Consider the following 57208-nt stretch of genomic DNA (forward strand, 5'->3'; position numbering starts at 1 on the left):
CCACCCTGCACTTCCCCCCCGAGCTCCCCATCTCGAGCCGGGTGGAGGACATCACCGCGGCCATCACCGCCCATCAGGTGGTCATTGTCGCGGGGGCCACCGGCTCGGGGAAGACAACGCAGCTACCGAAAGTCCTGCTCGCCATGGGGCGCGGCCGCCCGCGCCAGATTGGCGTCACCCAGCCCCGGCGCATCGCCGCGACGAGCGTGGCGGCGCGCGTGGCACGCGAGCTCGGCACGGAGCTGGGCACGGACGTCGGCTACCAGATTCGCTTCGAGGACCGCTCGTCCCGGCAGACGGCCGTGAAGTTCATGACCGACGGGGTCCTGCTCGCGCAGATTCACAGCGACCCACTCCTGCGCCGCTACGACACGATCGTGCTCGACGAGGCCCACGAGCGCAGCCTCACGATCGACTTCCTGCTCGGGTGGCTCAAGCGCATCCTCCCCAGGCGCCCCGACCTCAAGGTGGTGGTGAGCTCGGCCACCATCGAGACCGAGCGCTTCTCGCAGTTCTTCGGGGGGGCTCCGGTCATCCAGGTGGAGGGCCGTACCTTTCCGGTGGACGTGCTCTACGAGCCGCCTCCCGAGGACACCGAGCTCGCAGACTCCGTCGCCGATGCGGTGGCGAACGTGATCTCGCTCGACCCGGATGGGGACGTCCTCGTGTTCCTCCCCGGGGAGCGGGAAATCCGCGAGGCCGAGAATGCCCTGAACGCGCGCGAGCTCCGCGGCACGGTGGTGCAACCCCTGTACGCGCGCCTGTCGGCCTCCGAGCAGTCGCGCGTCTTCGCCACCATCCCCCAGCGCCGGGTCATCCTCGCCACCAACGTCGCGGAGACGTCGGTCACCATCCCGGGGATCGTGTACGTCGTGGACACGGGGGTGGCGCGCCTGTCGCGCTACGAGTCGCGCTCGGGCACCACGCGCCTGCACATCGAGCCGGTCTCCCAGGCCAGCGCCGACCAGCGCAAAGGGCGCTGCGGCCGCGTGCGCGAGGGGATCTGCGTGCGCCTCTACGACGAGGTGAGCTTCACCACGCGGCCCGCCTTCACCGACCCGGAAATCAAGCGCACCGGGCTCGCGGGGGTCATCCTGCGGATGAAGTCCCTCGGCCTCGGTGACGTCGAGGACTTCCCCTTCCTCGACCCGCCCCAGCCGAGGGCCATCGCCGAGGGCTGGCGGGTGCTCGAGGAACTCGGGGCCATCGAGGGCAAGGAGCGCACCTTGACGCCGCTCGGGCAGCAGCTCGCGCGCTTCCCGGTGGACCCGCGCATCGCGCGGATGATTCTCGCCGGCGCCGAGTACGGGTGCCTGGACGAGGTGCTCATCGTCGCCGCGGCGCTCAACCTGCAGGACCCTCGCGAGCGACCACGCGAGTCCGCGCAGAAGGCGGACGAGCTGCACCGGCGCTTCCGTGACGAGCACTCGGACTTCACGGGGCTCCTCAAGCTGTGGGCGTTCGTGCGCGAGGCCGAGGGCCGGGGGACGTCCCATCTGCGGCGCGTGTGCCGGGACAACTTCCTGTCCTTCCTGCGGGTGCGCGAGTGGCGGGACGTCCAGCGCCAGCTCGAGGAGACCGTCCGCGAGCTGCGCCTGCCGCGCAAGGGCCGGGGCGCCCCGGCGCGCGGGGACGTCCTGCACCAGGCGCTCCTCACCGGGCTCCTTTCCCGCATCGGCCAGTGGCATCCGGAGCAGCGCCACTTTACGGGCGCGAAGCAGACGCGCTTCATGGTTCACCCCTCGTCGGCGCTCGCGAAAAAGCCCCCTGCCTGGGTGATGGCGTTCGAGCTCGTGGAGACGTCCCAGCTGTTCGCGCGCACCGTGGCGAAGCTCGACCCGGAGTGGCTCGCGGCGGCGGCCCCCCACCTGCTCAAGCGCAGCTACTCCGAACCGCACTGGTCGGAGAAGTCCGCGCGCGCCATGGTGAAGGAGAACGCGACCCTCTTCGGGCTTCAGGTCTTCAAGGAGCGCCCCGTGGCCCTGGCCAGCATGGACCCCGCCCGGGCACGGCTGATGTTCCTCGAGCATGCCCTGGTGCGCGGCGAATACCGCACCCGGGGGGCGTTCCAGGAGAAGAACCGCCAGGTGCTCGAGCGCGTGGCGCGCCTGCGGGACAAGGCCCGGCGCAGCGAGCTGCTCGACAGCGAGGCGCTGCTGACGTTCTTCGACCAGCGCGCCCCGGCGGACGTGACGGACGGAGCGGGCTTCGAGGTCTGGCGCCGCAAGGCCGAGGCGGCCGACCCCGGCGTGCTCGTCCTCTCGATGGAGGACGCCCTCTCACACGACCCGGACCTGTCCCCGGCGCACTACCCGGACGCGATCACCCTGCACGGCGCGTCCGTGCCGGTGACGTACACCTTCGACCCCTCGGCCGAGGACGACGGCATCACCCTGAGCGTGCCGCTGCTGCTGCTCGCCCAGTTGGTCCCGGGTGAGCTCGACTGGACCATCCCCGGGTGGCAGCGGGAGAAACTCACCGCCCTGCTCGAGCAGCTCCCCCGCGCCCAGCGCAAGCAGCTGGGGCCGTTGCCGGAAATGGTCGACCGTCTCGAGAAGGAACTGGTGCCCTTCCGCGGGCCGATGATTCCAGCGCTCGCGCGTGCGGTGTCCCGCCTGTGCGGCATGGACGTGACGGAGGAGTCCCTCCGGGCGGATGCCGTGGTGCCGTACCTGCGCCTCACGCTCCGGGTGCTCGACGAGCGGGGAAAGGAGCTCGCGCGGAGCCGCGACGCCGATGCGCTGCTCAAGCAGCACGGGGGACATGCACGGGCGGCGCTGCGCAGCGCGGCACCGCCTTCAGACTGGGAGCGCAAGGGGCTGACGGCCTGGACCTTCGGCGAGCTGCCCCCCGTGGTCCCCCGGCGGGTCGGCGGGCTCGAGGTCCGCAGCTATCCCGCGCTCGTCGACCGGGGCGCTGCCGTGGACCTGGTGCTGCTCGAGACATCCTCCGCCGCCGAGGCGGCCACGCGCACGGGGGTCCGCCGGCTCCTGATGCTCGCCGCGCGCGGACACGTGGCCGTCAGCGCCGCGCGCATGCCGCTGCCCTTCCCGTCCCTGGACGGCGCGCCGCCCGCGCGGGGCCAGGCCGACGCCTTCCGGGCACTCGTCCTCGCACGAAGCGTCGACGATGCGTTCAAGCTCGCACCGGGTGCGCCGCTGCCCCGAACGAAGGCGGCCTTCGAGGCGCTGGTCCGTGAGGGCTCACCGCGCATCGAGAGTGCGGCCCGGGACTGGGCGAACGCCATTGTTGTCACCTCCGCGGAGCTCGCCGCGACGCTCGCGGCACTCAAGGCGGCATCAAAGGGACCGAGCGGCGCGGCGGCCGTGCGGGACATCCGCTCGCAGCTCGGGCACCTGTTCCCCGCGAACCTCATCGAGTGGATTCCCTTCGTGCGCCTGCTGCACTACCCGCGCTACCTCCGCGCGGCCCAGGCACGGCTGTCGCGTGCGGTGGCGAACCCCAGCAAAGACGCAGGGAAGGCCGCGCCCTTCACTCCCCTGTGGGAGACCTTCCTCGCCAGGCGCGCCACCGTGCGTGACCAGGAGGCGGCGCAGGAGCTGCGGTGGGCCTTCGAGGAACTCCGCGTGGCCATCTTCGCTCCGGAGGTGACGACGCCCGTGTCGGTGACGGTGGCGAAGGTCGGCGCGGCCCTCACGGCGCTGCGCTAGAAGTGGGTGGCTGTGCGTCCGCCACGAGCGCATCGGCGTCCTCAAGGTGCTGCCGCCCGACTGCCACCGCCGGCCGGTAGGGTGGGCCGCGCCCCCCCGGTGACTCCGGCCAGAACGAGCCTGTCCGACGCTTCAGGGGGCTACACCACTTCGCCCTATCGATCCTCAGAGCCGAAACGGAACGGTATTCGCCAACGCGGTCCTCAAACGCCTCCGCAGTACGAACCTGAATCTCTTCGGGCGCCGCTTCGTCGATGCAACAAATCTGACGTGCGACATTGAGCAGAAAATAGGGCCTCGAATCGCCCTCCACATCCACGGGGAAGCGCTGAATATCTCCAGGCGCCAAGTTCCTAAACACAGATGCAGCTCGCTCACTGAGTAGAGGGGTCGCCCCCACCCCTGCGAACTCGATATCAAGCGGCTCTCCAGGCCGAGAGCTCGGAACCCGAAGTCTCCTATCGACCTCGACTGGCCTCCCCTGTCTGAACCGCCAGAAGTCTTCGATCTCCCGACCGTCCGGCTTGGTTGGGTCCACCAGATACCAACGCTCCCCTCACATAGACATCCATCTTGAGATTGAAAAAGCGCGCGAGCGCCAAGGCCAGCACGAGCGCACCGAGCTTCACTTGTCGCCCCCGGTGTCGAACTCCTCCGGCATTGCCTCCGTGGGCGCCCGCTTCAACATCCCGCTGAGCGACTAGGGAAGGCACGACTCGGGAGAGTCCGGCAGTGTCCGGCATGGCTTCGGGGCGGGACTCGTCCTGACGAGGAAGTCACCCTTCGTGGCGATCAATCACAGCACACACAAACCTGACCGCTCATGAAGCTGACAGTGAATCGAAGACCCATGAGAGGCATCACTGCCGTCATCGCGGCGCATCACAAACTCGCAACCCATCACGCGCTCCACCTGGGATGTGTTTGACCCACTCACCCGCGCTCGTTCCTGGCATGACGCTCCACAAGTCTGCTTTGCCCCAGCGGCAACCCCTTAGCCTGACATCCCGATGACGTGCGCCACGCCCAGGGCGCAATCATCCATATCCACTGAATTACCACGCTTACTCGTTTTGATTTGAACTCAATTCAAGACCGGTGCTAGTAAGGAATTGGCTTCGGCCGACCCCGCACAAACAACACAGGAGTAGTCCATGACGAGGAACGTGAAGCGTTTCCTGGCTGGCTCGCTGCTGTCTCTCACCCCGTCGATCGCTTTCGCCGGACAGATCGAACTCGACTTCCCCGACTTCCTCACCCAGCGCAGCGAGTACGTCAGCCTCCGTGAGGGGGCGGTGCAGGTACCCGTGCGGAAGGGCCCCTCGGTGGAGGCCATCGGCCCTGCCGTTGAAGACTTCTTCGTCTCCAACCAGGCCGGCGTCGACCTCCACCTGGGCATCCAGATCCTGACGGGCTCGTTCAATGGCACCTGGAACACCCACCCCGTCCCCCCAAGCACCTATGGTGGGTTTCAGGTCGGCGCCCCCGCCCCCGCCCCAACGGTTATCCAGCAGTACTACTACACGGTCGACCCGGCGAACCCGGCTGGCTCGAAGACCTGTGTCTGGCGCGTGGAAGTCACGGACAACGCCGGCGCCTGCAACGCGCAGGTCTTCTTCGGAACCTATGGCGGCGCCATCTGCACCGTCGACGCGGCCCAGTCGTCCATCGACCCGGTCACGTGTCAGACGCAGGTCGTCACCAACATGCAGTGAGTTGAAGCTCGCGCCACCAGGGCCGCTCCGGGAGGCCCTGGTGGTGCGTGCACCGTCATCGACGGTCGGCACGGCTCCAGCGGAACGTCAGCCCGGTATAGCCGGCGGGCGGGCGGCTCCCACCCCTCAGGCCCAGGGGAAACTCGAGGCCCCCCTCTGCTCGCACTTCGAAGGAGGGGCTCAAGCGATACCCGATGCCCAGTGAACCTCCCGGTGCGAGCAACAGGTTCGCGCCATTGAACCGCCCTTGAAAGGCGGTGAGCGGTCCCGCGAAGGCGCCCGTCAGCGATGCGCCACCAGTCAGAGTCCACGCGCGGCTCAGCCGATAGTCGAGCAGCGTCTGCGCGCCGAGCCGGAGATTGACGGGCTCCGTGTAGTTGTTGGTGACGGGCACGTACCAGATTCCCGCGCTCGGAGCGACGGACCACGTCCACCGGGACTCCTCGATGAGCCGGTGCCGTGTTCCAAGCTCCAGGCCCAGCAACGTGAGACGGCCGCCCCAATCCCAGTTCTCGCCAGCGCCCTTGCGGAAGGTGAGCTCGGGGCTGGGGAGGTACGCCTGTTCCCGCCCACGCTCGAAGGCCAGCGCGTTCAATGAAACGCCGACCTCTGTCGTCCCAACGGGGGTTGTCGCAGCGCCGATGTTCCGCGCACCGCTCAGACAGCCAGGAGCGAGAACGAGCGCCCCGCCCACCCATAGTGCCCGTGTGCCGAAGCCTCGCATCATCGGGGCCATGCGAACCGCACCCAAACGGGATGGTGGTCGCTCCCCGCGGGACGCCGGTCCACGCCGCGCTCCAGCGGAGCGAGCCCCTGGGCGAAGACGAAGTCGAGCGGGAGGCCGCCAATCACGGAGTCCACCGTGTCCCCCACGCCTTCCGAGGCCCATTGGAAGTCCCGCTCGGAAAACAGCTTCACCATCTGCCTCAGGCTTCCCGGGTCCGAGGTATTGAAGTCACCGGCGATGACCTGCACGGGTCCCGTCCCCTCCATCGCGTCGATGATGGTCTCCGCCTGGTCCAGCCGCCCGCCGAGCCCGACGATGGGCGTGGCGTTGTGCACGGAGGCCGTTTGAACCAGGGTCCCACCGATGTCCAACGTCGCGAGGACCGCGATGCGGCGGCGCTGATGGTACGGGTCGTCATGTGGAAGGTGGACTTTCCGGTCCGCGACGATGGGCCACCGGCTCAAAAGCGCGTTCCCGAAGTCGTCGTCGTCCACCTGCACGGAGGCAGGGTAGTAGACGTAGGCCAACCCCAGCTCACTTGCGATGCGGTCGACGGACGCGGCGTCCATCTCCTGCATCGCGATGACATCCGCCCCCGCGAGCGGAGGCCTTGAGAGCGCGGTGATGGCCTCGGTGACCTTTTCCGCGAAGGACAAGTTGAACGTCACCACGGTGATGGAAGCGGGCGCCTCGGAGGAGACGGTATCAGGCTTCCGATGGTCGCCGCTGTACCGGGGGCCGGCCTCATCGGTGTAGTTCTCCGCGAGCGGGCATCCCGTCAGGAACGTGAGCAGGAGAAGCGCCCACGGCGGCGCGATGCGCAGCCGTTGGAGGTAGCCAGGCTGCCAGACGCCTTCTCTGGCGCCAGGCGCCTCCGCCGCGGCGTCGCGTGCGTTGTTGCATTTCAAGGACCCGTGCATCGCGCCACTGAACGAAGCAGCGCCCCAGAGATTCCTTCCACCGCAGCGCCGACACCGCACCGCTCCCTCCAACGGGCGCAGAGCAACAGAGGGAGTGAACGCCTTGATGGAGCAACCGCTTCATGGCCCAAACCAACCAGGCAGCCGGATGCGGTGCTTGCACAGATGCACTCAGTCACCTGCGGAGTGAGCCCAGTCCTCCACCTCGCTCGCGGCGGCACGAATCACCGCAAGTACGGCACGGCAGCGGGGCATCAGCGGCCAGGATGCCGTTGACGCCCCGCCCTTCCCGCCTACTTCTTGGAGCTGCTGCGCAGGTACCGGTAGAACTCGGACTCGCCGCCCAGGAACAGCGACGTGGAGCTGTCCACGACGTCCGGGTAGGCCTCCAGCGTCCGCATGAACTGGTAGAACTCCGGGTCCCGGCCGAAGGCCTCCGCGTAGATCTTCGTCGCCTCGGCGTCCGCGGCGCCGGTGACGTCCTGGGCCTTGCGGTAGGCCGCCGAGCGGATCTCCTTCAAGTCACGCTCACGCTGGCCCCGGACCTCCGCCGCGCGGCCCATGCCCTCCGAGCGGGAGCGCTCGGCGATGCGCTTGCGCTCGGAGATCATCCGCTCGAACACCTTCACCTGGACCTCGTCCACGTAGTTGATGCGGCGGATCTGCACGTCGACCAGCTCCACCCCGAACTCCTTGACGATCTCCGCGGCCCGCAGCCGAATCTGGCGAGTGAGCTTGTCCCGCCCCTGGGCGACCTGCTCCAGCGACTCCGCCCGCTCCGTCTCGGCGGTGTACTCGTCGTCCTCGAAGGGACGGTTCGTGGAGCGGACCGCCTCAATCAGCGCGAACGACGCGATGGTGTTGCGCGTCTCACCGTCGATGATGTCGTCGAGCCGGGACTGCGCGTTGCGCTCGTCCCGCAGGCGCTGAAAGAAGCGCAGCGGGTCCACGATGCGCCAGCGACCAAAGGTGTCCACCCAGATGTACTTCTTGTCCTTGGTGGGTATCTGGTTCGGGTCACCGCGCCAGTCCAGCCACCGCTTGTCGAAGCGGTTCACCGTGTCGACAAAGGGCATCTTGAAGTGGAGCCCCGGGTCTACGACGGACGCGCCCTTCGGCTCGCCGAACCGCGTGATGACGGCCTGCTCGTGCTCGCTCAGGGTGTAGGTCGCGGAGAAGCCCAGCACCACGGCCAGGACGGCCAATACGCCAAGGGGAATGACAAGGCGGCTCATCGGCGGCCCTCCGTCTGGCTCGCGCTCCCGGACACCGCGGGGTCGGTCGCCTGCATGTTCAACAGCGGCGTGAGCCCCTTGACGGACTCATCCAAGACGACCTTCTGCCCGGCGCTCCGGAGCACCTGGCTCACGGTCTCCAGGTACATGCGGCGGCGGGTGACGTCCGGCGCCTTGCGGTACTCCTCGTAGACGCGAGCGAAGCGGTCCGCCTCCCCCTTGGCGCGGTTCACACGCTCAATGGCATAGCCCTCGGCGCTGCGCAGCGCCTCCTCGGCCTCGCCCTTCGCGCGGGGGATGACGCGGTTCAGCTCGGCATAGGCCTCGTTGATGACGCGCTCCTTCTCCTGGATGGCCTGGTTCACCTCGTTGAAGGACGGCTTCACCGGGTCGGGCGGGTTCACGTCCTGGAGGACCACCTGCTGGATGTCCACGCCCGTCTCGTAGCGGTCCGCCAGGTCCTGGAGCAGCAGCTTGGCCTGGGTGGCCACCGCCTGGCGGCCCGTGGTGAGGACCTCATTCACCGAGTGGTCTCCCACGACGGCCCGCATCGAGGCCTCGGAGATGTCCCGAAGCATGCTCTCCACGTTCTTCACCTTGAAGAGATACTTGTACGGGTCCTTGATCTTGTACTGGACGATCCACTCCACCACCGCGACGTTGAGGTCACCGGTGAGCATGAGCGACTCGCGCTTCGTGTCCGATGACTCCGCCGCATAGGCAGAGCCCATGCGCGAGCGGGAGGCCTCCGTGCGGAATCCGAACTCCGCCTTGAGCTGACGCTGCACCGGGACCTTCACGATGCGGTCCACCCAGAAGGGCATCCGGAAATGCGGGCCCGGCTCCACCGTTCCCACGAAGCGCCCCAGCCGGAGGATGACGCCCACTTCGTCCGGCTCCACCTGGGCGTAGCTGGTCATCAGCCCCACCAGCAGGAACAGGCCGAGCACCGCGAACAGGATGCGGCGCCCGATTCCAGGCCCCAGTTGCCGCCGAAGCTCACGTAGGACGTCTGACGGGTCCCGCCCTCGTGGGTCGGAATTCATGACGCGAGGATTCCATGACATCCATCCGTCTTCCCCCGTACAGGCTGCTCATGCAAGGGGCGCCACGAGAATTCCAGCCAGCCGGGCACCATGCGCAGCGCTCACGCGCTTGACCGGTATGGGCATGTCACTCCGGTCACTTCGATTGACGCTCCACGGCACGGTCATTAGGGAAGCCGCACTTGCCAGGGAGGAATCCGTTGAGAGACCTGACCAACCGACGAATCGTGCTCGCATCCCGGCCCGAAGGACGTCCCACTGGGGAGAACTTCCGCATCGAGGACGTCTCCGTACCGGAGCCCGGCGAAGGTGAGCTCCTGCTGAAGGTCCAGTACCTGTCGCTGGACCCGTACATGCGAGGCCGGATGAGCACCGCGAAGTCGTACGCCCGCCCACTGGACCTGGGCGAGGTCATCGTCGGCGGCACCGTCGCCCGCGTCGTCCGCTCCCGACACCCGGGCTACGCGGAAGGCGACATCGTCCTCTCCTACTCGGGCTGGCAGACCTATTCGCTGTCCAAGGGTGAAGGTCTGCGCAAGCTCGACCCGGCCGCCGCCCCTGTCTCCACCGCGCTGGGCGTGCTCGGCATGCCGGGATTCACCGCCTACTCGGGCCTCTTCACGATTGGACGGCCTCAGCCCGGTGAGACGGTGGTCGTCGCCGCGGCCAGCGGTCCTGTCGGCGCGACGGTGGGGCAGTTGGCCAGAATCAAGGGCGCGCGAGCGGTGGGCATCGCGGGCGGACCGGAGAAGTGCGCGTACGTGCGTGACGAGCTTGGCTTCGACGCCGTCGTGGACCACCACGCTCCGGACTTCGCCGAGCGTTTGAAGGAAGCCTGCCCCAAGGGCGTGGACGTTTACTTCGAGAACGTGGGCGGCGCGGTCTGGGACGCCGTCTTCCCGCTCCTCAATCCGTTCGCGAGAGTCCCCGTCTGCGGCCTCATCGCCTGGTACAACAGCACGGGTCCCTTCGAGGGCCCGAACCGGCTGCCCCTCGTCATGCGCGACGTGCTCTCCAAGAGCCTGACGCTGCGAGGCTTCATCCAGACGGAGTTCGTCAGCCAGCTCCCGGATTTCTACCGGGACATGAGCGCATGGGTGCGCGAGGGACGCGTGCGCTACCGCGAGGACATCGTCAACGGGCTCGACCATGCGCCCGAGGCCTTCGTCGGGCTGCTGGAAGGCCGCAACTTCGGCAAGCTCGTGGTGAAGGTGGACGAAACGGCATGACGGCCGACGCGTGAAGCACCCCCTGCGTGCCCGGAACACTCGGGCACGCAGGGGCAACCTGGCTCAGCTCGGCTTGGCCCGTACGGACTGGAAGGCCCGCGTGGCGCCCGTCACCAGCAGAACGATGAGGCCACCCGCGATGACGCCGGCCACCGCGTTCATCAGAGACGGCACGAGCGCGCCCAGCAGTCCGCCAACGCCTGGCACCGCCGCAACCGCGGCGGTCGCGTGCTCGATGAAGTGATGCAGGGGCGCGATGCCGTGCGTGAGGATGCCGCCGCCCACCATGAACATGGCGGCCGTGCCCACGATGCCGAGCCCCTTCATCAGATATGGCGCGGTGGCCAGGATGCCCCGGCCCAGGCTCCGCTTGACCCCGCCCTCCGCCTTCATCAGGTAGAGGCCCGCGTCGTCGAGCTTCACGATGCCCGCGACCAGGCCGTACACGCCCACCGTCATGAGGAGTGCGATGCCCGTCAGCACGGCAACCTGCATCCCGAAGGACGCGGCGGTGAGCGTTCCGAGCGAAATGACGACGATTTCGGCGGACAAGATGAAGTCGGTGCGGATCGCGCCCTTTATCTTGTCCTTCTCCATGGCGACCAGGTCCACCGACGGGTCCGCCACTGCATTGACGCGCTCCTGCTTCTGCGCCGCCTGCTCCTCCTTGCCGTGCAGGAACTTCTGGGCCACCTTCTCGAAGCCCTCGAAGCACAGGAAGGCGCCACCCAGCATCAGCAGCGGGATGATGGCCCAGGGCGCCAGCGCGCTGATGGCCAGCGCCGCGGGCACCAGAATCGCCTTGTTGACCATCGAGCCCTTGGCGACGGCCCAGACGACGGGCAGTTCGCGGTCGGCGCTGACGCCGGAGACCTGCTGGGCATTGAGGGCGAGGTCATCCCCAAGCACACCAGCGGTCTTTCGGGTCGCGACCTTCGTCATCGCCGCGATGTCGTCCAGCAGGCTGGCAATGTCATCAATCAGGGTGAGGAGGCTGCTTCCGGCCACGTGGTTCGTCCTGGTGTAGAGGGCACGGGCGCGTCGCGAAGACGTCCCAAACCCTGGATATAGCCTGGATTAAGCGCGTCCACGCGGCTTCGAAAGCCACTACCCCCGGCTTTTCCTCCACCCCGCCGCCGTCCTATTTTCCCTGGGTTTGCCGAACAGGGCTGTGAGCGAGCGCGCTGGACCTGGCCGGCCGGATGGGGCATGCGTGGGGCCCACCCGCAACCCGAGCCCTATCCCGGCCCGGCCATCCCGCGAGAGAAGTCCATGCGAGCCTGCCCGTGCTGCAGGGAGGTGCTGACCGCCGGCATCCTGGGCCTGGGCGTCCGCCGCCTCGCGGGAAGCTGCGAGGTTTGCGGCGACACGGTCTGCCAGGTGTGCCTGAGCACGCAGGTCCTGGAGGCCGGTGACTTCCGGCAACGCCCGGTGGCGCCCGGCCACGAGAACCGGAAGGCCCGGGGCCGCGTCTGCCGCGCCTGCTGGTGGGAGCACCTGACGGAGCGAGGCATCAAGCCTCCGTTCCCCGCCCCGCCTGGACAACGCGAGCGGGCCGCCCACGCGGCGAGGTCATCCTGCCAGCACCCGGACGTCACGCAGGCCATGGGCTTCTGCCCTGGCTGCGGCGACGAAGTCGAATGGAGGGCCGAGCACGGCAACCCCGTCTGCGTGGCGTGCGAGGCACCCTCGCACCCGCTCTTCAATCACTGCTGGGCATGTGGCGAGTCCTTCGACGAAGCCAACGCGCCCGAGCCCGTGGCCCAGGGCTACCGGCTCGAGTTCGACTGCGACGCGGATGACTGCACCGGGAAGCTGGCGTGGCTGATGCCCTACTGCCCGTGGTGCGGAGAAACGAAGCACTGGGAGCCCGCGAGCGGTGGCGACCTGGAGTGCACCGAGTGCGAGCACCGCTTGGACCGCGCGTGGGCCCACTGCGTGCGGTGTGGCGAAGAAGCCCCCCTGCCAGACGACTGCCTCCGGTGCGGCCAGGACCTGGACGACGCTCCCTCCGCCGCGCGCTGCGAGTCGTGCCGCAACATCGTGTGTGGGGACTGCTTCGACACACGCGTGGTTCCCTCGGCCTCCGGCGAGCCCCAGGAGCGGCTCCTGTGCACCACCTGCGGCGTGGGCTTCGACCGGCCCGCGCCTCCCGCCGAGCCCCCCGAGGAGGAGGAAGAAGCGGAGGCCGAGGACACCGCCGAGGACGCCGACGACGCGGACGACACGCCAGACGCGGAGCCTGAGCCTGAACCGGAGCCTCGTACCGAAGCGCCTCGCGCGCCTGAACCGGAGCCGGTGGCTTCTGCCTGGGAGGTGCTGGGAATCACGCCCGGCACTCCGCTCGCGGATGCACGGCGAGCCTACTTGTCACTGGTGGCCCAGTATCATCCGGACAAGGTCGCGCAGCTCGGCCCCAAGCTGCAGGCCCTGGCGCAGGAAGAAACGCGCAGGCTCATCGAAGCTTGGGAGTACGTTCGCAGGAAAACCTAAGACACAGGCAGAACTTTGTTTCCAGGAACCCACGCGCAAGCTGGCGCAGTCCTGGGGTGATGCGGCTACGCGGTGAACCGCGCGTTCTGACGCAGCGTCCGCAATCCCCGGCGCGAGGCCGGACCTCACCCGGTCCGGACCTCGTACCCTCCAGGTTCAGGCATGAGAGGACGGCTGCACGTCCGCGCCCCTCCGAATCTTGTCGGAGCGCTCCCGCAGCTCTCGCCACGAGTCCTCGAAGTCCTTCTTCAGCTTCGACCAGTTCTCACCATGGCTGCTCATCAATCGGCGCAGCGCGGACTCCGTGTCCTGGAGTGAGCGCCGGATGAACTGGAGTTCCTGCCGCGTGAGCCGTGAGTCCTCGGCCCGGGACTGCGCGACGGACGCCTCCCAACCATCTACCTGCGCGCCAAGCGCTCGAAGCTCCGCCTCACGCTTGCGCTCGTAGCCGGCACGGACAAGCGCCATCTTGGCATCCATCTCGATGACGGCCTGATTGGTGTCGTCGTAGGACTTCCGGAGTTCGGCCTTGCCCTGCTCGAAGTTCTGCGTCTGCCGCTTGCTCAGCTCATCCAGCTTGATGCGAAACGTGTCGAAGACGCGGCGAATGCCGGACATGTCCTTGAGCTCATCGCTCGCCTGGCGGACGTCTGCCTGCGCCTCCGTTTCGGCAATCCGGGCGTCGAGCCTCCGCTTCTCCGCATCCATCTGCTTCACATAGGCCTCTTGCTCCGTCATGACGCGTGTCTCCTTCCGCGCGACCTTCCGGGCGCGGCGCTGTGCTGACGTCATGCATGAGGGCTCACCCCCATGGACGCACACACTGCGACGGACGAGGCCCGGGCGTCCGGCTCACCGGGCCGGCTGCGGATGGGGCGTACTCCCGGCGCCTAGCTGCCCCCGCTTGAATTCCCCCTACAGGCCAGAATCCCACATTGCACGTCAGGGCAAGACGCCATGCTGCGTCGAGGGCGACAACCCACTCTTCAGAAAAATCGGAAGTACCGTCATGCCGAAGCTGAACCAGATCATCGCCGTCGAGAAGGGCGTCAAGAACCGCTCCCAGCAAGAGCTGACCCAGGCCCATCACGACCTCCAGAAGCCGCAGTTGCTCAGCGGCATCTCCCGCACGTATCAGCCCCGCGACGAGGAGGGTGAGCGCTTCCCCCCCGAATCCACCCGCGTGCAGGTACGAACGCAAGACGTCCTCAAGAAGACGCAAGAGATTCTCACCCGGCTCTTCGACGTCACCGCCACCAAGGACCTCACCAACTGTCACGCGAAGGCGGACGTGCGCGTGGATGGCAGGGTCCTGCTCAAGGGTGTTCCCGCCACGTATCTGCTCTTCCTGGAGAAGCAGTTGGTGGACCTTCACACCTTCGTGAAGAAACTGCCCACGCTGGACCCGTCGGAGTCGTGGGTTCCCGACCCGGCGCAGGGCCTGTGGGCCACCGAGCCCGTGCAGACGGCGAAGACGAAGAAGGTTCCCCGCAACCACGTGAAGTCCGAGGCCACCGAGAAGCACCCGGCCCAGGTGGAGGTCTATTACGAGGACATCGTCGTCGGTTACTGGAAGACGGTGAAGTTCTCGGGGGCGCTCCCCGCCACGCGCATGAATGACCTGCTGGAGCGCGTGGAGAAATTGCAGCAGGCCGTCAAGTTCGCCCGCGAAGAGGCGAACGCCGTCGAGGTGGAGGAAATGAAGGCCGGCGAGGCCCTCCTCGGCTACCTGTTCGGCTAGACTCACGGCCGCAGACCTTTTGGAGTCCAGACTCAAACTCAGCAGCAGCCTCACGCCGAGCGTTCTCCGGCCGTCCCCCAGTGCAGGTTCGAGCCCTGCCCCCGCCATTCAGCACCACCTGCGGCGGGGTAGCCCAATCACGGTAGAGGCAGGCGGCATCACGAGCGCGCGAAGCACCCCAAACTCAAATTCTCACTCCAGACTCAGCATTCGCTGTCGCAGGCCCGATCAACCGTTCCCGCCCCCTCCCTCGTGATGCTGGTGCAATTCCAGCCCGCCGCTCCATTTCCCCTTGCGCGGCGGTCGTTCAATCGCAGGACCCGAGGTCTCAACCGCAGGCAGGAACTTAAACGTGCGGGTCTCATCCATGGCAGCAACCCGAGCCCGGGCAGGAGGACACCCTGCTCGGGCTCACTCTTTTCCAGCGGCGCGGCGGGACTTGACGCGCCTGGGCGACACGGGCGAAGGCTGGAACCTCAACCGCGACAGCACGAAGCAGGAAGCCCCGGAGACGCGCGCCATGGCCGCGCTGCACCAGACCTGGTGGCCCCATGTCTTCATCGACTGCCACACCACGGACGGCAGCATCCACGCCTTCGACCTGACGTTCGACACGTCCCATTCGAACGAGCCGCTCTTCTCCAAGCTGCGCGCCTACAACCGGGGCATGTTGGAGCGCGTCGCCAAGGCCGTGCAGGGCCGCCATGGCTTCGACAGCTTCTGGTACGGCAACTACAAGGACGAAGGCGACCCGCGCTCGGGCTGGCACACGTACCCGGCGCTGCCGCGCTTTGGCAGCCACTACCGGGGCCTGCTCGGCCGGCTGGACGTGCTGCTGGAGACGTACAGCTACATCGACTTCCCGCGCCGCTGCGCGGTGATGCGCGCGTGGCTGCTGGAGCTCTTCCGCGACGCGGCCCGACCGCCGCCGCCTACCGCGCCATCACCGACGAGACGCAGGCGGACATCATCGCGCGGGGCAAGTCTCCCGACGTGGAGGCGCTCAGAAGCCCAAGCCGGTGCGCTTCGAGACGGTCCTCACGGTGGCCCCGGAGCGCACCACACGCGAGTTCCCCGCGGGGACGCTCTACGTGCCCACGGCCCAGCGCGCCGGCACGCTCGCCGTGTACCTGCTGGAATGACGGCTTCTGCAGCTGGCAGTTCCTCGCCGGCGCCATCACCACGGGTGCGCTGTACCCGGTGCACCGCGTGGTGGGCTCCGCCACCGCGCCAAAGAAGGCGGAGTAGCCCCGCCGCCGGACCTGGCGGCCGGGGCCTCGCGGCGGGCGCTCAATGGCGCCGGCCGGGGGTACGCCGGTCGTCACGGACTTCCCGCCGGGTCTGGTTCAGTTCCCGCTCCGCCACCTGGATGAGCTCCAGGATGAGCGTGCGCTTGTAGTTCAAGGCCCCGGGCTGCCGCAGTCCCTCGATTTCGTCGAGCTCGCGGGCGATGGCCTTCCGGGTCCGCAGCGCGGCGTGCTCGGCGCGCAGGTCGTTCCGGGCTTCGGCCGCGGAGGCACGGCCCCACATGGCTGCCCGGGGGCCGCCCCACTGGGCCACGCGCGCATCCCGCCGGGTCCGCCGCGACTGCGCCCTGTCCTTGGACAGCTCCCGCTCGCTCTCCGCCAGTTCGGCACGAAGGAGCTTGCGCAGACTGACCTCCACGTTCGCCATCTGCCGTTCGCTCCGGCTGCTCCACGCGGCGTCGAAGCGGGCCAGCAGGTTCCGCAGGTCCTCCAGGTCGCGGCGGTCATCGCGCAGCTCGCTCCGCTCCACGCGCGTGGGACGGGGACCGTAACCCTGGGCCTGCGCACTGCCAGTGAGGAGAAGGGCTGCGACCAGCGCGGATGCGATGCGGTTCATGGGGTGCGTCCTCGTGAGCTCAGGGCCCGCCGTCGTGTTCATGAGGACAGACGCATGCACCGTGGTTCTATTCAGCCCCCTACTCCTTGCGCACCAGCACGAACTCCACGCGGCGGTTCAGCTCGCGCCCGCGAGGCAGCAGGTTCGGCGCCTTGGGCCGCGTGTCGCCCAGGCCCACGGTTTCGATGCGCGACGCGTCCAGTCCCGCGTCGACCAGGGCCTTGGCCACGGCTGCGGCGCGGGCTTCGGACAGCGTCTTGCGGGCGGCCGCCGCGGGGCGTTCGCGGTTGTCGGTGTGGCCTTCAATGCGGAGCCGGAGCTTCTCGTCCCGCACGAACATGTCCATCAGCAGGGCCAGTCCCGCGGTCGTTCCGTTGCGTGGCGCGGCCTGCTTCTCCGCGAAGCGCGGCATGCGCGGCAGCTCCACGACCTCCTTCTTCAGGCGGACCTTCTGGGACTTCGACACCGGCGCCTTCGCCAGGGTGAAGGACACCGTGGGCACCGCCTCCCGGGAGAGCGTCACCTTTCGCGTCTGCGCCAGGTAGCCCTGGGACAGGACGTCCAGCCGGTACTCCCCGGGCGGCAACATGACCTCCACCGGCTTGCGCGCCTTGCGGTCCACCATCACCCGCTGCGGCGCCCCGGTGGCGGACTTCACGTACACGGTGGCCGCGGCGGGCCGCTTCCCCGCGAGCACCTTCAGCAGCAGCTTCGCGGGAGCCACCGGCCCTTGCTCTGGCGCCTCCACCGTCTTCACGGGCGTGGCAACGGGCGGCGTCGGCGAGATGGGGGCCGTCACGGGGGGCGGGGTCGGCTTCGCGGGAGCCTGCGCCACCGCGGCCACGGGCGCACCCGCATCCAGCACGTCGGGAATGGCCACGTCCGCCATGGCGGCCGTCATCTCCGCCTTCACGTCATGGGACAGCTTCAGCTTCAGCCGGGGGTCCGGCGCGGTGGGGTTGATGGCGGGCAGCACCCGCACCCGCGCCCGCAGGCCACGCTGCACCTGCACCGTCACCGACGCCGTCAGCTTCCAGAGGAAGCCGCTCTCCTCGCTGAAGAGGTTCCAGGATTCGTTGGCGTAGGTGACGTGCGAGACGAGCGTGTAGGAGCCCTCCTCCACCGTGAGCACCGCGAGCCGGTGCAGCCCAGGGCCGTTGAGCTTGTCCAGGCCGGGGATGGCCAGGGGCTGGCCGTTGACGAGGAAGTCCGCCTCCACCAGCTTGTAGCCGCGCGACGTGCCCGCTCCGGGAAGGCCCTCGAAGGAGATGACGATCTCCGGCGGCGGCGTCTTCACCATCTCCTGGAGCTGACGGTCCAGGTCCTCGCGCGCCCGCTGCTCCACGGCGGACGGCTCCGCCGCACGCGCGGAGGTGGCGAGCAGGGCCATGAAAACCAGAAGGGGAACTTGAACGGAGATGGCGGCCACGGGGGCTCACAGCATCGCACAACCTGGCGGCTCCGCGAGTTGTCCGCCACCCAGGCTGACGACCAGCCAACCCTCGGCCACCTTCCCTCCCCTGTCCATGTATCAGGCTGTATCTGGAGTGAAGGGACTTGTAGCTCCCATGCTGGGAGGTTTTCTCGCGCCGCGAGTTCCAGCTACCCACGAGGGCCGCATCAGCGCTACGCCTACGGGTATGACCGACTTCCAGTTCCAGGACATGCTGCCGCTGGGCAAGGACGAGACGCCGTACCGGCTGCTCTCCAAGGACCACGTCTCCACCTTCGAAGCCGGCGGCCGCACCTTCCTCCAGGTCGCGCCCGAGGCGCTCACCCTGCTCACCCGCGAGGCCATGCGCGACATCGCGCACCTGCTGCGCCCCGGGCACCTGAAGCAGCTCTCCCACATCCTCGAGGACCCCGAGGCGTCATCCAACGACCGCTTCGTGGCGCTGGAGCTGCTGAAGAACGCCAACATCGCCGCCGGCGGCGTGCTGCCCTCCTGCCAGGACACGGGCACCGCCATCGTCATGGGCAAGAAGGGCCAGTACGTCATCACCGGTGGCAATGACGAGGAGGCCATCTCCCGCGGCGTGTTCGAGACGTACCAGACGTCGAACCTGCGCTACTCGCAGATGGCGCCGCTGGACATGTACAAGGAGGTCAACACCGGCAACAACCTGCCCGCGCAGATCGAGCTCTACGCGACGGACGGTGACGCCTACAAGTTCCTCTTCATGGCGAAGGGCGGCGGCTCCGCCAACAAGAGCTACCTGTTCCAGGAGACGAAGGCGCTGCTCAACCCGCAGAGCCTGCTGAACTTCGTGGACGCGAAGATCCGCTCGCTGGGCACCGCGGCCTGTCCGCCGTACCACCTGGCCATCGTCATTGGCGGCACCTCCGCCGAATACGCGCTGAAGACGGCCAAGTACGCCTCCGCCCGCTACCTGGATTCGCTCCCCACCGAGGGCAACAAGCTGGGTCGCGGCTTCCGCGACGTGGCGCTGGAGCAGGAGATCCTCAAGCTCACGCAGCGCACCGGCATTGGCGCGCAGTTCGGCGGCAAGTACTTCTGCCACGACGTGCGCGTCATCCGCCTGCCCCGCCACGGCGCGTCCTGCCCGGTGGCCATCGCGGTGTCGTGCTCGGCGGACCGGCAGATCCTGGGGAAAATCACCCAGGACGGCATCTTCCTGGAGCAGTTGGAGGCCGACCCGGCGAAGTACCTGCCGGAGACGACGGACGGGGAGCTGGGCGGCGAGGTGGTGAAGATCGACCTCAACCGCCCCATGAGCGAGATTCGCGCGGAGCTGTCGCGCTACCCCATCAAGACGCGCCTGTCGCTCAGCGGCCCCCTGGTGGTGGCGCGCGACATCGCCCACGCGAAGATCAAGGAGGTGCTGGACGCCGGCAACGGCATGCCCCAGTACCTCAAGGACTACATGGTCTACTACGCGGGCCCGGCGAAGACGCCGGAAGGCTATGCCTCGGGCTCCTTCGGCCCGACGACGGCCGGCCGCATGGACGCGTACGTGGACCAGTTCCAGGCCGCGGGCGGCAGCTTCGTGATGCTGGCCAAGGGCAACCGCTCCCCCGCCGTCACCGAGGCCTGCAAGAAGCACGGTGGCTTCTATCTGGGCTCCATCGGCGGCCCGGCGGCGCGGCTGGCCAAGGACTGCATCACCAAGGTGGAGGTGCTCGAGTACGCCGAGCTGGGCATGGAGGCCGTGTGGAAGATTGAAGTGGTGGACTTCCCGGCCTTCATCGTCGTGGACGACAAGGGCAACGACTTCTTCGCCAACATCAACAAGCCGTCGGCGGCGAAGAAGGCCTGAACGGGAGCCACCCGCCCCTGACGCTCAGGGACGAGGCGGCTCCCCGACCTTGGGAGCCGCCGTGGCGGAGGCGCGGCGCTTCGGGATGATGGAGCGCCGTGGCCCCCTGAGGGCCACGCCCAACAGCATGGTGGCAGGGAGCAGCATTCCCAGCCCCTGACTGAAGTTGTCAGGGGGCTTCACGATGGCCCCCAACACCAACACGGAGAACAGCAGGCCACAGACGAGCCGGACGGCGAGAGCGTTCACGCCTCCAGCCTAGACAGCCCGTGGCCGCTGTCCACCGGCCCGTACCGCGGGGCTACCAGATCTTGACGCGCTGCTCGGGCGGCAGCCAGTTGGCGTCCCCCTGCTTCACGCCGAAGGCCTCGTAGAACTCCGGCATGTTCCGCACCACGCCGTTGACGCGGTACTGCGGCGGCGAGTGGGGGTCGGTCAGCAGCATCTGCCGCATGGCATCGTCCCGGTACACGCCACGCCAGATCTGCCCCCAGCCCAGGAAGAAGCGCTGGTCGCCGGAGAAGCCGTCGATGACGGGCGGCATCTTGCCCTGGGTGGACAGCTTGTAGGCCTGGTACGCCACGGTGAGGCCGCTCAGGTCGCCGATGTTCTCGCCCAGCGTGAGCTTGCCGTTGACGTTCATGGCATCCAGCGGGCTGAAGCCGTTGTACTGATTCACCAGCATGTTGGTGCGCTGCTCGAAGCCCGACTTGTCCTCGGGCGTCCACCAGTCACGCAGGTTGCCGTCGCCGTCGGAGCGGCTGCCCTGGTCGTCGAAGCCGTGGCTGAACTCGTGGCCGATGACGCCGCCGATGGCGCCGTAGTTCGTCGCGTCGTCCGCCTCCGGATTGAAGAACGGCGGCTGGAGGATGGCGGCCGGGAAGACAATCTCGTTCATCGTGGAGCTGTAGTAGGCATTCACCGTCTGCGGCGTCATGCCCCACTCCTCGCGGTCGATGGGCTTGCCCAGCTTGCCCACCGCGCGCTGGTGATCGAACAGCTCGCCCCGGCGGACGTTGCCCACCAGATCACCGGCGACGATGTCCAACGACGAGTAATCCCGCCACTTGTCCGGGTAGCCAATCTTCACGCCGAACTTCTCCAGCTTGGCCTGGGCCTGCGCCTTGGTGGCGGGGCTCATCCAGTCCAGTCCGTCGATGCCCTTGCGGAAGGCCTCACGCAGGTTGGCCACCAGCTCCTGCATGCGCTTCTTGGAGTCGGGGCTGAAGTGGCGCTCCACGTAGAGCTGGCCCACGGCCTCGCCGACGACCTCGTTCACCTGGGCCACGCCGCGCTTCCAACGCGGGCGGTTCTCCTCCAAGCCCTGGAGCGTCTTGCCGCGGAACTCGAAGTGCGCCTGCTCGAAGGCGCTGCTGAGCAGCGGCGCGCGGGTGTCCAGCACCTTCAGCGCCAGGTACTGCTTGATGACCGGCAGCGGCGTGGACTTCAGCAACCCGCCCAGGGACTCCAGGTAGTCCGGCTGACGGACGATGACGGAGGGCGTGGCCTCCGCACCGGACGCCTTGAGGAAGCGGCCCCAGGAGAAGCCCGGGGTCAGCGCGTCCAGCTCCGCGACCGTCTTGGGGTTGTACGTCTTCTCGCGGTCGCGGTTGCGTGCCCGGTCCCACTGCTTCGCGGCCAGCGCCGTCTCGAACGCCATCACGTCCTGGGCGGCCTTCTTCGCGTTCTTCTCACCGGCCAGCGTGAGCAGCTTCTCGATGTAGGCCACGTACGCGGCGCGGACCTCGACGAAGCGCGGCTCCTGCTTGGTGTAGTAGTCCCGGTCCGGAAGGCCCAGGCCCAACTGCGTGGCGTAGACGGTGTACCGCGTGGCCTGCTTCTGGTCCTGGCCCACGAAGATGCCGAACGGCACCGGCACGCCTTCGCGCAGCAGCGTCGCGAACAGCTCCGGCAGCGCGTCCGAGCGCTTCACGGCCTTCACGCGCTCCAGTTCGTCGCTCACCGGCTTCAGGCCCAGCGACTCGATGTGCTGGGTGTCCATGAAGCTGTTGTAGAGGTCACCCACCTTCTGCGCGGTGGAGCCGGGGTGGCGCTCCTTCGCCGCGGCGGACTCCTCGATGATGGCGCGCATGGCCAGCTCGGCCTTGTCCGCCAGCTCGATGAAGGTGCCGTAGCGCGCGCGGTCCGCGGGGATGGACGTCGTCTTCAGCCAGTTGCCGTTGACGAAGGCGTAGAAGTCGTCCTGCGGCCGGACATCGCGGTCCAGGTGCTTCAGCTCCACGCCCAGCGAACGCACGGCTTCCGTGGAAGCGGCCTGGACGGCGGGCACGGCCGAAGCAGGCGCGTCATCGGAGGGGGTCGGCTGCTGCGTGGTGGCACAGCCGGTGAGGAGCAGGGTGCCCAAGGCGCTGCGGGTCCAGGCACGGCGGGAGAAGGTCTTCAGGGGGCTCAATGCGGCTCCGTGAGGAAATGAGGGGCGGCGAATGCTGCCAGACGCGGAGGGTCGTCGTCCCTCCGGGCAGGCAGGAAAAACACCCGGGCCCGTCCCCTATTCCATGGAGCGGGCCCCACCCGCACCTTTCGCGCGGTGGGGCCCCCTCGCAGCGTGCGCTAGCGCTGCGGCTGGCCCAGCACCGGCGCCGGTACAGGCGTGGGCGCTGGCGCGGCGGGCGGGGCGGCGGGCGTCACCGCGACGTCCTGGGCCAGCGCGTCCACGTCGTGGAAGCCCTTGGCGCTCACCTCGGCGCCCCGGTACAGGGCCCAGCCCGGCAGGCCGCGCTGGTAGGCGCGCGTCATGTGCCAGAGCTGAAGTCCACTGTTGGACACGAACAGGTACATCGACCGCTTCGGGTTCCACGGATTCGGCAGCGCGACGGCCAGGCCATCATCCGGGCGGCCGTACGTCTTGCCCTGCCAGCGGAAGTAGCGCCGCCCCAGCTCCACGGGGAGCTTCTTCTCGGTCGCCAGCCGCGCCAGCAGCGCGTTGTCCTCCGCGCCGCCGAAGAGCACCAGGTCCCGGTCCGCCAGCTCCGCGTCCGTCACCTCGGCGTCCGGCTTGATGGGCATCAGGTACTCCACGAACGCGTCGGCCAGCACCTCCCGGTAGCCCAGCGCCAGCGTGCGCATGGACTCCGTCTGGCGCGCCGTGCCGTGCACCAGGAGCAGCTTCTCCCAGGCGTCGAGCTGGTTCGACAGCGTCTGGTGCTGCTCCCGCGGCACCGGGATGTCATTGCCGGCGTTGAACACCACGCGGACGGGTGGCTCCGCCGTGCGGAAGGTGAACGTCTCGTTGAGGCCCTTCACCTCCACGCGCTCCAGCGTGGCGCCCTTCGCGGTGCGCACCTCCACCATCGCAACGAAGTGCCAGGGGCGCGAGCCGGGCTGCTCCACCTTCAGCGTCACCTCGTAGCCGTCCTTCACCTGCGCGGCGCTGGTGCGGATGCGCGGCTGCGGCAGTCCGGTCTGCTCCACCCACTGCGACACGAAGAGGCCCACGTCCCTGCCGGTGGCCTCCAGCACCGCGCGCTTGAAGTCCGCGGTGGTGACGTTCTTGTTGGCGTAGCGGCCATGCAGGGCGTTCATCGCCTTGGAGAAGTGGGCGTTGCCCAGCAGCAACCGGAGCTGGTGCAGCAGGAAGGTGCCCTTGATGCGCGGCAGCATGTAGGCGCCGTAGCGGCCGTAGTCCGTCTTCGCGGAGGCTGGCACCACGTCCGCCTCGCGCGAGGTGGTGAAGAGGTAGCGCGCGTTGAGGTCGGCCAGGGCGTTGCGCTGGTACTCGAAGGCCTTGTCGGACGAGTCTCCGTCCGCCGGCAGGTCCTTGAGCAGCTTCCAATACGCGGCGGTGCCGCTGACCAGCCAGTTCTCTCCGTCCGTCGCCGGGAACATGGTGTTGGCCCACAGCAGGGGCCTGCCGAAGACGAGCGCGTCCTTCACCTTCGACACGTCGCGCTTCAGCGCGGCCGGCTCCGTGGGAGGCGTCCACCCCTTGCGCGCGGCCCCCAGCTTCTCCGCGACGAAGACGGGGCTGAAGGCCGTGTAGCCCAACGACAGGTGCGGCGTGGCGCCAGGCAGGTCGGGAATCCACCGGCCGCCCACCATCTTCTCGCGCAGCGTCGTCTTGCCGTAGTGGGCCAGGAACATCAGCTTCTGGGCCATCTCCGACGTGGTGACCTTGCCATCACACGCGTGGGGCCGGTTGATGGGGCTGGAGGCCATCATCCGGATGGCGGTGTCCAGGTCGAAGCCCTTCTTGCCGTACTTTGCGTAGTACTCCCAGAAGGCGATGTCGCGGTTCCAGGTGTTGAAGGACAGGTCCACCGGAGCGTTGTCCGGGTTGGGCACGTACTCCTTGCGCACCTCCAAATCCCGGTTGTTGTTGTTGGCCCAGATGAAGTCCTTGAGATTGCCCGGCGTGTCCCCGGCCTGCCCCTTGCCGCCGGTGCGCCACAGGCGCGTCTTCTTCGTCCCCAGCAGCAGGCACGCGCCCTCATCCGTCTTCGTGTCCGCCAACGTCCAGTCGTTGGTGTAGAGGCCGTTGTTGCCGTCCTTCATGATGCGGGCGACGTCGTCGATGGACGACGCGTACTGCGCGGCCTTGCGGATGCGGTTGCTCTGGGGCGTGCCATTCATGTCGAACGGCGACTGCCCCACCGTCGTCTCGCCAATGACGATGCCGGCGGCATTGACGTACCAGTCCGAGCCGCTGTGAATGCCACCCGGGAAGGTCTGCATCACGAAGCGGTGGCCCTTGGTGGGCTTCACGTCCAGCACCACGTCCCAGTGCACGCCCGTGTAGCCGCCCCACATGAAAATCTGTCCCATGATGGCGCGGCCATCCGGGGTGGCGGATTTGGTGGCCACGAAGGAGGAGCAGTGGTCCCCCTTCCCCGCCCGCTCCGCGTCCTCTTCCGCCTTGAGGAAGGTGCGGCCGGTGAGCGGCGTGCCCGTGGCCCGGTTCGCCTCGGCGAGCTGCCCCGCGTCCACGGCGGAGTTGAGCGTGACGATGTCCAGCAGGTCCAGCTCGCGGTCCTTGAACTTCGCGCCCGCCTTGTTGGCGCCGTCCGCGATGCCCTTCATCTCCTCCAGGAACTCCGCGTCGTACTTGCGCAGGAAGAGCGCGTCCGCGAGCAGCCGCTGGTGGTTCCACCCCTTGGAGGCGTCCGTCCTGTCCTTCTCGATGCCGAGCTTCTCCATGTAGCGGACGATTTCCTGCGGCACCAGCTGGCCGAACTGGTGGCCCCGCTCGTAGGGCTCGCCCTCGATGTGGACGTAGATCCACCCGCCCTCGTCATAGCGGAAGCCCTTGCCGGCCCAGCGCACCGACTCCAGCGGAATGTAGGCGGTGATGTCGTCCACCTTCTCGATGCGGACGTCGTCGAACCAGGCGGTGCCCGTGGCCTTGCCGTTGCGGCCCAGGTGGAGCTGCACCCGGTCCGAGGACTGGGTGGCGAAGAAGAGCACCGACGCGCGGCCTCCCGCTTCCGCTGCGGGCGCGGGTGAGCAGTTGGTGAAGGGGAAGCTCTTCATCGACAGGCAGGCGCCATGCGCCGTGGGGTAGCGCGCCTGCGGGTCCGTCTGGACGCCTCGCGTGCGCACCCAGGCGCTGAGCCGATAGAGCTGGCCCACCTGGAGCTTCATCGCCTCGGATTCCACCGTTGTCTCGGCGCCGCCCACCGGGTTCTCGATGGCCAGGCCGCGAGTGCCCTCCACCTTCGCCGCGGCGCTGCCGGATGCCTTCCCCTGCCCTCGGGACTTCCAGAAGGCGGGGAGCGAGCCGGAGCCGCCCGCAATCTCGAAGTTCCCGTTGGGCACGGCGACGGGCGTGGAGGCGGGCGCGGCGGCCCAGGAGGGTGCCGCGTGAAGCGTGCTCGCGGACAACAGCAGCGCGCCAAGCAGCTTGGACGTCATGCGAAAGGAGGACATGAGGCTCCCAGCCCGGAAGGGACACCGGGCGACGGGTAGAGGTGGCCGGGGCGCATGACACCCCCGCCATCCCCGAGCGTCAATCGCGATACTCCACGACGCGGCGATGACGCACGGCGGCTTCCACGCTGTCCACCCGTCCGTCCCTCAGCGAAGGACCCAGGCGCTCGTGCGGAGCAGCAGCCGGGCCGCGCGCCGCACGGTGTCCACGCGGCGCGCCGCGGTCGCTGGCGGGGTGACGGGCGCATCCCAGTCGAAGGTGCGGAGCCGGTTCAGGAAGCCCTGTTGGACGCAGCCCTCCAGGCTGAAGACGTGGAGGTCATGCGTCCAGCGCACCGCCAGACGCAGGTCGCGCGAGAACTCCGTCCAATCCAGGGGCTTCGCGGCGAAGGCGCCGGGTAGCTCCACGCCCCCGCCCGTGATGCCCACCGCCAGGGACTGACTTCCGGGCCCGTAGCTCCAGAGCACGGAGGGGCCATGGGGCCGCAGGAAGCTGGTGTAGAGCATGAGGACCTCACGGTCCGCCGGCAGGTCGAGCACTCCCGCCAGCCGCTGTACCAGCGTGGAGCGCGACTCCCGCTCGTCCACGATGATGGGGAACTGGTAGGCATCCACCCGGTAGCCGTCCGCGCGGATGCGCTCCATCAGCCGCGCGTACCCGGCCCTCGCGTCCCGGACGCGGTGCCCCTGCACGAGCCTGGGCAGGATTTCGCCCAACTGCCGCCACCCACCCTCCATCCACCGTCGCAGCTCGCGGATGTCCGGTTCGATGTCCAGCCCCACGCCCTCCCACGTCAAGTGGTGCTCGGCCGTCCATGCCTGGAAGGCCTCGTAGCGCGCCGTGGCCTGCGCCACATTGCCCGCATGGAACCAGTAGCCCTCGTCGGTGGGCAGCAGCAGCCACGCCGTGACGGGAATGCCCATCCGGTTCAGCCGCTGGACCACCTGGGCCCGCTCCGGCCCCAGGTCGAGCAGGCCCAGGCTCACCCCGGCCTCCAGCGCCGCCAGGTCCTCCACGACGCCAGGAGTGGCGAATAGCTCACGCAGAGGCTCCGCCTCCAACTCGCAAAAGAAGGTCAGCATGTGAGGTTTCATGTCAGCCTCGCGCCTCCCCGCGCACCGCTCGACGTCCGTGCGCCATATCACCGTGAAGGAGCCACATGGAGTTCCACAAGGGCCGGCTGTTCGATCACGTCCATCTGCGCGTCCAGGACCTCGATGCCAGCAAGCGATTCTACCGCGCGGTGCTGGACGTGTTGGGCGTGCCCTTCTTCAGCGAGAGTCCACACCACCCCGGCTACTACGGCGCGTTCGTCCTGGACCCGGATGGGAACAACATCGAGGCCGTGTTCCATGGCCCGGTGACGCGCTCGGCGGAGTCCGTGGTGATGAAACCAACGTTCTGACGCGGAGCGTCTGCCTGGCCGCGAACCAGCAGCGGTGTCTTCCGGTTCGCACCCGCGGCCGTATGCCGCTGGACGCTCGGGCACCCCGGGCGTCAGAAGCTGGACGGGATGTCCCGCGCGCTGACGCGAGGGTGACCTGCGATGATTACGAGCAGCTCATGGCGTCCCCAGATGGCACCGACACCCTGCTCCTCATCGAGAGCGTCAAGCCCCGGCTCCGAGGTGTCTCCCACGCCGTGGCCTTCGTGGCGGCGCTGCTCGGGTGCATCCAACTGGCGCTGATGCCAGTGCGCGGCCCCCAGTACCTGGCCGACCTCGTGTTCGGTGGCAGCATGGTGCTGATGTTCGGCGTGAGCGCCACCTACCACCGCTTCACCTGGGGCATGGACGCGTACCGGCGCATCCAGCGCTTCGACCACGCGGCCATCTACATCCTCATCGCGGGCTCATTCACGCCCATGGCCACGCTGGACACCACGGGTGACACCAGCCTGTACCTACTCTGGTTGATGTGGATCGCCGCGCTGACGGGCGCGGGCCTCACGCTCCTGGGCGTGCACACCTCGCGAGGGCTGCGCTCCGCCCTCTACGTCGCGCTGGGCGCCGTGGCCACGCCGGTGATGCTGCGGCTACCCGAGGTGATTGGCTCCGGGCGCGTCGCGTGGCTCGTGCTGGGCGGAGTGCTCTACGCCGTGGGCGCGGTCATCTATGCGCGCCGCTGGCCCGACCCGATTCCCACCGTCTTCGGCTACCACGAAATCTTCCACCTGCTCGTCGTGGCCGCGGCGGGCGTGCATTACGCCGTCATCCTGGACATCGTGGGCGGCGCCTGACGCCGGTGTGACAGCGCTATCGCCGGTGGCAACTGTCGTAGGGCCATTCCCGCTCGCGCTCGCAGCGGACGAAACAGGCGTAGCAGTCTCCCACCCAACGTCCCCGCCCCGCGTCCTTGCACCGGGCATGGGTGTCCACGCAGCGCCGCTTCCATCCCGCCTTCGCGCCGTCGTCCCGATTCGCCTCGCGCTCCTTCGCCACGGCCTGGATTTCCGCCAGATACACGACGGCTTCCGAGGCCGAGAGACCGCACAACTCAGGTTGCGCCGGATGACGCTGGAGGCAACACGAGATGGTGTCGAGACACGTCGTGGCGGGCGTGGAGACTTCGCGACGGCTGGCAGCGGCCGTGGCGCCGCTGGAGCAGCCCAGCGCCAGGCTCGCGAGCACGATGAGGAGGGACGCGGAGAGTTTCGTCTTCGGCATGGAAGAGGCCTAGAACACGAGGCCCCTTCCACCGACCATCACCCTGGATGGGTATTCCCAGGGCGTCCGCGCCGCCTCGGCGTCCGCGGTTTCAGTACGACCAGGGGAAGCGCTTGAAGTCGCGCTTGCGCTTCTGGACGAAGGCGTCGCGGCCTTCCTGCGCCTCGTCGGTGCCGTAGGCCAGGCGGGTGGCCTCGCCCGCGAAGAGCTGCTGGCCCACCAGTCCGTCGTCGGGCAGGTTGAACGCGTACTTCAACATCTTGATGGCCGTAGGGCTCTTCGTGTTGATCTCCGCCGCCCACTCCAGCGCGAACTCCTCCAACTGCGCATGGGGCACCACGGCGTTGACCATGCCCATCTGGAAGGCCTCCTCCGCCGAGTAGTTGGCGCCCACGAAGAAGATCTCCCGCGCCCGCTTCTGACCAATCTGCCGCGCCAGCAGCGCAGAACCGTAGCCCGCGTCGAACGACGCCACGTCCGCGTCCGTCTGCTTGAACACCGCGTGCTCCTTGCTTGCGATGGTCATGTCACAGACGACGTGAAGGCTGTGCCCACCGCCCACGGCCCAGCCGGGCACCACGGCGATGACGGCCTTGGGCAGGAAACGAATCTGCCGCTGAACCTCCAGGATGTGGAGCCGGCCCAGGCGCGCGGGGTCGGACTCACCCTCCTCGCCCTCGTACTTGTAGCCGTCCTTGCCGCGGATGCGCTGGTCACCACCGGAGCAGAAGGCCCAGCCGCCATCCTTGGGCGACGGCCCGTTGCCCGTGATGAGCACGCACCCCACGTCCGTCATGAAGCGCGTGGCCTCCAGCGCGCGGGACAGCTCATCCACGGTGCGGGGCCGGAAGGCGTTGCGGACCTCCGGGCGGTTGAACGCGATGCGGACCGTGCCCTGGTCCACCGCGCGGTGGAAGGTGATGTCCTTGAACTTGAAGCCCTCGACGGCCTTCCAGCGCGCCGGATTGAAGATGTCCGAGACCATGGTGTTCTCACTCGGGGGGAGAGAAGTGGATGCGCGCGGACCCTAGGCGCAGCGGCAGCGCCCGTCCAGGGATGCGCGCGCAGCCCGCACGGGCGCCATCTGTCCGAACCTCGCGGAAGTGATCAGACCCTGGCCGGAGCCCTCCGTTGGGTGCCCTACAGCGACACGCTGCACCACCCGGGCCCTGCTTGTGCGCGACGGGAAGAGGGGTGTTCCCTTCCGCCATGCAAGTCCTGAGTGAGGGAGAACCATGCACCTGGACCCGAGGTTCCTACTGCACCGACGCGCAGTGCTGACCGCGATGGTGGGAGGCGCGGCCGCCTCCGTTCTGGGCTGCCGGAGAAAACCGACGTCCAACCCCACGCCGGAAGGCGTCTACATCCCAGACGTGAAGTCGGGCGAGGACGTCTTCGGCTACGTCCAGCGGCTCCGGGGCGCCTTCGACGACACGCTCTACAAGCAGGTGCTGGGCGCGGCCAATACCTTCAAGGAAGGCGACGCGCTCGTGGGCGTCGCCGCCGCGGATGAGAACTCGCGTGCGAATGCGCGCAGGCTCTTGGGGCACACGCGGCTGGAGGACGTGCGGCGACACCCTTTGCACCAGGATGCGTTGCACGCACTGAGCCTGGAGGCCGAGGACTCGCAGGCGGCGACGCTTACGGCGGACTGGACGTTGGGACGGTTGAGGAAGTTCCTGCTGGAGTCCGACGAGGCGGCCATTCATGCCATCGGCCCCGGGCTGGGCAGCGATACCATTGGCTGCGTCGTCAAACTGATGAGTGACGCGGAGCTCATCGCGCTGGGAAGCAAGGTGTTCAACCCACTACCAGGCAGCAAGGTGGGCGCGCGGGGCTACATGGGGGCGCGCATCCAGCCCAACTCGCCCACTGACAACGTGGACGACATCCGCTGGCAGGTGTTCGACGGTTTCTCATACGCGGTGGGTGACGTGGTGCTGGGATGCAACCCGGTGTCCTCCACGCCGGAGTCCGTGGCCGCCATCGAGTCCGCCCTGCTCGAGGTGCTGGTGACCTTCGGACTGACGGACGTGCTTCCCCACTGCGTGCTGTCCCATATCGACGTGCAGGCGGAGGTGGAGCGGCGGCAGCCCGGCACCACGGGCGTCTGGTTCCAGAGCATCGCTGGCAGCGACAGCGCCAACGCGACCTTCGACATCTCCGTGGAGAAGATGCTCGCCTACGCGGACGGGCGCACGGGGCCTTACGGGCTCTACTTCGAGACGGGCCAGGGCGCGGACTTCACCAACGGCCATGGCCACGGCTACGACATGGTCCTCCACGAGTCGCGCAAGTACGGCTTCGCGAGGGCCCTGTCCCAACGTGTGGCCCGGGCGCGGCAGGGCGCGGCGCCATGGGTGCACCTCAACGACGTCGCGGGCTTCATCGGGCCGGAGGTGTTCCGCACCCGTGAACAGCTGGTGCGCTGCTGCCTGGAAGACATCGCCATGGGCAAGCTGCACGGGCTCACCATTGGCCTGGACATCTGCTCCACGCTGCACATGGACGTGTCACTGGACGACCTGGACTGGTGCATCGAGCGCATCATGCCGGCGAATCCGGCGTACCTCATGTCGCTGCCCACGAAGAACGACCCGATGCTGGGCTACCTCACCACCGGGTTCCAGGACCACGTCCGCATCCGCGAGCAGTTCGGCTACAAGGTGGATGACCGGATGTGGGCCTTCTTCCAGCGCCTGGGCGTCATCGACGCGGAGGGCAAGCCCACTCGCCACTTCGGTGACCCGGTCTGGGTCTATCTCCAGTACCTGCGCGCGAAGGGCGACAGCCGGCCGGAGGCGGACATCCGGGCGGACGCGGAGCAGCAACTGTCGGCGATTCGTGCGCGCGGCGTGCCCATGGCGCGTGGGCACGGCACGCACCCGTGGGACCTGGAACCCGCGCTGGACGCGGAGTTGCGCCGCGTCTACGTGGACTCGAAGAAGAGCCTGTGGACGGAGCTGACGCCCGCCTTCATCACCGCCGTGCCGGAGGGCGTGCGGCTGGTGTCGAAGTCGCAAGACCGGACGGAGTACATCCTCCACCCGGAGACGGGCGAGCAGCTCGACGCCTCGTCCCTGGAGGCGGTGCGCGCGATGAGGGCACGCCATGCGGGACGGTATGACGTGCAGTTGATGGTGTCCGACGGGCTCAACGCACTGGCCATCATGGACGAGGGACAGCTCGCGCCCTATCTGGAGACACTGCGCGCGGCGCTGATTGCCGCCGGGTACCAGCCTGCTCCAGAGCATCTGGTGCTCACGTCCGGTCGCGTGCGCGCGGGGTACCGCGTGGGCGAAGCGCTGTACGCGGGCATGGAGGACGCGGCCCGGCACCGGGGCCTCATCCACGTCATTGGCGAACGGCCCGGCACCGGCCACCACACCTTCTCCGCGTACATCACCGCGCCTTCCGGAGCCGTCTGGTCCCAGCCCGGCAAGGTGGACCACAACATCACCCGCGTGGTGTCCGGCGTCGCGCTCACGGCGTATGCGCCCTCACTGGCTGCGCCGGAGACAGTGCGGCTGCTTCAACAACTGGCGCCCCGGGGCGGATGACGTCCAGGGGCGACGACGGGGGGCAGACGCTCCGCCCCGGGCAATGGCCACTCACACCGGCTGTGAGCCATTGACCGCCGCGACGTGCCGTCAGTCGTGGATGCAGTCCCACCATCGAGCGCCCGTCGATTCATCGACCGAGGGACGCCCGATGGCGGGGTACGGCGTGGGTCAATCCACGACCGCCGTGGCTTCAATCTCGACGAGGACGCCCGGCTCGAAGAGCACGGAGACACCAATCAGCGAGGCTGGCGCCGGCACGATGTTCAACTCCTTGGAGACCTGCTCGATGCCGGCCAGGAAGTCCGGCATCCGCTCGTGCTTCCAGTCGACCACGTAAATCGTCAGCCGAACGACGTCGTTGAACGTCGCACCGGCCGCCGCGAGAGCGATGGCGACGTTGCGGTAGGCCTGCGCGACCTGCCCAGCCAGATCTCCTCGTGCGACGAGCTGCCCATCCGCGTCGTACGCGACCTGCCCTGCGATGTGCACCTGCCTGCTGCCGGTGGCGACCGCCACCTTCCGGTACACGTCGGGCTTCATCATTCCTTCGGGGTTCATCAGGGTGACAGGCATGGGTGCTCTCCAATGAGTGAGGTTGAGGAAAGGAGCGATTGCCGGACGCGTATACCGAGCCCACTGACGAACGGCGTTCCCCACTCCAGCGACAGGAGGGCTACAATCAAGAGCCCGCCATGAAACGCGCCCATCTGGATGAGATCTTCGCCTTCATGGCCGTCGTGGACGCGGGCAGTTTCGTCAGCGGTGGCCGAGCCATCGGGCTGACGCGCTCGGCGGCTGGCAAGGCCCTGGCCCGGCTGGAATCCCGCCTGGGGGTGCGTCTGCTCAATCGCACGACGCGCCACCTGAGTCTCACCGACGATGGCCGTGTCTTCCATGAGCATTGCCAACAAGTCCTGGCGGCTTTGGATGATGCGGAAGCCAGCGTTGGAGACCACACGGGCACGCCCCGGGGCGTCTTGCGAATCACCGTGCCCGACGCATTCGGCAGACTGCATGTCCTGCCCGTGCTGAAGAAATATCTGCAGACCTGGCCCGACGTGCAGGTGGAGGTGAGCTTCACCGATCGCGTCGCGGACATCATCGAGGAGGGTTACGACCTGGCCGTGCGCATCAATGTCACCAGCACCGATACGCGACTGGTGTCCCGGCTCGTGGCGCAACATCGGGTGTTCGTCTGCGCCGCCCCCTCGTACCTGGCCGCGCGCGGCGAACCCCAGACATTGGAGGAGCTCGCGACGCATGATTGCCTGCTCTTCAGTAGCCGGGCGCGACGACAGCGCTGGCGACTGCGCCCGAAGGGCGGCGCCTATGTGACCGTGGAGGGTCAAAGCCGCCTACGGCTCGACAGCGGCGAGGCCATCCGGGACGCGGCTGTCGCGGGACTGGGCATCGCCTTTCTTCCCAGCTTTCTGGTCGACGAAGACCTGGCGCGTGGACGCCTCAAGGCGCTGCTGCCGTCATGCGAGACGGAGGTCGTCCGGATCATGGCGTTCTACCCGAGCAAACGTCACCTGCCAGCCAAGGTGCGGCGCTTCATCGACCTGTTGGTCGAGCAATAGCGCGCGAAGGCGCCCCCCGCGGTGGCTCAGGTATCCGTGAGGCGGAGGACCTCCAAGCGCCCCGGGCGCGAGAAGTACCGAGCGTGCTGAGTCTTGCGAATGCGGCAGGAGACCAAATCTCCTGCCGCCAATTCGCGAGCCTGTCCCGGCTCCGCCGGGACATAGACTCGAATCGTCGAGCCCTCGATGCCCCTTGAGAGATTGGCGAAGCCCTCGACGGCCTGCACGTGTGTGACGGTGAGCTCGAGAAGACCATGGTGTAGAACGTCACTCTGCTGACGCCATGAGAGGACTTGCCCCCTCACATCGGCCCAGTTCTCCTGAATCTGCACCATAAGCGTCATCCCTCGAGGCCAGCACCGCGTGCTCACTCAGGCCAGTCATTGACAAGTTGCTGCAGGACGTCTCTGGTTTTCTGTGCCCTGTTGACTTCAACACGAGCCGTCATTGTCATCCCGGAAGGGCTGATGTCGGAAATGGACACGCAACTGTCACGCCCGGAATACGAACGGGAGCTCGGATGGGTGTTGAAATCAAAGCGAGCATTACCAGAGCGACCTGGGAATGGATCCCCGTCGTCGCCCCGGTTGACGGCACGGTCCAAGTCCTCCAAGGCATCCGCCTGAACCAAGCGAACTCTGGGATGGACTTCGTTCGTATTGTCCGGAATGGACTCATCCACGTGATACACGAGCAGTCCCGAACCCGGCAGGAATCTGTCGTACTGGTTCTGCTGGCGGTTCTCGACCAGGAAGTACTCGGAGCCCGGCACCCCGTTCTTCCAAAGCCTGTGCACCGAGTGCTCCGTCTTGACGTCAGCGAAGTTCACGCTCTTGTTGGCGGTGTAGTTGACGATGGAGACCCATCCCTGCCTGGCCTTGCACCAAGCGGATGGATGGGCCGGGACATCGCCTTTGTTGTTCCAGCTTCCACCCGCCATCAAGCACCAGTTCCCGAGCCCTTCCGAGGAGCCATCCGCGTCGTACAGGTCCGGCCAGCCGAACACGAGGTGCCCGATTTCATGGCAACAGACGCCAATCTTCGCATCCTCCGGGATGGTCAAATACCCGAAGATCTTCGCCCCCTGCGCATTGTGTTCCCCGCCGACAAGAACCCACTTGTGCGACCAGATGTCACCAGCGCTGCCGGTCTGCTCCGCGCCACCGCCTGAGTGGACCACGATGAACGCGTCGACGAAGCCGTTTCCATCGTTGTCGTAGGGCGCGAAGTCCACGCTGGCCGCGGCTTCGGCGGCATGCCTCGCCATGGTCCGCGCGTTGGGCTCCGGATTGTCAGTGCCCGAACCGTTCCCAGCGTACTGGGCCAGCTTGCAAGGCATGCGATACGGACCGACGACCTGCCCCACGATGTCGACGAGCCCATGACTGGCCTCCTCGAAATATTCCCGCACACTTCCTGTCTGGATCTTCCCTTGTGAGAAGAACAGGTCCTCGAATTCCTGCCGGCTTCGATTCATGGGCCTGTCTTCGAAGTCGACGAGGACGACGATGACGCGCACTTGCCCCCGAAGTGGCTGGCGCTCAAGGGCGAAGCTGCGGACCCGATTCGGCCCGGTCCCCAGCGGGAAATACGAGCCTGGGATGATGAGGCCGTCGTTCAACCCCATGGCGTGCGTCTCACGAAGGAGAAGCCGTCGGCCAAAGAGGTTCTCCGATACGGCCTGGATACCCTGGAAACGCTCCTTCATCCTGCTCCGGAGTTCTGGACTTGGAGGAACGCGGCAAAGCCGCTCGATAGGTGAATGCTCGCTGCACATGTCCCACCCCTTTCGCCAGGCCTGACACCCAGACACCTCTTGTCCGACTGTCTCATCCTGGCTCCTGTCTGAGCTGCACAGTCAGTGCCAGAACCTTCTCCGCGAGGGGGCTGTCTTCGAAGCAACCCCTGGTTCGAACCAGCGGACGACATGGACCGCGCAAAGGGCTGCCCACTGAACTGTCGTTGCACTCGGACTCATCAAGGGGGCCTGCGAAAAGGGATGAAGAGAGAAGATGTTTGGGACGACTGCCGGCCTGGGAGCCACGCCCCCTCACCTGCCCAGTGCGGCGCAGAAGCAGCGCGACCTCGACGTATTCGGCTTTTTCGCGACCAAGCGCCTGCTGGGCGGCGCCCAAACGCTCGTGGCGCATGTCAGACGCTCCGAGTAGGGTGGTGCTCAGTCACGCCACCATGAATCCCGCCGAGAAAGCCGCCCTCTTCCTCGAGCGCCTCCGGGAAGCCCATCCGGATGCGCGCTACGAACTCAACTGGTCCACGCCTTTCGAGCTGCTCGTCGCCACCATCCTGGCCGCGCAGTGCACCGACGAGCGCGTCAACCGCGTCACCGCCACGGTCTTCCCCAAGTACCCGGGGCCACAGGCCTTCGCCGACGCGGACACCGCCGCGCTGGAGGAGGACCTCAAGCCCACCGGCTTCTTCAAGCAGAAGACGAAGTCCGTGCAGGCCATGAGCCGCGCGCTCCTCGACAAGTTCGGCGGTGAGGTCCCCCACACCATCGACGAACTGGTGACGCTCCCGGGCGTGGCGCGGAAGACGGCCAACGTCGTCCTCAACACCGCCTTCAATCTCCCCTCCGGCATCATCGTCGACACCCACGTGGCGCGCGTCAGCCAGCGCCTGGGCCTGACGAAGAAAGACAAACCCGAGGCGATTGAAGAAGACCTGATGAAGCTGGTGCCCCAGGAGCAGTGGACCTTCTTCGGCCCCGCCACCGTCCTCCATGGGCGTTACACCTGCACCGCAAAGAAGCCGAAATGCGACGACTGCATCGTGAAGGATGTGTGCCCGCGTATCGGCGTGTAACCAAATCCCTGTCCGCCTGTGGGATATGAATGTCTTTTCGCGTACGCTCCTGGGACGCGAAAAGACGCGCATCAAAAGCGGAGGAATTCGCAATCGAGGTGGCTGTATGACGTTGTTCAACCATCATGCCCACCGCCCCTTCCTCCGATGCCTCCGCACCGCGCTCCGAAGCCCGTCCGGTCGAGGCAGGTGAGCGCCTGGAGCTGCTCGACGCGCTGCGTGGCTTCGCGCTCTTCGGCATTCTCATCTCCAACGTGCAGATGTGGTTCAGCGGCAGGGTGTTCCCGTCCCGGGAACAATTCGAGGCGTCCATCGCCAGTGCCTCGCTCCTGGACACCATCACCCGGTATGCCTTCGAGGTGCTGGTCTCCGGGAAGTTCATCACCCTCTTCGCCTTCCTCTTCGGCCTGGGTTTCGCGGTGCAGCTCGGCCGGGTCGAGGCGCGAGGTGGCGGCTTCGTCCCGCTCTACGTGAGGCGGCTGACAGTCTTGCTGGTGGTGGGGGTCCTGCACCTGTTCCTGCTCTGGTACGGCGACATCCTCTCCTCCTATGCGCTGATGGGCTTCTGCCTGCTGCTCCTGCGTCGGCGTTCTGAGCGAACGCTGCTCATCATCGCGGCGGTGCTCGTCCTGGTGTGGCCGCTGCTCATGAGCCTCCTCTGGCGGCTGCCGCAACTCCTGGCGGACTCACCCGAGGCCGGTGCCGCGGTCATGGCCGCGGCCCGCGAGAAGACCTCCGCCATCCACGCGCGGATGCTGACGGCCATCACCGGGGGAAGCTGGTGGGACGTGACAAAGACGAGCGCCGGGTTCTACCGCGATGAGTTCTTCACGATGATGCTGGCCGGACTGCTGACCTGTCTGGGCCGCTTCGCGCTCGGGCTCTGGGCGGGACGGCGCGGCATCTTCCAGGACGTCCCCTCGCACCTGGGTTTCTTTCGCCGCCTGCTCGGCTGGGGGCTGGTGGCCGCGGTGGTGGGCTCCGTGCCCGGCGTGGTGGTGACGGTGCTCATGCAGAAGAAGGTGCTCACGCCGGAGACGATGCCCGTGTGGCTGCCCCTGGTGCTGGCGCCGCTGCGCAACCTGGCACAGGTGGGGCTCGCCGGCGTGTATCTGGCGGGCATCACCCTGCTCTTCCAGCGCGCCACCTGGCAGCGGGCGCTGGGACTGCTCGCGCCCGCGGGACGCATGGCGCTGACGAACTACCTGTCGCAGACGGTCATCAGCCTGCTCATCTTCTACGGCTATGGCCTGGGACAGGTGGGCAAGCGGGGCCCCTTCGCTTGTGTCGTCATCTGCGTGGGCGTCTTCTGCGTCCAGGTGCTGTGGAGCCACCTGTGGCTGTCACGCTTCCGCTTCGGTCCGGTGGAGTGGGCGTGGCGCTCTTTGACGTACGGGAAGGCTCAGGCCATGCGGCGCGCCGCGTCCGACACGCCCGCCCCCCTGACGGCGTGACGGGTTCGACCTGGCGACGTCAATTCGTGACCGCCGGGTGAGGAGCGGCAACGCGCACCCGGAAACCGAAGCCAATCCAAAGATGGAAGGCGCGCTCGCGGAGGGTTTCGCTCCCCGAACCGTTGAGCAGGCGTACATCCAGCTTGTCGTACTGGCCACCTGTACCGACGACGAAGAGCCCGGCCCAGAAGTTCCCGCCGAAATTCCTGTCGAACCCAGCCTGCAGCGTGACGTCAGGCCCTGAGTAGGTGACTTCCGCCGCGGGCACCGAGACCGAGCTCGTATCGTAGCCGAGTGCCACCCCCGACCAGAGGTCGATGGGTCCCGATGGGTTCCAGTGATAGTTCCCCTGGAGGCCGAAGCGCAGGTTGCTGCCTTTGCACGTCCGCTCAGCGGAGCAACGAATGCGCATCTGCGCATGAGAGAACTGGGCCCAGGGCCCGACCTCGACGCGCGAGGCGATCCGGATGGTGGGCTCCACGATGGCGGCGAAGAGCCCCTTGTAAATCTCATACAAGTAGAGCGGCTCGGCGGCGCCGTCCATGCGCCCGCCTGGCATGAGGTAGCCCCCTCGCGCGGAGATGGCGAGCCAGCGAGGAAAGCCCGGGTCCCGCGCCTCCTCCACCTCCGCGAAGGCCGGCCAAGACACCAGGAAAGACAGCAAGACCAGTGTCCTCGCGGTGGGACGAGAGAGCGTTTGCATGGGCACGCGTTCGGTTATTACAGTCGCTCGACCGCCGTCAATCCAAGGCTTCCCAGTGCCCCGAAATCGCTCCGACAACCTCCCGCCCCTGCTCGCGCTGGTGGCCGTTGGCCTCTTCGCCGCCTGTGGTGGCCCCTCCGCCGAAGAGGACGCACGCGTCTGTGCCGACGTGGAATGCAGCGCGGGACGCTGCGTCGCCGAAAACAGCGCCCCCGTCTGCCGTTGCAGCGCCTGGGAGCAGGCCGCGGGCCTCACCTGCGCCATCGTCGGTTACCGGCAGCCCGACGACCATGGTGACACCCCGGAGACCGCCACGGCGTTGGCCCCCTCGGTGGAATTCCAAGAGGGCATCATCAACCCGCCCTTCCGAGCGAAGGCGGACCGGGATGTCTTCGCCATGCCCACCGCGGCAGGCCATGGCTATCGCATGTTCGTCCGGGCCGGCACCCTGGCCCCCGTGGACGTGCGCCTCGTGGAGGCCTCGGGGCGTGAGGTGAGGACGCGGACCGTCACGACGTCTGAAGGCACCCGGGTGGAGTTCGTCTCCACGGAGGAGGCCCCTCGATTCATCACCGTGGCCGCTCCGGGAGGAAGCGGTGCGTCGGGGACGTATGCCTACCGATTGGAGGACCTGGGCCGGGATGCGCACGGCGATACGCTCGCCACGGCAACGCCGCTCGCGCTGACGAACACCCCCTTCCCGCTCGCGATCGAGTTCCAGGACGACGCGGATGTCTTCACCTTCCGCACCGAGCCGAACCAGGGCTTCCGGTTCTCCTGCGAGGGCGAGAACGTCTCGGTGCACCTCATGGATGGCGAGGGCGCCCCGGTGAATGGCGGGGCGACGAGGAACTCGTCACGCGTCAGCGCGGGCCAGCTGAGCCCGGTCGCGAACACCTGGTTCGTCCGGGTCTACAGCAGTTCCGACGCGGCCTTGGCCACCCAGTGCCAGTTGGACGACCTGGGCCAGGATGACCACGCCAATGCGCTCCAGGGGGCGACTCCGCTGACGGCGGGCCTCCCCGTGGCCGTACGACTCCACGGCCCCAACGACGTGGACGTCTTCTCCTTCTTCGCCACCGCGGGACACATCTACGACATCCGCTTCCACCCCGCCGTCTATGAGCGGCGCTTCAGGCTCACGGACGCGGACGGCAAGACGCTGGCGGAGACTCAGTGGAACCGAATCGTCCATGAAGCAGCGTCGACAGGGACGTACTACGTGCACCTGCTGCCGAATTCATCCTGGGGGAGCGACATCGAGGTGCGGGTCGACGACCTGGGGACGGATGACCATGGGGCTACCCCCCAAACGGCCACCCTCGCTGACGTGGGGGAAACCGTCACCGGACTCATCCACAAGCAGGCGGACCTGGACGCCATCTCGGTTCCGCTCGACGCGGATGTGTTCTACCGGCTGTCCTGCACCCGGGCATGTACGCTGACGACGCGCACTTCCGGCGCCCCCCTCTACATGATGAATATCGAGGACGGCTTGTGGCACGTCCATACGCCGGCTTCGGGGCTCGTCACGTTCATCGTCAGCTCGAGGTCCATTCCCTACGACTTCACGTTCAAGTTGGACCAGGCAAGCACCGATGACCACGGCGACGACGCCGAACACGCCACACCGCAGGTCGTTCCCGTGAACGCGGCCGGCGTCTTCGAGTTGGGCTCGGACGTGGACGTCCTTTCCTTCGAGTTGGAGGCGGGCCGGACCTACGTCGTGCGCGGCAGCAGAACGACCATCCGGATCCTTGATCCCCTTGGCGCGCAGGTCGCCCTGGCGTACGAGAGGGAAACGGGGAACCAGACCTTCACAGCCCCATCGTCCGGGACGCATGTCGCGGAGCTCAAGTCTGAGAATCCCTACCTGCCGCGTGAGACGGCCTGGAGTTTCTCCCTGCGCGAGCAGTGAGCACATTCCCCGCCGCCGCACAACAGCGGGCGGAGGCCACAACGTGCGCTACCGCACCGGACTCAAGGGCCGCCTGAGCGCTGAATTCAAGGAAATGCGGGCCCGCCTCCTGCCCGACCGCCAAGTACGCTACGCGTTTTGAGCCGGACTCCGTTTCATGGACGTGACGTGGGCGGCCCGGCCTGTGGCAGACTCTGCCGACAATGTGGGATTGGACCCGCCAACTGGCGGAGTGGTCGCGGGACGATGTTCCGTTCGCCGTGGCGACCGTGACGGTGTGTCAGGGAAGTACCCCCGCCAAGCCTGGCGCGAAGCTGCTCGTCCGCGCGGACGGGACGTTCCACGGCACCGTGGGCGGTGGCCACCTGGAGCAACTCGTCCTCGCGGACGCCCGCGCCTGCCTGGAGAAAGGGGAACCCCGTGCGTACCGGTATCCGCTGGGCTCGAAGCTCGGCCAATGCTGTGGCGGCGTGGTGGACGTCTTCATGGAGCCGGTGAACCACGGCCCGCGCCTGTATCTCTTCGGCGCCGGCCACGTGGGTCAGGCCCTGTGCCGCACGTTGGACGGCACCCCCTTCCAGGTCCACCTCGTCGACGAGCGCCCCGAATGGGTCCACGGCGAGCGCATCCCCGCCTCGGTCATCCGCCACGAGGAGCCGTGGGACGTCTTCGCCTCGCGCGCTGTCTGGGACGCGCGCCGCACGTACATCGCGGTGATGACGCACCGGCATGACCTGGACCAGGACATCATCGCCTTCGCCTTGGAGAAGCCCGCGCGCTACGTGGGCCTCATTGGAAGCAACACCAAGTGGGCCCGCTTCCGTCAGCGCCTGGAGGCCCGGGGCGCGACGGCGGCGCAGTTGGCCCGCGTGCGCTGCCCCATCGGGCTGGAGATTGGCGGCAAGTCGCCCCAGGAAGTCGCGGTGAGCATCGCCGCCGGACTCCTTCAGCTCCATCACCAGGGCGCAGACACCGAAACTACCGCCGAGGCCCCGCCCTCGGAGACGCCCCGCATGCGCGGGGGCTCGTCAGGAGAATGAGCAATATGTTCGAGTTCCAGCTCAATGGCGCGACGGTCCGCGTCGATGGCGTCTCCCCCAACACCACGCTGCTCGACTTCCTGCGTGCCCGCGGCCTCACTGGCACCAAGCAGGGCTGCGCCGAGGGCGACTGCGGCGCGTGCACCGTGGCCCTGGTGGACCGGGACGCCCAGGGCAACCGGTGCCTGCGCGCCTTCAACGCCTGCATCGCCCTGGTGCCCATGGTGGCCGGCCGTGAGCTGGTGACGGTGGAAGGCGTGGGCAGCTGCGAGAAGCCCCACCCGGTGCAGCAGGCCATGGTGAAGCACTACGGTTCGCAGTGTGGCTTCTGCACGCCGGGCTTCATCGTCTCCATGGCGGAGGCGTACTCCCGAAAGGATGTCTGTACCCCGTCAGCCGTGGCGGACCAGCTCTGTGGCAACCTCTGTCGCTGCACCGGCTACCGCCCCATTCGCGACGCGATGATGGAGGCGCTGGCCCAGCGCGACGAAGGACCGTCGCCTGCCACGGCGATCCCCTCCGCGCCGCTCGGAGGTCCCGCCGAGCCCCTGTCCCCGCTGCGCTACGAGGCCGGTGGACAGACCTTCCTGCGCCCCACGTCGTGGGAGGAGTTGCTCGACCTGCGCGCGAAGCACCCGGAGGCCCACCTGGTGGCGGGCGCCACTGAATTGGGCGTGGACATCACCAAGAAGTCCCGCCGCTACCCCTTCCTCATCTCCACCGAGGGCGTGGAGTCCCTGCGCGCGGTCCGCCGTGGGGAGGATGGCTGGTACGTGGGCGGCGCCGCCTCACTGGTGGCGCTGGAAGAGGCCTTGGGTGACGAGCTGCCCGAGGTGAAGAAGATGCTCAACGTCTTCGCCTCCCGGCAGATTCGCCAGCGCGCCACGCTGGCGGGCAACCTGGTGACCGCGTCGCCCATTGGCGACATGGCGCCGGTGTTGCTCGCCCTGGATGCCTCGCTCGTCCTGGGCTCGGTGCGGGGCGAGCGCACGGTGGCGTTGTCCGACTTCTTCCTCGCCTACCGGAAGACGGCGCTCCAATCGGACGAGGTCGTCCGCCACATCCTCATCCCCCACGCTGCCGTGCCCGAGGGCGGCCGGCGGCTCTCCGACTCCTTCAAGGTGTCCAAGCGGCGCGAGCTGGACATCAGCATCGTCGCCGCGGGCTTCCGCGTGGAGCTGGACGCGGGCGGATTGGTGAAGCTGGCGCGCCTGGGCTACGGCGGCGTCGCGGCCACGCCGGTGCGGGCGCGCCGCGCGGAGGCGGTGCTCACCGGGCAGCCCTGGACGGCCGAGACGGTGGCGCGCGTGCTGCCCGTGCTCGCGGAGGAAATCACGCCCATCAGCGACCTGCGCGGCAGCGCGGAGTACCGGCGGGGACTGGTGGCGGGCCTGCTGGAGAAGTTCTTCTCCGGCTCGCACAGCCCGGCCCTGGACGCCGCGCCGGGCTTCGACGCGGGTGAGGTCCAGGCCCCCGCGGACGCGGGACGCGCGCTGCGGCACGAGAGCGCGCTGGGCCACGTGACGGGCAGCGCGAGGTACGTGGACGACATGGCGCAGAAGCGGCCCATGCTGGAGGTCTGGCCGGTGTGCTCGCCCCATGCGCACGCCCGCATCCTCAAGCGAGATCCCACCGCGGCGCGCAAGGTGCCCGGCGTGGTGAAGGTGCTCATGGCCGAGGACATCCCCGGCATGAACGACACCGGCCCCATCCGCCACGACGAGCCGCTGCTGGCGGACCGCGAGGTGCTCTTCCACGGGCAGATTGTCGCGCTGGTCGTGGGCGAGTCCGTGGAGGCCTGCCGCGCGGGCGCCCGCGCCGTGGAGGTGGAGTACGAGCCCCTGCCCGCCATCCTCACGGTGGAGGACGCCGTGGCGCGGAGCAGCTACCACACCGAGCCGCACGTCATCCGCCGGGGCGACGTGGACGCCGCGCTGGACAGCAGCCCCCACCGCCTGTCGGGCACGCTGGCCATTGGCGGGCAGGAGCACTTCTACCTGGAGACGCAGGCCGCCTTCGCCGAGCGCGGTGACGACGGCGACATCACCGTCGTGTCCTCCACCCAGCACCCGTCCGAGGTACAGGCCATCATCTCCCACGTGCTGCACCTGCCGCGCAGCCGCGTGGTGGTGCAGTCCCCCCGCATGGGCGGCGGCTTCGGCGGAAAGGAGACGCAGGGCAACGCGCCCGCCGCGTTCGTCGCGCTGGCCGCGTGGCACACGGGACGCTCGGTGCGGTGGATGCTGGACCGCGACGTGGACATGGCGGTGACGGGCAAGCGCCACCCGTTCCATACCGCCTATGAGGTGGGCTTCGACGACCAGGGGCGGCTGCTGGCCCTGCGCGTCCAGTTGGTATCCAACGGTGGCTGGTCCCTGGACCTGTCCGAGTCCATCCTGGACCGTGCGCTGTTCCACCTGGACAACGCGTACTACGTGCCGGCGCTGGCGTACTCGGGGCGGGTGGCGAAGACCCACCTCGTCTCCAACACCGCCTTCCGCGGCTTCGGTGGTCCGCAGGGCATGCTGGTGACGGAGGAGGTCCTGGCCCGCGTGGCCCGGGCCGTGGGGCTGCCGGCGGACGAGGTCCGCGAGCGCAACCTCTACCGCGGCACCGGGGAGACGAACACCACGCACTACGGCCAGGAGCTGGAGGACGAGCGAATCCTCCGCGTCTGGGAGGAGCTCAAGAAGTCGTCGGAGTTCGAGCGCCGGCAACGCGACGTGGCGGCGTTCAACGCCCAATCCCCCTTCATCAAGCGGGGACTGGCCATCACCCCGATGAAGTTCGGCATCTCCTTCACCGCCACCTTCCTCAACCAGGCCGGCGCGTTGGTGCACGTGTACCGGGACGGCTCGGTCATGGTGTCCCACGGCGGCACGGAGATGGGCCAGGGCCTGCACACCAAGGTGCTGGGCGTGGTCATGCGCGAACTGGGCGTCACGGTGGACGCCGTGCGGATGGCGAAGACGGCGACGGACAAGGTGCCCAACACCTCCGCCACCGCGGCCTCCAGCGGCTCCGACCTGAACGGCGCCGCCGTGCGGGTGGCCTGCGTCACGCTGCGGGAGCGGCTGGCCCCGGTGGCCGTGCGGCTGATGTCGGACCGGCACGGGCGCAGCGTGACGCCGGATGCCCTGCTGTTCAGCGATGGGAAGGTGGGCCTGCGCGGTGAGCCCGAGCTCTCCTTGTCCTTCGCGGACGTGGTGGAGGCGGCGTACCTGTCCCGGGTGGGCCTGTCCTCGACGGGCTACTACCAGACGCCGGGCATCGGCTACGACAAGGCCAAGGGCCGCGGACGCCCCTTCCTCTACTTCGCCTACGGCGCGGCGGTGTGCGAGGTGGAGGTGGACGGCCACACGGGCATCAAGCGCGTGCTGCGCGTGGACCTGCTGGAGGACGTGGGCGATTCGCTCAACCCCGCCGTGGACCGCGGGCAGATTGAAGGCGGCTTCGTCCAGGGCCTGGGCTGGCTCACAGGCGAGGAGCTTCGCTGGGACGCGAATGGCCGGCTGCTCACGCACTCCGCCAGCACCTACGCGGTGCCGGCCTTCAGCGACGCGCCCATCGACTTCCGGGTGCGGCTGCTGGAGCGGGCGCACCAGCACAACACCATCCACGGCAGCAAGGCCGTGGGCGAGCCCCCCCTGATGCTGGCCATGTCCGCGCGAGAGGCCCTGCGGGAGGCGGTGGCCGCGTTCGGCCAGGCCGGTGGCGACGTGGAGCTGGCCTCCCCCGCCACGCACGAAGCGCTGTTCCTCGCCATCCAGAAGCGGCTGGCGCGCGCGGCGGCGGAGGGCGGGCGCGAGGCGGCCTGAGACGCCGCTCGGATGGACAGCGGTCCAGGCTCAGCGTGGGGCCTGGAGCCGCTCCCTCCGGAAGCCCTCCGGGCTCACCCCCCACCAGCGCTTGAAGGCGCGGTGGAAGGCCACCGGGTCCGCATAGCCGAGGAGGAAGGACACCTCGGCGATGGACATGCGGCGCTGGAGGTAGGACTCGGAAAGCTCTCGGCGCAGGGCTTCGACGATGGCCGCATAGCTCTGCCCCTCGCCCGCGAGCCGCCGCTGGAGCGTCCGCGGCGGCTGCCGCAGGGCCCGGGCAACGGCCACGAAGGAGAAGTCCCCGCCGGCCAGCTCGCGCCGGACCTGTTGCCGGACGCGCTCGGTGGTCGTGGACACGTCCGGCAGCCGCTCCAACGCGCGCTGGGCCTGCCGTTGGAACATGGCGTTGAGCAGCGCGTTCCCGTGGATGAAGGGCCGCTGGGCGTCCTCGTGGGAGAACTCGATGGCGTTGAAGGGAGCGCCGAACTCCAAGGGACACCCGAAGAGCGCCTCGTGCTCGCGGAGGTCCGCGGGCGCGGTGTGGGTGAAGCGCACGACGAGCGGCCGGACGTCCACGCCCGTGAAGGCCCTTACTCCGGTGGCGAACTGCACCAGCGCCGCGTCCACCAGGTGCCGGTGTGCGGGCCGGGGCGCGCCCACGGGTGTGAAGCGCATGCGCACGCCGCGCTCCGTCTCCTCCATCAGGAAGCGCTCTCCGTCTCCCCAGACGCGCTGGTAGCGGCAGCCCCGCTCCATGGCTTCCCGCAGCGTCGCGCAGGTGAGGACGACGAAGGTGGCCGGGTCATCCAGGTCCACCACGTCCACGCGGGCGATGTGCAGCCCCAGGTTGGCGTCCCCGGACAGCTCCGCCGCCCGCTCCAGGAGGCCGTCCAACGCGGCGTAGGGGATTCGCAGCTCCGGGTCGTCCAGGTCCTCCATCCGGAAGCCCGCCTCCCGGCAGAGCGCCTCCACCGGCAGTCCCAGCGTCGCCGCGAGCCGGAGCGCCTGCCGCGCCATTCGCGCGGACAAGGATGGCTCGGAGGATGAAGACAGAGGCGGCTGCGCCACGAACGGGACGCTAATGGCGCGTTGGCGCGGCCAGCAAGCCGTTCTGTCGCCATCCGTCAGTGCGCGGGCGGCGGGGGGCCTGCACGCTTGGACCATGGACGACACACCTTCGCTGCTCCCCCGGCTGCACCTCTTCGAGTTCACGGACCAGACCTGGGTCCCCGACGCGCTGAGAGACTTGGTGACCGACTACCTCCACACCATCAGCACGCGCCTGGGCATCTTCGACGCGGCGACGGAAATCCTGGCGCGCGGGCTGAACGCGGCGCAGGGCCCGGAGCTGGTGGACCTGGGCTCCGGCGGCCGAGGCCCCCTGCCCCGCCTGCGCCAACTGCTCGCGGAGAAGCACGGCATCGACGCGCGCGTGGTGCTCACCGACAAGTTCCCCAACGCCCAGGCCGCCGAGCGGGCGCGGGCAGAGGGCGTGCAGTACCTGGAACGCTCAGTGGACGCGCTCCAGGTTCCGGCGGGCCTGCGGGGCATGCGGACCCTCTTCAACGCCCTGCACCACTTCCGGCCAGACGAGGCCCGCGCGGTGCTCGAGGACGCCCAGGCCCGCGGCGTTCCCATCGCCGCGTTCGAGACGGTACGCCGGACGCCCCCGGCCATCCTGTCCATGTTGCTGGTGCCCCTGCTGGTGCTGCTGTTCACGCCCATGGTGAAGCCGCTGACGCCGCTGCGGCTGCTGCTCACCTACGTGGTGCCGGTGGCGCCGCTCGTCATCTTCTGGGACGGGCTGGTGTCCGCGCTGAGGACGCATCAGCCCGACGAACTCCGGCGGATGACGGAGGCCCTGGCGCGCGAGGGCTACACCTGGGAGGTGGGCGAGGCGAAGGCCCCGGGCAAGGCCGCCATCACGTACGTGCTTGGGCGGCCCACACGCTGAAGCGTCAAGGTGCGTGCAGCAGCATCAGCAGCACGAAGAGGCCGTTGAGGCCCACGCCCACGGACATGTAGTTGCCGCTCGCCCGGGACATGCCAGCCGCGACGTTGACGTGGCCGAAGTACCCCAGGGCCAGTCGCGTGCCCACCTCCGCGCCGACGTTGAAGCCCGGGTCGCGTGATGCGCGTGTCGCCGTGCCCATCATCAACCGACCGTAGGGCACCACCCAGGCATTGACGAAGTGCTGGTAGCCGACGAAGCCGTTGAACTCGGAGATGCCCCGGCTCGTGTAGGCCAGGTTCGAGCCGATGTTGAGTCGCCGTTCCAGGAAGGCCATGGGCTGGATGTTGAGGGCGAGGTCCGCCGTCGGCCGCCAGGCTCCCACCCGGTACTGCATGGCGAAGTCGAAGGCCGGTTTGTCCAGCGCCGGTGCCTCCCTCCGGAGCCTGGCCGCTGCCCGAGCGTGGGCCTCGCCACCGCGCGCGTCGTAGAGGTCCGCGAGCGCCAGGGCGCCCTCCTCACTGTCCGTCTCGTACACCGTGACGAATGGCGCCTCGGCGCCCGCGAGGTTGCCGTCCGCCATGCGCAGGCGCCCCAGGGCCAGGCACCCCCGCGTCGAGCCACCGTCACACGCCTTGGAGAAGGCCGTCTCCGCCTGGCTCCGGTCTCCGTCCTGGAGGAGCTGCTCTCCCCATTCGTTGCACGCCCACAGACTGCCCTTCTCACAGGAGGTGCTTCGGGGCACCACCTGGTGGGTCGTGGCACACGCCACCAGGAGAGGAGCCATCACCGCCAGGAACACCAATCGCCGCATGTCCGGTATTCAACCATAAGTGCGACCGGGCTTCCTCGGTATCCAAGCCCGGGACGGCGCGCCCGGAGGTCTGGCCGCCCTCCATCCGAACGGAGCAGCCCGGCCAGCCCTCCAGTCCCTGGGAGCCCCCTGGTCATGGGGAGGGCGAGCACAGACCTTGAGGGCATCGAGGAGGACCTGTGGCGCCAGTTGCCTTTCACGAAGACACCTTCCGCCCTCAACCCGCGCAGCCGCTTCCGCGGAAGGAGCCCCGATGAAGGTTCCGGAGATGCTGGAGAACCTGCCGGGGGTCGGCCCCCTGATTGGCCGGATTGCGCACGGGCCCGAGGGCGCCCTTCCGCGCCGGGAGACCACCGTGACGCTTCCGGACTTCGCCGCGGTGTCCCTGCCCAATACGGAGCGAGCGCTGGGCGACGGCCGCACGCTGGTGATCCGCAACCCCGCGGTGCGCTCGCCGCGCGGGCCAGGGCTCACGGTGATGACGTACAACATCCTGCTCGGTGGGCACCGCCGCCAGGCGCTGCTGGACTACTTCGACAACCTGGAGGCCCGCGGACGGCTGCCGGACGTGCTGGGCCTGCAGGAGGCCAACGTCCCCATCGCCGTGCTCCTGGCGGAGCGCTACGGCTTCCACCTGGCGTACCAGGGGCATGACGGCGGCCCCGGCGCGCGGCTGATGAACGGAAAGGCCTTCCTCACCCGGCACCCGCTGGTGGACGCGGCGCACTTCACGTACGCCACGCCCGACGCGGAGCGGGACGCGGCCATCATGCGGCGTGGCGGAGACCCCTGCGAGATTCCCGAGGACCGGGGCGCGCTGTACGTGCGCCTGGAGGTGGAGGGTCACCCGGTGGTGCTCTACAACGTGCACCACACCCTGGGCGACTCCGGCATCAACGCCCGCAACCTCCGCCAGCTCAACGCGTTGCTACAGCACCGTGAGGTCATGCACGCGGTGGCGCTGGGCGACTTCAACGCCAACACCGCCATCAAGTCAGGCGGCTCCTGGCTGATGGCCCACCTCCGGACCTACGACGACACCGACACGGTGGAGGAATACGAGGTTCGCTACGGCGAGCCCCACGCCAGCGTGGGGGACGAAGGGGTGGGCAACATCGCCGACCCGCGGTTGCGACACGAGCTCCACGTGCTGGAGCAGAGCCTGCCGGAGACCATCGCCCATGCCACCACCGCACAGGTGCGCCTGCCGGATGGCTCGCTCATGACGCCGAAGCAGGCGTGCGCCGAGCTGCGCTCCGGCCGGGTGCAACGCGGCAGCGAGCAATGGCTGCGGCTCCAGGACATCGCGGACAGCGCCACCCTCACCTCGCTGCCGGATGAGAATGGCGTGGTGCCCGCGACGGGCAAGCGCTTCGACAACCTCTACGCCAGCCCTGGACTGGTCCCCCGCCTCTTCGAGGTGGACCGCAGCACCGAGTCCTCCGACCACCAACCCGTGGTGGCGCACTACGACGTGCGGACGCCAGGGTTGAAGGACGGCAAGCCCGCCCCCGGCACCGTCCAGCGGCCCACCTGAGGCGCCAGTCTCGCACAGATGCTGGCGCCCCCGTCCCGCGAGGCCTCAGGGACCCGTGGGACACGCGGGCAGGGACGTAATCCACGCGTCCACGAGCCCCGTGCCCTCTTTGTCCTTCACCGCGCTTGCCAACGGCGGCATGCGTGGCGTCGACAGCGAGTGCATGCGCCGCGACAGGACCGACTTCGACGGGTCTCCCGGCGCGACCACCATCGCTCCGGGCACGCCCAGCTCACCGTGGTCTGGCGCCACACCACAAATCTTCGTTGCGGCGAGCGGCGTGGAAAAGCGCAGGTCCAACTCACCGCGGCCCAGGCCATTGGGCCGGTGACAGACGGCGCAGTTGGCGTGCAGGTAGGCCCGCGCGCGCGTCTCCACGGGCTCCGGTCCGGCGTAGGCAGGCATCCGGGGCAATTGCTCCACCGGGGCCGGCAATTTCAGTACGCCAATATGCTCCAGGGTCTGGAGTTGCGACGCGATGCGCCCGCCCGGGTATGTGTAATCCCCGTTGAGCTGCGCGACCTCCAGGCCCAGCACGAAGCCCGCGGCGGCGGTGTGACACTGCATGCATTCCCCCCGGCTGGGGTACGTCCACGTCTGCGTCCCCACCGTCTTCACCTTGCCCGTCTCCAGCAACGTCGCGTCGGTACCCGCGTCATTCCACTCGTAGGTGTAGCCCGCCCAGATGCCGTCCGGATGGCGCATGAAGAGGCGCGTCTCCACGCGCTTCCCGCCCAGGAGGAACGTCTTCACCGTCACGGTGCCGGGGGGCGCGTCCAGCACGCCCTCCGGCCCCACCGTCATCACCGCCCCGTCTGGCACACCGATGAACCGCTCCTTCCCCGCGCCGTCCGACCACAGCGGGGCATTCACGCCGTACGGGATGAGGCCCGCCGAGGGGAGGTTCGGGTTCGTCGGGTCCGCGCAGCCCGTGGCCGACAGCAGTGTGGGGAACGCCTCGCCCCCCGGCGCGGGGGGCAGAGACGCGTGGATGCTGTGCAGTCCTCCCCCCGCGAAGTCCACCACCAGCAGCTCGCCGTCGTTGAGCTCGGCGAACGAGGAGATGCTGAGCGCCGTGGTGACGAGCAATTGGGGCGCCGCGGCGGCACCGGGAAGGGCGTCACCCGGCAGCGTCCAGATGCGGCCCGAGCCGAAGTCGCCAAAGATGTACTTGCCCGCGAGCGACGGTACGGCGGTGCCGCGGTACACGTAGCCTCCGGTGACGGAGACACCTTCTGCGCGGCCATAGACGGCCACGGGCGGCGTCAGCCCGGTGGTGCGGCAGCCGCCACCACGCGCGCACTCGGTTCCTTCCAGGATGCTCCAGCCGTAATTGCCTCCCAGCTCGACGCGGTTGATTTCCTCGAGGAGCTTTTCGCCCACGTCGCCCAGCCAGAGTGCGCCCGTGCTCCGGTCGAAGCTCCAGCGCCACGGGTTGCGGAAGCCGGTGGCGTAGATTTCCTTCCGCCCGCCGGCGGTGGCGTAGGGGTTGGTGGGCGGAATGGCATAGGGCCGCGCGCTGTCCACGTCGAGCCGCAGCATCTTCCCCAGCAGGAGCTCCGGATTCTGGGCCGTCCGGTTCGGGTCTACGCGTCCGCCACCGTCACCGAAGGCGAAGTAGAGGAAGCCATCCGGTCCGAACGCGAGGTGGCCGCCGTTGTGGAAGGAGAAGGGCTGGTCCTGTTCGAGCACGACCTCCGCGCTCGCCGGGTCCAGGGTGGCCCCGCCATCCGGGCTGCGGTAGCGGACGATGGACGAGCGTAGACTGCCCATGGCGTTGTTTCCGACATAGGAGAGAAACACCTGGCCATTGGTGGCGAACGCCGGATGGAAGGCCATCCCGAGCAAGCCCGTCTCATCATGCTCCACGTTCACCTGCCCGGAGATGTCGACGAACACGGAGCTGACGGGCGGCGTGGCGTCCTTGTCGAACACGCGCACCCGTCCCCCTCGCTCCACCACGTAGATGCGGCGGCTGTCCCCCGGCGCCTGGAGGGCGAACAAGGGCTGGGTGAAGCTCAGCTCCGGGAATGCGCGCGAGATGGTGGCCCCCGCGGGGTCCGGGGGCCGGGGAGGCGCTACGCACGTAGGGTTCGCGGGACGCACGTCGAGCCCGAAGAGCCCCAGGGAATCCGGGCCCCCACCATCTGGCGCCGTCGGAGCGCTCCCGTCTCCGTCCGTACCCGGCTCCCCTTCCGGTGAGGGGTCGGTGATTTCAACTTCGTCCCCTGGGCGACCGGAACCGTCACCCGAAGCGCCAGGACATGCGAGCGAAATGCCGAGCAAGCTCATAGCGAGCGCCACCACGCCCAGCAGCATCAGGACAGACGATCGTCGTTGTTTCATGGCGATGCTGTGGTGGTTCGGGAAGGCGCGGAACGCCAGGGGCCGGACCGCACGTCCAAGGCGTCCTCTGCTGGATGCCGGACCGCGTGGGTGACAGTCGTCGTGAAGTGGGCCCGCGCATCGTTCCTGCGACGTCGCGCCCCGGACGCGGCGCGCCATCCGACAATCTTCCCGCATAAGGCAGGCGGCGGAACGACCCCTTCCCTTGCCGCATTGCCCCAGGGCGGACGGCCGGGCGGGAGCCGGCCTCACCGCGCATAAGCCCCTAGATTGCTCGGACAGGAGGCCTCATGAAGACAGGCATTGGGGCGACATCCCGATTCTTTCGTCCGTTCACGGGCGCTGCGCTCACCGCCGTGCTCGGCCTCGTGGGAGTGCCAGCGGCCGCGGCCGCCCAGGGCGTCGTGCCTCAGGTGTCCTGCTACCAGCGCGCGACCGACGGCGGACTCGACGACGCCTTGGCCACGCAACTCTGCCGCGGCGCTCGGTCATCCACGCCCGCCGACTGCTTCGTGCGCGCCCAGGATGAAGGCTCACTCACGCAAAGCCAGGCCGTCCAACTGTGTCAGTTCGCCGCGCCCGACGAAGACCCCGCGGCTTGTTACATCCAGGCCCGGAAGCAGACCTTCACGGCCCCAACGCGCGTGTTGCAGTTATGCCAGCCCGCGGTCCAGACCTGTCCCGGCAACGTGGAGTGAGCCGGCACGGCTCGTTTCCCCGGCAGCAGCAACTCACGCTGACGCGTGAGGTCCACCGGCTTCACCAGGTGCTCGTCGAAGCCCGCCTCCAGCGCGGGCCGTCTCGCGCATGACCTGGGCCCGGGCTTCGCGCTGAGACGCCGCGAAGCGGTTCACCGCCCCCGCCCCGAAGAGCACGAGCGGCACCAGCAGGCCGAGCGCGAGCAACCCGAGATAGAACCTGCGACCTTCCAGCGGAGCATCGCGCCGCATCCTGCACGGGCGGGAGGACGAGTCGCCCTCCAGTACATGGAAGTGACGTGGGCTGAACAGTCTCGCGGAGGATGGGTTCGAACGTCGACTCGAGGCCGGGGCGCGTTGACTGCGGGCGAAGCCGGGGCGCACAGTTTTGCGCGCCATGAATGAAAAGAGCGCGTCCTACCAGTCGTGGCTGGAGTCGTTCGCCAGCGAGCACGGAGCCACCGCGGGCACCGTCCACCTTCAGCGGGGAGACGACCTCTTCCTCGTGGCTGCCCTCAACATCCCGCCGCCGTTGATGGCGGCCGTCCAGCACGTGCCACACGGCAAGGGGATGGCGGGGCTCGCCCAGGTGCGCAAGCAACCCGTGCAGACGTGCAACCTGAAGGAGGACACGTCCAGCGACATCAAGCCCGGCGCGAAGGCGGTGGACGCGCGCGCGGCGGTGGCGATTCCAGTGCTCGATGCGACAGGCCGTGTGCGCGCGGTGGTGGGCATCGCCTTCACCGAGGAAGGCTCGCTGGCCGCTGAGCGCGAGACGTCCCTGATGGCCGCCGCGTCCCGGCTCCCCATCGCGGATGGCTGAGCCCACGCCGGGCCTGACGGCGGCGGGCGAAGGCCGGCTGTCCGGTCGCGCCATCATGGGCTGGGCGGCCTTCAGCGGGCTGCTGCTGGCCTCCATCCTGGTGCCCTTCGCCTGGTTCGGGGACAGCCTGGAGGCGGCGTCCGGACACTTCCTGGCCACGCAGCCACCCTCCTGGCAGGTGGCGCTGCTGCTCGGGGGACTGCTGGCCGGTGATGCCGTGCTGCCGGTGCCCTCCAGCCTGGTGGGCACCGCCGCAGGGGGACTGCTGGGCTTCTGGGGCGGCGCGGCCACATCCTGGCTGGGGATGATGGCGGGCTGTGTGGTGGGCTATTGCCTGGGCGCGCGGGCCGGAACGGCGGCGCTGCGGCGCATGGCGGGTGACGCCGAGTTGGGCCGCCTGACCCGCGCCGCCGAAAGGATGGGGCCCTGGTTCCTGCTCGCCTTCCGCGCGGTGCCGGTGCTGGCGGAGACGTCCGTGCTCTTCGCGGGAACCAGCCGCATGCGCCCCCGGACGTTCCTCACCGTGAGCGCCCTGGCCAACCTGGGCGTGTCGGTGACCTATGCCGCGCTGGGCGCCAGCGCCGCGCGGATGGAGTCGTTCCTGCTGCTCTTCGCGGGCATGGTGTTGCTGCCCGGCCTGGCGCTGGCCTGGATGCGGCGAAGGACACCACCGCATCCGGACCCGGCGACACGCTAGACGGCCCGCTCAGCTCCGCGCCGTGCGAGCGTCACGGCCCCGGGCGCGGGCCGCCTTGGCGAGCGCGTCCGCGCCCTGCTCGTCGCCGCGCATCCACTCCTTCATCGCGGGGACGACCGTCTTGCTCCAACCCTTGCTGGCGCGCACGGACAGGTAGTCCTGCACCAGCGCGTCCACCATGGCGGCCAGTTGCTCCATCAGCAAGAGCCGCTCGGAGAGCTGGTCATCCTCCTCCTCGCTCATCAGCGCCGGCAGCTTGCCCGCGCGAATGTCGAGGAACTCGGAGTCCACCGTGGCCTCGAACTCCCTCTCGCCCTGGGTGAAGCGCAGGCGGGCCTGGGCCACCAACAGCCCGCGGTCCAGCGAGTGCTTCACCTGCTCGGAGTACGGCGCCAGGGTGCCCTTGGCGCTCATCTCCGTCACCTCACCGGACACGCCGCGCAGCACCACCCGGCCCATGAAGAGGACACTGACGCCTTCACCCTCCACCTCGACGAGCGGCCCGCCGGCCTCGGTGCGCCACAGGAGCCACGTGAGGAACTCGCGGCCCAGATAGGCGCGGCCACGCAGCAACTGATCTTGCGCTTTGCCCTTTTCGACTTCGGCCTCGTCCTTCGTCTCCTCGGTGGCGCCGCCGTCCACGCCGACATCACCGCGCATGAAGGCCGCTTCGGCCCGCGCCTCGTCACGCCTCGCCATGTGCCACCTCCGCCGTCGCCGGCAGGTCCATGCCAATCAGCTCCGTGGTGGGCCCCAGCAGGGACTCGTCGATGCCCGCCGTCTGCGCCATGGCCGACGGCGTCATGCCGAAGAACTTCACGTTCAGCCCGCCCTCCAGCGCGACGGTGATTTCATCCACCACCTTGCGCGACGCGGACCAGATCTGCACCTGCTGCGTCTTCAGGTTCCAGCTCACGTCCACCGTCGACGTGCGGGGCGTGGCGCGGGTGCGCAGCATCTGGCGGATTTCACCGCGGCTCTGCGTCTTCTCGCCCCGGCTGGGCGGGCGGCCATTCTCCTTCTCGAAGGCGGCGGCCCACTTCGCCAGCTCCGCCTTGAGCGCCGCGGCCGGCACCTTGATGGTGTCGATGCGGAAGGCGAATAGGGCGTACTCGCCGTAATAGAGACGGCCGGCGGAGAACTCGCTGGACTCCTCGTTCTCCAGCTCCACGAAGCCGACGGCGCGCTCTTCTTCGGAGCGGCGGTCGATGGGCTCGAACGCGTGCGCCTTGAGGCCGCGCGTCAGCCAGCGTTTGACATCCGAAGGCGCTTCCTTCGCCGGTTCGACCCGGAAGCGCGACAGCGTGACAGCACCACGAAGGACAGGCATGGGGCGCGGCAGGATGGGGCGCGAGCGCCGTGCCGTCAAGGCACTCGATGTGGCTGGCGGCGCCTTCCTCGTGGCCGCGCTCCCTTTCCAGGCGGCCAGTCCCCGGCCGAATGACAGGGCCGCCCCACGGCGGTAGCGTGGCGGGCGACATGCGCCGCATCCTGTCCGCCTCGCTGCTGCTCGTGGCCCCCCTGGTCCTCTCCGGCTGCTTCCGCGAGACGCGCCCCGAGGGCGACACCCTTCCCTCCCTGGCCCGCGCGCTCTTCGAAACCCTGGAGGCCGAAGGCGCCCTGGCCAGCGCCTACGTGGTGGACGCGCAGACGGGCGAGCCACTCTTCACCCACCGCGAGCATGTCCGGCTCCTGCCCGCCTCCACGCTCAAGGTCGTCTCCACCGCGTCGGTCCTCTCCGCGCTGGGCGCGGACTTCCGCTTCCAGACGCCGGTGGCCCTGGAGGGCACGCTGGATGGCGGGCTCTTCCTGGGTGACATCGTGGTGGAGCCCACGGGGGACCCGTCCCTGGGCTCGTGGCGCTTCCCCGAGACGGCGCTGGCGTGTGAGCAGGTGGCGGACGCCCTCCAGGCGCGCGGCATCCGCCAGTGGCGCGGGCAGGTGCGCGTGCGCGGCGCGAAGGAGGCGGAGTTCCCGTTCGGCCCTGGCTGGGCCTGGGATGACGCCGCCTATGCCTACAGCGCGGCGCCAACGGCCTTCGTCTTCCGGGAGAACGTGGTGGACGTGGCGCTGTCCCGGGCGGCGGGCGCGGCCTGCGCGCAGCCCCCCACCATCCAGGTGACCCCCACCTTCGCGACGCTGCCGGCCGTGGTGGGTGTGGACACGAACGCGGAGCGCCCCTCCCTGGCCTGCGTGCGCCAGCGTGGCGGCCCCGGCGTGCGCTGCCTGTGGCGCTCCACCGCGGACACCTGCCCCCGCTCCGCCGCGGTGAGGCTGTCGGTGGACGAGCCCGAGCAGCTCTTCTCCGCCTGTGTGGAGGCCGCCCTGCTCGCGCGCGGCATCCCTCGGCTGCCCATGACGCTGGAGGCGCCCACGCCGCGGCAACCCGCGGTGCCCGCACCCCTGGTCACCCTGGTCAGCCCGCCGCTGTCCGAGTTGGTGAAGGTGACGAACAAGGAATCCCTCAACCTGTACGCGGAGCGCCTGGGCCTGCGCTTCGCGCGCGAGCTCACCGGCACGGAGAGCTATGGCGCCCTCCGCACCGCGCTGACGGAGGAACTGACCCGCCGAGGCATCCCCTCGCGAGACTTGCGCCCGGTGGATGGCAGTGGCCTGTCCCGGTACAACCTGGCCACCGCGCGGGGACTGGTGCGCGTCATCTTCACCAGCCTGCGTGAAGCCTACGGCACCGCGCTGCTGGACAGCCTGCCCGTGGCCGGCCTGGACGGCACGCTCGCGGCCCGCCCCGTCACCGCCGACACCGCGGGCCACATCCGCGCGAAGACGGGCACGCTGTCCGGTCAGCGGTGCTTCGTGGGGGTAGTGGACCGGCCGGGAGACGCGCGGCACCCACGCGTCGTCTTCGCGCTGATGCTGGGGAACATGGACGACGGCACCGCTCTGCCCGCCAATGAGGCGTTCGACCGGTTCACCGCGGGGCTGGTCACACTGCCGCTGCGCTGACGGCCAGGA

Annotated in this window: 47 protein-coding genes; 22 read left to right on the top strand and 25 right to left on the bottom strand. The window is 68.5% G+C overall.

Features of this window, described 5'->3' with window-relative positions:
* Positions 1-3671, top strand: a 3671-nt coding sequence (hrpA, locus tag FMQ63_RS09985; RefSeq protein WP_228556400.1) for an ATP-dependent RNA helicase HrpA, incomplete at its 5' end; no start/stop codon positions are given.
* On the opposite strand, the gene FMQ63_RS38680 is transcribed toward hrpA, so the two are convergent.
* Positions 3655-4209 (bottom strand): DUF1629 domain-containing protein, encoded by a 555-nt coding sequence (locus FMQ63_RS38680; protein WP_020478582.1) that lies wholly within the window; start codon positions 4207-4209, stop codon positions 3655-3657. The genes hrpA and FMQ63_RS38680 overlap by 17 nt on opposite strands.
* A 616-nt stretch (positions 4210-4825) precedes the next feature.
* Between FMQ63_RS38680 and FMQ63_RS09995 the strand changes: the two genes are divergently transcribed.
* Positions 4826-5386: a hypothetical protein gene (locus FMQ63_RS09995; RefSeq protein ID WP_011553224.1), complete on the top strand. Its 561-nt coding sequence runs from the start codon at positions 4826-4828 to the stop codon at positions 5384-5386.
* Between the two features lie 55 nt (positions 5387-5441).
* Here FMQ63_RS09995 and FMQ63_RS10000 read toward each other — a convergent pair whose 3' ends face one another.
* The 4 genes from FMQ63_RS10000 to hflK all read right to left on the bottom strand — a co-directional run bounded on the left by FMQ63_RS10000 (position 5442) and on the right by hflK (position 9335).
* Positions 5442-5981, bottom strand: coding sequence for a hypothetical protein (locus FMQ63_RS10000; protein WP_225909238.1), 540 nt, complete (start codon positions 5979-5981; stop codon positions 5442-5444).
* 128 nt (positions 5982-6109) lie between these two features.
* A complete protein-coding gene (locus FMQ63_RS10005) occupies positions 6110-7021 on the bottom strand; it encodes an endonuclease/exonuclease/phosphatase family protein (protein ID WP_225909237.1) in 912 nt (303 codons plus the stop codon).
* Between the two features lie 305 nt (positions 7022-7326).
* Positions 7327-8268, bottom strand: coding sequence for a protease modulator HflC (gene hflC / locus FMQ63_RS10010; RefSeq protein ID WP_011553221.1), 942 nt, complete (start codon positions 8266-8268; stop codon positions 7327-7329).
* Entirely contained in the window at positions 8265-9335 is a 1071-nt protein-coding gene (hflK, locus tag FMQ63_RS10015; protein ID WP_011553220.1) for an FtsH protease activity modulator HflK, read from the bottom strand. The genes hflC and hflK overlap by 4 nt, the downstream gene beginning before the upstream one ends.
* Before the next feature lie 161 nt (positions 9336-9496).
* Between hflK and FMQ63_RS10020 the strand changes: the two genes are divergently transcribed.
* Complete coding sequence (locus tag FMQ63_RS10020; protein WP_011553219.1) at positions 9497-10543, top strand: NADP-dependent oxidoreductase; 1047 nt, start codon at positions 9497-9499, stop codon at positions 10541-10543.
* Positions 10544-10606: 63 nt separating this feature from the next.
* Here the strand turns inward: FMQ63_RS10020 and FMQ63_RS10025 are convergent, their stop codons facing one another.
* Positions 10607-11551 (bottom strand): DUF808 domain-containing protein, encoded by a 945-nt coding sequence (locus FMQ63_RS10025; RefSeq protein WP_011553218.1) that lies wholly within the window; start codon positions 11549-11551, stop codon positions 10607-10609.
* A 201-nt stretch (positions 11552-11752) separates the two neighbouring features.
* On the opposite strand from FMQ63_RS10025, the gene FMQ63_RS10030 reads away from it, so the two are divergent.
* Positions 11753-13036, top strand: coding sequence for a DnaJ family molecular chaperone (locus tag FMQ63_RS10030; protein ID WP_011553217.1), 1284 nt, complete (start codon positions 11753-11755; stop codon positions 13034-13036).
* Positions 13037-13192: 156 nt separating this feature from the next.
* Here FMQ63_RS10030 and FMQ63_RS10035 read toward each other — a convergent pair whose 3' ends face one another.
* Complete coding sequence (locus tag FMQ63_RS10035; protein ID WP_020478581.1) at positions 13193-13774, bottom strand: hypothetical protein; 582 nt, start codon at positions 13772-13774, stop codon at positions 13193-13195.
* 271 nt (positions 13775-14045) lie between these two features.
* Here FMQ63_RS10035 and FMQ63_RS10040 point away from each other — a divergent pair, with 271 nt between their 5' ends.
* The gene (locus FMQ63_RS10040) at positions 14046-14777 is read left to right on the top strand and encodes a hypothetical protein (RefSeq protein ID WP_026114162.1); all 732 of its coding nucleotides are present in this window, start codon (positions 14046-14048) and stop codon (positions 14775-14777) included.
* 411 nt (positions 14778-15188) lie between these two features.
* On the opposite strand, the gene FMQ63_RS37845 is transcribed toward FMQ63_RS10040, so the two are convergent.
* The gene (locus FMQ63_RS37845; RefSeq protein ID WP_020478580.1) at positions 15189-15392 is read right to left on the bottom strand and encodes a hypothetical protein; all 204 of its coding nucleotides are present in this window, start codon (positions 15390-15392) and stop codon (positions 15189-15191) included.
* A 404-nt stretch (positions 15393-15796) separates the two neighbouring features.
* Between FMQ63_RS37845 and FMQ63_RS38345 the strand changes: the two genes are divergently transcribed.
* Positions 15797-15919, top strand: coding sequence for a hypothetical protein (locus FMQ63_RS38345; RefSeq protein ID WP_020478579.1), 123 nt, complete (start codon positions 15797-15799; stop codon positions 15917-15919).
* 148 nt (positions 15920-16067) lie between these two features.
* Here the strand turns inward: FMQ63_RS38345 and FMQ63_RS10050 are convergent, their stop codons facing one another.
* Positions 16068-16640 (bottom strand): hypothetical protein, encoded by a 573-nt coding sequence (locus FMQ63_RS10050; RefSeq protein WP_216608649.1) that lies wholly within the window; start codon positions 16638-16640, stop codon positions 16068-16070.
* 79 nt (positions 16641-16719) lie between these two features.
* Positions 16720-18030, bottom strand: a complete 1311-nt coding sequence (locus tag FMQ63_RS10055; RefSeq protein WP_228556401.1) for an OmpA family protein — start codon at positions 18028-18030, stop codon at positions 16720-16722.
* A gap of 250 nt (positions 18031-18280) precedes the next feature.
* Here FMQ63_RS10055 and FMQ63_RS10060 point away from each other — a divergent pair, with 250 nt between their 5' ends.
* Positions 18281-19918, top strand: a complete 1638-nt coding sequence (locus FMQ63_RS10060; RefSeq protein WP_026114163.1) for a fumarate hydratase — start codon at positions 18281-18283, stop codon at positions 19916-19918.
* Between the two features lie 24 nt (positions 19919-19942).
* On the opposite strand, the gene FMQ63_RS10065 is transcribed toward FMQ63_RS10060, so the two are convergent.
* The 4 genes from FMQ63_RS10065 to FMQ63_RS10080 form a co-directional block, all read right to left on the bottom strand.
* Complete coding sequence (locus FMQ63_RS10065) at positions 19943-20167, bottom strand: hypothetical protein (protein WP_011553210.1); 225 nt, start codon at positions 20165-20167, stop codon at positions 19943-19945.
* A 52-nt stretch (positions 20168-20219) separates the two neighbouring features.
* Positions 20220-22331, bottom strand: coding sequence for a M13 family metallopeptidase (locus FMQ63_RS10070; RefSeq protein ID WP_011553209.1), 2112 nt, complete (start codon positions 22329-22331; stop codon positions 20220-20222).
* Between the two features lie 158 nt (positions 22332-22489).
* The gene (locus FMQ63_RS10075; RefSeq protein WP_011553208.1) at positions 22490-25801 is read right to left on the bottom strand and encodes a C45 family peptidase; all 3312 of its coding nucleotides are present in this window, start codon (positions 25799-25801) and stop codon (positions 22490-22492) included.
* A gap of 147 nt (positions 25802-25948) precedes the next feature.
* Positions 25949-26947: a hypothetical protein gene (locus FMQ63_RS10080; protein ID WP_011553207.1), complete on the bottom strand. Its 999-nt coding sequence runs from the start codon at positions 26945-26947 to the stop codon at positions 25949-25951.
* 14 nt (positions 26948-26961) lie between these two features.
* Between FMQ63_RS10080 and FMQ63_RS10085 the strand changes: the two genes are divergently transcribed.
* Positions 26962-27207: a hypothetical protein gene (locus tag FMQ63_RS10085; RefSeq protein WP_011553206.1), complete on the top strand. Its 246-nt coding sequence runs from the start codon at positions 26962-26964 to the stop codon at positions 27205-27207.
* 62 nt (positions 27208-27269) lie between these two features.
* On the top strand, positions 27270-28040 hold the full coding sequence (locus FMQ63_RS10090; RefSeq protein WP_011553205.1) for a hemolysin III family protein: 771 nt from the start codon (positions 27270-27272) through the stop codon (positions 28038-28040).
* A 16-nt stretch (positions 28041-28056) separates the two neighbouring features.
* On the opposite strand, the gene FMQ63_RS10095 is transcribed toward FMQ63_RS10090, so the two are convergent.
* A complete protein-coding gene (locus FMQ63_RS10095; protein WP_011553204.1) occupies positions 28057-28467 on the bottom strand; it encodes a hypothetical protein in 411 nt (136 codons plus the stop codon).
* 91 nt (positions 28468-28558) lie between these two features.
* Positions 28559-29452, bottom strand: coding sequence for a 1,4-dihydroxy-2-naphthoyl-CoA synthase (locus FMQ63_RS10100; RefSeq protein WP_002640507.1), 894 nt, complete (start codon positions 29450-29452; stop codon positions 28559-28561).
* Between the two features lie 250 nt (positions 29453-29702).
* Between FMQ63_RS10100 and FMQ63_RS10105 the strand changes: the two genes are divergently transcribed.
* Positions 29703-32027 (top strand): ethanolamine ammonia-lyase, encoded by a 2325-nt coding sequence (locus tag FMQ63_RS10105; RefSeq protein ID WP_020478578.1) that lies wholly within the window; start codon positions 29703-29705, stop codon positions 32025-32027.
* 171 nt (positions 32028-32198) lie between these two features.
* Here FMQ63_RS10105 and FMQ63_RS10110 read toward each other — a convergent pair whose 3' ends face one another.
* Positions 32199-32603: a RidA family protein gene (locus FMQ63_RS10110; protein ID WP_011553202.1), complete on the bottom strand. Its 405-nt coding sequence runs from the start codon at positions 32601-32603 to the stop codon at positions 32199-32201.
* Between the two features lie 119 nt (positions 32604-32722).
* Here FMQ63_RS10110 and FMQ63_RS10115 point away from each other — a divergent pair, with 119 nt between their 5' ends.
* Positions 32723-33610 (top strand): LysR family transcriptional regulator, encoded by an 888-nt coding sequence (locus FMQ63_RS10115; RefSeq protein WP_011553201.1) that lies wholly within the window; start codon positions 32723-32725, stop codon positions 33608-33610.
* 367 nt (positions 33611-33977) lie between these two features.
* Here FMQ63_RS10115 and FMQ63_RS10125 read toward each other — a convergent pair whose 3' ends face one another.
* Positions 33978-35318, bottom strand: coding sequence for a M6 family metalloprotease domain-containing protein (locus FMQ63_RS10125; RefSeq protein ID WP_020478575.1), 1341 nt, complete (start codon positions 35316-35318; stop codon positions 33978-33980).
* A 482-nt stretch (positions 35319-35800) separates the two neighbouring features.
* On the opposite strand from FMQ63_RS10125, the gene nth reads away from it, so the two are divergent.
* Together nth and FMQ63_RS10135 are read left to right on the top strand one after the other, a co-directional pair.
* Entirely contained in the window at positions 35801-36433 is a 633-nt protein-coding gene (gene nth, locus FMQ63_RS10130; RefSeq protein ID WP_011553198.1) for an endonuclease III, read from the top strand.
* 125 nt (positions 36434-36558) lie between these two features.
* Positions 36559-37887 (top strand): DUF418 domain-containing protein, encoded by a 1329-nt coding sequence (locus FMQ63_RS10135; RefSeq protein ID WP_011553197.1) that lies wholly within the window; start codon positions 36559-36561, stop codon positions 37885-37887.
* Positions 37888-37906: 19 nt separating this feature from the next.
* Here the strand turns inward: FMQ63_RS10135 and FMQ63_RS10140 are convergent, their stop codons facing one another.
* A complete protein-coding gene (locus tag FMQ63_RS10140; protein ID WP_225909234.1) occupies positions 37907-38431 on the bottom strand; it encodes a hypothetical protein in 525 nt (174 codons plus the stop codon).
* Positions 38432-38645: 214 nt separating this feature from the next.
* Here FMQ63_RS10140 and FMQ63_RS10145 point away from each other — a divergent pair, with 214 nt between their 5' ends.
* The 3 genes from FMQ63_RS10145 (at position 38646) to xdhB (ending at position 45366) form a co-directional block, all read left to right on the top strand.
* Positions 38646-40508, top strand: a complete 1863-nt coding sequence (locus FMQ63_RS10145; protein ID WP_225909233.1) for a hypothetical protein — start codon at positions 38646-38648, stop codon at positions 40506-40508.
* 203 nt (positions 40509-40711) lie between these two features.
* Positions 40712-41548, top strand: a complete 837-nt coding sequence (xdhC, locus tag FMQ63_RS10150; RefSeq protein WP_011553194.1) for a xanthine dehydrogenase accessory protein XdhC — start codon at positions 40712-40714, stop codon at positions 41546-41548.
* Positions 41545-45366 carry a xanthine dehydrogenase molybdopterin binding subunit gene (gene xdhB, locus FMQ63_RS10155; protein ID WP_011553193.1) on the top strand — a complete coding sequence of 1274 codons (3822 nt, stop codon included), beginning with the start codon at positions 41545-41547 and terminating at the stop codon, positions 45364-45366. Before xdhC ends, xdhB begins: the two co-directional genes overlap by 4 nt.
* Positions 45367-45396: 30 nt before the next feature.
* Here xdhB and FMQ63_RS10160 read toward each other — a convergent pair whose 3' ends face one another.
* On the bottom strand, positions 45397-46398 hold the full coding sequence (locus tag FMQ63_RS10160) for an AraC family transcriptional regulator (protein WP_225909231.1): 1002 nt from the start codon (positions 46396-46398) through the stop codon (positions 45397-45399).
* Positions 46399-46531: 133 nt separating this feature from the next.
* Here FMQ63_RS10160 and FMQ63_RS10165 point away from each other — a divergent pair, with 133 nt between their 5' ends.
* Positions 46532-47323 (top strand): hypothetical protein, encoded by a 792-nt coding sequence (locus tag FMQ63_RS10165; protein WP_011553191.1) that lies wholly within the window; start codon positions 46532-46534, stop codon positions 47321-47323.
* A gap of 4 nt (positions 47324-47327) precedes the next feature.
* On the opposite strand, the gene FMQ63_RS10170 is transcribed toward FMQ63_RS10165, so the two are convergent.
* Positions 47328-48134: a hypothetical protein gene (locus FMQ63_RS10170; RefSeq protein WP_011553190.1), complete on the bottom strand. Its 807-nt coding sequence runs from the start codon at positions 48132-48134 to the stop codon at positions 47328-47330.
* 253 nt (positions 48135-48387) lie between these two features.
* On the opposite strand from FMQ63_RS10170, the gene FMQ63_RS10175 reads away from it, so the two are divergent.
* The gene (locus FMQ63_RS10175; protein ID WP_011553189.1) at positions 48388-49671 is read left to right on the top strand and encodes an endonuclease/exonuclease/phosphatase family protein; all 1284 of its coding nucleotides are present in this window, start codon (positions 48388-48390) and stop codon (positions 49669-49671) included.
* Positions 49672-49716: 45 nt separating this feature from the next.
* Here FMQ63_RS10175 and FMQ63_RS10180 read toward each other — a convergent pair whose 3' ends face one another.
* Entirely contained in the window at positions 49717-52017 is a 2301-nt protein-coding gene (locus FMQ63_RS10180; protein WP_225909230.1) for an SO2930 family diheme c-type cytochrome, read from the bottom strand.
* Positions 52018-52307: 290 nt separating this feature from the next.
* Between FMQ63_RS10180 and FMQ63_RS10185 the strand changes: the two genes are divergently transcribed.
* On the top strand, positions 52308-52715 hold the full coding sequence (locus FMQ63_RS10185; protein WP_011553187.1) for a hypothetical protein: 408 nt from the start codon (positions 52308-52310) through the stop codon (positions 52713-52715).
* A gap of 33 nt (positions 52716-52748) precedes the next feature.
* Here FMQ63_RS10185 and FMQ63_RS10190 read toward each other — a convergent pair whose 3' ends face one another.
* Positions 52749-52967: a hypothetical protein gene (locus tag FMQ63_RS10190; protein WP_020478571.1), complete on the bottom strand. Its 219-nt coding sequence runs from the start codon at positions 52965-52967 to the stop codon at positions 52749-52751.
* 145 nt (positions 52968-53112) lie between these two features.
* Here FMQ63_RS10190 and FMQ63_RS10195 point away from each other — a divergent pair, with 145 nt between their 5' ends.
* Positions 53113-53538: a GAF domain-containing protein gene (locus FMQ63_RS10195; RefSeq protein ID WP_043612819.1), complete on the top strand. Its 426-nt coding sequence runs from the start codon at positions 53113-53115 to the stop codon at positions 53536-53538.
* On the top strand, positions 53531-54235 hold the full coding sequence (locus FMQ63_RS10200; RefSeq protein WP_011553183.1) for a TVP38/TMEM64 family protein: 705 nt from the start codon (positions 53531-53533) through the stop codon (positions 54233-54235). The genes FMQ63_RS10195 and FMQ63_RS10200 overlap by 8 nt, the downstream gene beginning before the upstream one ends.
* Before the next feature lie 9 nt (positions 54236-54244).
* Here the strand turns inward: FMQ63_RS10200 and FMQ63_RS10205 are convergent, their stop codons facing one another.
* Both FMQ63_RS10205 and rdgC read right to left on the bottom strand, forming a co-directional pair.
* Positions 54245-54934, bottom strand: a complete 690-nt coding sequence (locus tag FMQ63_RS10205) for a hypothetical protein (protein WP_011553182.1) — start codon at positions 54932-54934, stop codon at positions 54245-54247.
* Entirely contained in the window at positions 54921-55565 is a 645-nt protein-coding gene (gene rdgC / locus FMQ63_RS10210) for a recombination-associated protein RdgC (RefSeq protein WP_011553181.1), read from the bottom strand. Before rdgC ends, FMQ63_RS10205 begins: the two co-directional genes overlap by 14 nt.
* A gap of 149 nt (positions 55566-55714) precedes the next feature.
* Between rdgC and dacB the strand changes: the two genes are divergently transcribed.
* Positions 55715-57199: a D-alanyl-D-alanine carboxypeptidase/D-alanyl-D-alanine-endopeptidase gene (gene dacB, locus FMQ63_RS10215; RefSeq protein ID WP_011553180.1), complete on the top strand. Its 1485-nt coding sequence runs from the start codon at positions 55715-55717 to the stop codon at positions 57197-57199.
* The last annotated feature ends 9 nt before the right edge of the window (positions 57200-57208 follow it).

The sequence above is a fragment of the Myxococcus sp. CA005 genome (genome assembly GCF_006518205.1).
GTDB lineage: Bacteria > Myxococcota > Myxococcia > Myxococcales > Myxococcaceae > Myxococcus > Myxococcus xanthus.

Coding starts and splice junctions, on each gene's coding strand:
- rdgC (WP_011553181.1), bottom strand. CDS start 55,565: ATGCCTGTCCTTCGTGGTGCTGTCACGCTGTCGCGCTTCCGGGTCGAA.
- FMQ63_RS10200 (WP_011553183.1), top strand. CDS start 53,531: ATGGCTGAGCCCACGCCGGGCCTGACGGCGGCGGGCGAAGGCCGGCTG.
- xdhB (WP_011553193.1), top strand. CDS start 41,545: ATGAGCAATATGTTCGAGTTCCAGCTCAATGGCGCGACGGTCCGCGTC.
- FMQ63_RS10090 (WP_011553205.1), top strand. CDS start 27,270: ATGCCGCTGGACGCTCGGGCACCCCGGGCGTCAGAAGCTGGACGGGAT.
- FMQ63_RS10085 (WP_011553206.1), top strand. CDS start 26,962: ATGGAGTTCCACAAGGGCCGGCTGTTCGATCACGTCCATCTGCGCGTC.
- FMQ63_RS10030 (WP_011553217.1), top strand. CDS start 11,753: ATGCGTGGGGCCCACCCGCAACCCGAGCCCTATCCCGGCCCGGCCATC.
- dacB (WP_011553180.1), top strand. CDS start 55,715: ATGCGCCGCATCCTGTCCGCCTCGCTGCTGCTCGTGGCCCCCCTGGTC.
- FMQ63_RS10035 (WP_020478581.1), bottom strand. CDS start 13,774: ATGACGGAGCAAGAGGCCTATGTGAAGCAGATGGATGCGGAGAAGCGG.
- FMQ63_RS10180 (WP_225909230.1), bottom strand. CDS start 52,017: ATGAAACAACGACGATCGTCTGTCCTGATGCTGCTGGGCGTGGTGGCG.
- FMQ63_RS10135 (WP_011553197.1), top strand. CDS start 36,559: ATGCCCACCGCCCCTTCCTCCGATGCCTCCGCACCGCGCTCCGAAGCC.
- FMQ63_RS10125 (WP_020478575.1), bottom strand. CDS start 35,318: ATGAAGGAGCGTTTCCAGGGTATCCAGGCCGTATCGGAGAACCTCTTT.
- FMQ63_RS10195 (WP_043612819.1), top strand. CDS start 53,113: ATGAATGAAAAGAGCGCGTCCTACCAGTCGTGGCTGGAGTCGTTCGCC.
- nth (WP_011553198.1), top strand. CDS start 35,801: ATGAATCCCGCCGAGAAAGCCGCCCTCTTCCTCGAGCGCCTCCGGGAA.
- FMQ63_RS10190 (WP_020478571.1), bottom strand. CDS start 52,967: ATGCGGCGCGATGCTCCGCTGGAAGGTCGCAGGTTCTATCTCGGGTTG.
- FMQ63_RS10075 (WP_011553208.1), bottom strand. CDS start 25,801: ATGTCCTCCTTTCGCATGACGTCCAAGCTGCTTGGCGCGCTGCTGTTG.
- FMQ63_RS10115 (WP_011553201.1), top strand. CDS start 32,723: ATGAAACGCGCCCATCTGGATGAGATCTTCGCCTTCATGGCCGTCGTG.
- FMQ63_RS10165 (WP_011553191.1), top strand. CDS start 46,532: ATGGACGACACACCTTCGCTGCTCCCCCGGCTGCACCTCTTCGAGTTC.
- hflK (WP_011553220.1), bottom strand. CDS start 9,335: ATGTCATGGAATCCTCGCGTCATGAATTCCGACCCACGAGGGCGGGAC.
- FMQ63_RS10040 (WP_026114162.1), top strand. CDS start 14,046: ATGCCGAAGCTGAACCAGATCATCGCCGTCGAGAAGGGCGTCAAGAAC.
- FMQ63_RS10060 (WP_026114163.1), top strand. CDS start 18,281: ATGACCGACTTCCAGTTCCAGGACATGCTGCCGCTGGGCAAGGACGAG.
- FMQ63_RS10205 (WP_011553182.1), bottom strand. CDS start 54,934: ATGGCGAGGCGTGACGAGGCGCGGGCCGAAGCGGCCTTCATGCGCGGT.
- FMQ63_RS10170 (WP_011553190.1), bottom strand. CDS start 48,134: ATGCGGCGATTGGTGTTCCTGGCGGTGATGGCTCCTCTCCTGGTGGCG.
- FMQ63_RS10105 (WP_020478578.1), top strand. CDS start 29,703: ATGCACCTGGACCCGAGGTTCCTACTGCACCGACGCGCAGTGCTGACC.
- FMQ63_RS10100 (WP_002640507.1), bottom strand. CDS start 29,452: ATGGTCTCGGACATCTTCAATCCGGCGCGCTGGAAGGCCGTCGAGGGC.
- xdhC (WP_011553194.1), top strand. CDS start 40,712: ATGTGGGATTGGACCCGCCAACTGGCGGAGTGGTCGCGGGACGATGTT.
- FMQ63_RS09995 (WP_011553224.1), top strand. CDS start 4,826: ATGACGAGGAACGTGAAGCGTTTCCTGGCTGGCTCGCTGCTGTCTCTC.
- FMQ63_RS10050 (WP_216608649.1), bottom strand. CDS start 16,640: ATGAACCGCATCGCATCCGCGCTGGTCGCAGCCCTTCTCCTCACTGGC.
- FMQ63_RS10175 (WP_011553189.1), top strand. CDS start 48,388: ATGAAGGTTCCGGAGATGCTGGAGAACCTGCCGGGGGTCGGCCCCCTG.
- FMQ63_RS10055 (WP_228556401.1), bottom strand. CDS start 18,030: ATGGCCCTGCTCGCCACCTCCGCGCGTGCGGCGGAGCCGTCCGCCGTG.
- FMQ63_RS10110 (WP_011553202.1), bottom strand. CDS start 32,603: ATGCCTGTCACCCTGATGAACCCCGAAGGAATGATGAAGCCCGACGTG.
- hflC (WP_011553221.1), bottom strand. CDS start 8,268: ATGAGCCGCCTTGTCATTCCCCTTGGCGTATTGGCCGTCCTGGCCGTG.
- FMQ63_RS10095 (WP_011553204.1), bottom strand. CDS start 28,467: ATGCCGAAGACGAAACTCTCCGCGTCCCTCCTCATCGTGCTCGCGAGC.
- FMQ63_RS10185 (WP_011553187.1), top strand. CDS start 52,308: ATGAAGACAGGCATTGGGGCGACATCCCGATTCTTTCGTCCGTTCACG.
- FMQ63_RS10140 (WP_225909234.1), bottom strand. CDS start 38,431: ATGGACGGCGCCGCCGAGCCGCTCTACTTGTATGAGATTTACAAGGGG.